The 57,671-nt window shown below is 73.8% G+C and carries 46 protein-coding genes and 1 riboswitch (1 of these 47 running past the window's edge); of the genes, 15 read left to right on the forward strand and 31 right to left on the reverse strand.

The annotated features are described in order from the left end of the window. Nucleotides 1-127: 127 nt before the first annotated feature. From ACF1BN_RS34695 to ribD, 10 genes are all read right to left on the reverse strand, one after another. The gene (locus ACF1BN_RS34695) at nt 128-1,186 is read right to left on the reverse strand and encodes a hemolysin family protein (RefSeq protein ID WP_392335569.1); all 1,059 of its coding nucleotides are present in this window, start codon (nt 1,184-1,186) and stop codon (nt 128-130) included. Further along, nucleotides 1,183-2,520, reverse strand: a complete 1,338-nt coding sequence (locus ACF1BN_RS34700; protein WP_392335570.1) for a hemolysin family protein — start codon at nt 2,518-2,520, stop codon at nt 1,183-1,185. Before ACF1BN_RS34700 ends, ACF1BN_RS34695 begins: the two co-directional genes overlap by 4 nt. Nucleotides 2,521-2,826: 306 nt before the next feature. Further along, complete coding sequence (locus ACF1BN_RS34705) at nt 2,827-3,279, reverse strand: PH domain-containing protein (protein WP_392335571.1); 453 nt, start codon at nt 3,277-3,279, stop codon at nt 2,827-2,829. Nucleotides 3,280-3,406: 127 nt separating this feature from the next. Continuing rightward, entirely contained in the window at nt 3,407-4,255 is an 849-nt protein-coding gene (gene hisG / locus ACF1BN_RS34710; protein ID WP_392335572.1) for an ATP phosphoribosyltransferase, read from the reverse strand. A 62-nt stretch (nt 4,256-4,317) separates the two neighbouring features. Further along, nucleotides 4,318-4,590, reverse strand: coding sequence for a phosphoribosyl-ATP diphosphatase (locus ACF1BN_RS34715; protein WP_031005643.1), 273 nt, complete (start codon nt 4,588-4,590; stop codon nt 4,318-4,320). A 46-nt stretch (nt 4,591-4,636) separates the two neighbouring features. Further along, on the reverse strand, nt 4,637-5,134 hold the full coding sequence (gene ribH / locus ACF1BN_RS34720) for a 6,7-dimethyl-8-ribityllumazine synthase (protein ID WP_376602553.1): 498 nt from the start codon (nt 5,132-5,134) through the stop codon (nt 4,637-4,639). Between the two features lie 34 nt (nt 5,135-5,168). Then, nucleotides 5,169-6,449, reverse strand: coding sequence for a bifunctional 3,4-dihydroxy-2-butanone-4-phosphate synthase/GTP cyclohydrolase II (locus ACF1BN_RS34725; RefSeq protein WP_392335573.1), 1,281 nt, complete (start codon nt 6,447-6,449; stop codon nt 5,169-5,171). Then, nucleotides 6,446-7,081, reverse strand: a complete 636-nt coding sequence (locus ACF1BN_RS34730) for a nicotinamide riboside transporter PnuC (RefSeq protein WP_392335574.1) — start codon at nt 7,079-7,081, stop codon at nt 6,446-6,448. Before ACF1BN_RS34730 ends, ACF1BN_RS34725 begins: the two co-directional genes overlap by 4 nt. Then, the gene (locus tag ACF1BN_RS34735; protein WP_392335575.1) at nt 7,078-7,686 is read right to left on the reverse strand and encodes a riboflavin synthase; all 609 of its coding nucleotides are present in this window, start codon (nt 7,684-7,686) and stop codon (nt 7,078-7,080) included. Before ACF1BN_RS34735 ends, ACF1BN_RS34730 begins: the two co-directional genes overlap by 4 nt. Nucleotides 7,687-7,688: 2 nt before the next feature. Then, a complete protein-coding gene (ribD, locus tag ACF1BN_RS34740) occupies nt 7,689-8,774 on the reverse strand; it encodes a bifunctional diaminohydroxyphosphoribosylaminopyrimidine deaminase/5-amino-6-(5-phosphoribosylamino)uracil reductase RibD (RefSeq protein ID WP_392335576.1) in 1,086 nt (361 codons plus the stop codon). Between the two features lie 170 nt (nt 8,775-8,944). Continuing rightward, a riboswitch (FMN riboswitch) is annotated at nt 8,945-9,074 on the reverse strand. 242 nt (nt 9,075-9,316) lie between these two features. Here ribD and ACF1BN_RS34745 point away from each other — a divergent pair. Then, nucleotides 9,317-11,683, forward strand: coding sequence for a chitinase C-terminal domain-containing protein (locus ACF1BN_RS34745; RefSeq protein ID WP_392335577.1), 2,367 nt, complete (start codon nt 9,317-9,319; stop codon nt 11,681-11,683). A 173-nt stretch (nt 11,684-11,856) separates the two neighbouring features. Here ACF1BN_RS34745 and ACF1BN_RS34750 read toward each other — a convergent pair whose 3' ends face one another. Then, nucleotides 11,857-12,981, reverse strand: coding sequence for an ROK family transcriptional regulator (locus tag ACF1BN_RS34750; RefSeq protein WP_392335578.1), 1,125 nt, complete (start codon nt 12,979-12,981; stop codon nt 11,857-11,859). Between the two features lie 117 nt (nt 12,982-13,098). Here ACF1BN_RS34750 and ACF1BN_RS34755 point away from each other — a divergent pair, with 117 nt between their 5' ends. Then, nucleotides 13,099-14,319: an MFS transporter gene (locus tag ACF1BN_RS34755; protein ID WP_392335579.1), complete on the forward strand. Its 1,221-nt coding sequence runs from the start codon at nt 13,099-13,101 to the stop codon at nt 14,317-14,319. Between the two features lie 208 nt (nt 14,320-14,527). On the opposite strand, the gene ACF1BN_RS34760 is transcribed toward ACF1BN_RS34755, so the two are convergent. The 11 genes from ACF1BN_RS34760 to ACF1BN_RS34810 all read right to left on the reverse strand — a co-directional run bounded on the left by ACF1BN_RS34760 (nt 14,528) and on the right by ACF1BN_RS34810 (nt 31,579). Then, entirely contained in the window at nt 14,528-15,946 is a 1,419-nt protein-coding gene (locus tag ACF1BN_RS34760) for an MFS transporter (RefSeq protein ID WP_392335580.1), read from the reverse strand. A 91-nt stretch (nt 15,947-16,037) separates the two neighbouring features. Beyond that, nucleotides 16,038-16,628 (reverse strand): flavin reductase family protein, encoded by a 591-nt coding sequence (locus tag ACF1BN_RS34765; protein WP_392335640.1) that lies wholly within the window; start codon nt 16,626-16,628, stop codon nt 16,038-16,040. After that, on the reverse strand, nt 16,625-17,590 hold the full coding sequence (locus ACF1BN_RS34770; protein WP_392335581.1) for an acyl carrier protein: 966 nt from the start codon (nt 17,588-17,590) through the stop codon (nt 16,625-16,627). Before ACF1BN_RS34770 ends, ACF1BN_RS34765 begins: the two co-directional genes overlap by 4 nt. Then, nucleotides 17,587-18,924, reverse strand: a complete 1,338-nt coding sequence (locus ACF1BN_RS34775) for a condensation domain-containing protein (protein WP_392335582.1) — start codon at nt 18,922-18,924, stop codon at nt 17,587-17,589. Before ACF1BN_RS34775 ends, ACF1BN_RS34770 begins: the two co-directional genes overlap by 4 nt. Further along, nucleotides 18,921-19,952 (reverse strand): MupA/Atu3671 family FMN-dependent luciferase-like monooxygenase, encoded by a 1,032-nt coding sequence (locus ACF1BN_RS34780; RefSeq protein WP_392335583.1) that lies wholly within the window; start codon nt 19,950-19,952, stop codon nt 18,921-18,923. Before ACF1BN_RS34780 ends, ACF1BN_RS34775 begins: the two co-directional genes overlap by 4 nt. Nucleotides 19,953-19,954: 2 nt before the next feature. Next, a complete protein-coding gene (locus ACF1BN_RS34785) occupies nt 19,955-24,685 on the reverse strand; it encodes a beta-ketoacyl synthase N-terminal-like domain-containing protein (protein ID WP_392335584.1) in 4,731 nt (1,576 codons plus the stop codon). Next, entirely contained in the window at nt 24,678-26,609 is a 1,932-nt protein-coding gene (locus tag ACF1BN_RS34790; RefSeq protein ID WP_392335585.1) for a non-ribosomal peptide synthetase, read from the reverse strand. Before ACF1BN_RS34790 ends, ACF1BN_RS34785 begins: the two co-directional genes overlap by 8 nt. Then, nucleotides 26,606-27,661, reverse strand: a complete 1,056-nt coding sequence (locus tag ACF1BN_RS34795; RefSeq protein WP_392335586.1) for a zinc-binding alcohol dehydrogenase — start codon at nt 27,659-27,661, stop codon at nt 26,606-26,608. Before ACF1BN_RS34795 ends, ACF1BN_RS34790 begins: the two co-directional genes overlap by 4 nt. Continuing rightward, nucleotides 27,658-28,875 (reverse strand): Coenzyme F420 hydrogenase/dehydrogenase, beta subunit C-terminal domain, encoded by a 1,218-nt coding sequence (locus ACF1BN_RS34800; protein ID WP_392335587.1) that lies wholly within the window; start codon nt 28,873-28,875, stop codon nt 27,658-27,660. The genes ACF1BN_RS34795 and ACF1BN_RS34800 overlap by 4 nt, the downstream gene beginning before the upstream one ends. A 5-nt stretch (nt 28,876-28,880) precedes the next feature. Then, complete coding sequence (locus ACF1BN_RS34805) at nt 28,881-30,149, reverse strand: aminotransferase class III-fold pyridoxal phosphate-dependent enzyme (RefSeq protein WP_392335588.1); 1,269 nt, start codon at nt 30,147-30,149, stop codon at nt 28,881-28,883. Next, nucleotides 30,146-31,579, reverse strand: coding sequence for a 3-phosphoshikimate 1-carboxyvinyltransferase (locus tag ACF1BN_RS34810; RefSeq protein WP_392335589.1), 1,434 nt, complete (start codon nt 31,577-31,579; stop codon nt 30,146-30,148). The genes ACF1BN_RS34805 and ACF1BN_RS34810 overlap by 4 nt, the downstream gene beginning before the upstream one ends. Nucleotides 31,580-32,196: 617 nt before the next feature. On the opposite strand from ACF1BN_RS34810, the gene ACF1BN_RS34815 reads away from it, so the two are divergent. Beyond that, nucleotides 32,197-32,769 carry a GNAT family N-acetyltransferase gene (locus ACF1BN_RS34815; protein WP_392335590.1) on the forward strand — a complete coding sequence of 191 codons (573 nt, stop codon included), beginning with the start codon at nt 32,197-32,199 and terminating at the stop codon, nt 32,767-32,769. Nucleotides 32,770-32,982: 213 nt separating this feature from the next. On the opposite strand, the gene ACF1BN_RS34820 is transcribed toward ACF1BN_RS34815, so the two are convergent. Next, on the reverse strand, nt 32,983-33,498 hold the full coding sequence (locus tag ACF1BN_RS34820; protein WP_392335591.1) for a GNAT family N-acetyltransferase: 516 nt from the start codon (nt 33,496-33,498) through the stop codon (nt 32,983-32,985). Nucleotides 33,499-33,831: 333 nt separating this feature from the next. Between ACF1BN_RS34820 and ACF1BN_RS34825 the strand changes: the two genes are divergently transcribed. The 6 genes from ACF1BN_RS34825 (at nt 33,832) to ACF1BN_RS34850 (ending at nt 43,959) form a co-directional block, all read left to right on the forward strand. Next, a complete protein-coding gene (locus tag ACF1BN_RS34825) occupies nt 33,832-38,205 on the forward strand; it encodes an amino acid adenylation domain-containing protein (protein ID WP_392335592.1) in 4,374 nt (1,457 codons plus the stop codon). Next, on the forward strand, nt 38,202-39,350 hold the full coding sequence (locus ACF1BN_RS34830; RefSeq protein ID WP_392335593.1) for a hypothetical protein: 1,149 nt from the start codon (nt 38,202-38,204) through the stop codon (nt 39,348-39,350). The genes ACF1BN_RS34825 and ACF1BN_RS34830 overlap by 4 nt, the downstream gene beginning before the upstream one ends. Before the next feature lie 85 nt (nt 39,351-39,435). Further along, on the forward strand, nt 39,436-41,388 hold the full coding sequence (locus ACF1BN_RS34835; RefSeq protein ID WP_392335594.1) for a carbamoyltransferase: 1,953 nt from the start codon (nt 39,436-39,438) through the stop codon (nt 41,386-41,388). A gap of 28 nt (nt 41,389-41,416) precedes the next feature. Beyond that, nucleotides 41,417-42,907, forward strand: coding sequence for a leucyl aminopeptidase family protein (locus tag ACF1BN_RS34840; protein ID WP_392335595.1), 1,491 nt, complete (start codon nt 41,417-41,419; stop codon nt 42,905-42,907). A gap of 31 nt (nt 42,908-42,938) precedes the next feature. Beyond that, nucleotides 42,939-43,655 carry an FMN-binding negative transcriptional regulator gene (locus ACF1BN_RS34845; RefSeq protein ID WP_392335596.1) on the forward strand — a complete coding sequence of 239 codons (717 nt, stop codon included), beginning with the start codon at nt 42,939-42,941 and terminating at the stop codon, nt 43,653-43,655. A gap of 4 nt (nt 43,656-43,659) precedes the next feature. Then, nucleotides 43,660-43,959, forward strand: coding sequence for an acyl carrier protein (locus ACF1BN_RS34850; protein WP_392335597.1), 300 nt, complete (start codon nt 43,660-43,662; stop codon nt 43,957-43,959). A gap of 79 nt (nt 43,960-44,038) precedes the next feature. Here the strand turns inward: ACF1BN_RS34850 and argJ are convergent, their stop codons facing one another. Together argJ and ACF1BN_RS34860 are read right to left on the reverse strand one after the other, a co-directional pair. Further along, nucleotides 44,039-45,193: a bifunctional glutamate N-acetyltransferase/amino-acid acetyltransferase ArgJ gene (gene argJ / locus ACF1BN_RS34855; RefSeq protein ID WP_392335598.1), complete on the reverse strand. Its 1,155-nt coding sequence runs from the start codon at nt 45,191-45,193 to the stop codon at nt 44,039-44,041. A gap of 234 nt (nt 45,194-45,427) precedes the next feature. Then, the gene (locus ACF1BN_RS34860) at nt 45,428-46,438 is read right to left on the reverse strand and encodes a LuxR C-terminal-related transcriptional regulator (RefSeq protein ID WP_392335599.1); all 1,011 of its coding nucleotides are present in this window, start codon (nt 46,436-46,438) and stop codon (nt 45,428-45,430) included. Between the two features lie 488 nt (nt 46,439-46,926). Here ACF1BN_RS34860 and ACF1BN_RS34865 point away from each other — a divergent pair, with 488 nt between their 5' ends. Together ACF1BN_RS34865 and ACF1BN_RS34870 are read left to right on the forward strand one after the other, a co-directional pair. Next, nucleotides 46,927-47,049, forward strand: coding sequence for a hypothetical protein (locus ACF1BN_RS34865; protein WP_392335600.1), 123 nt, complete (start codon nt 46,927-46,929; stop codon nt 47,047-47,049). A gap of 103 nt (nt 47,050-47,152) precedes the next feature. Beyond that, entirely contained in the window at nt 47,153-47,923 is a 771-nt protein-coding gene (locus ACF1BN_RS34870) for an enoyl-CoA hydratase/isomerase family protein (protein ID WP_392335601.1), read from the forward strand. Nucleotides 47,924-47,997: 74 nt separating this feature from the next. Here ACF1BN_RS34870 and ACF1BN_RS34875 read toward each other — a convergent pair whose 3' ends face one another. From ACF1BN_RS34875 to argH, 6 genes are all read right to left on the reverse strand, one after another. Further along, a complete protein-coding gene (locus tag ACF1BN_RS34875) occupies nt 47,998-48,216 on the reverse strand; it encodes a hypothetical protein (protein ID WP_392335602.1) in 219 nt (72 codons plus the stop codon). Beyond that, nucleotides 48,213-48,617 carry a hypothetical protein gene (locus tag ACF1BN_RS34880; protein ID WP_392335603.1) on the reverse strand — a complete coding sequence of 135 codons (405 nt, stop codon included), beginning with the start codon at nt 48,615-48,617 and terminating at the stop codon, nt 48,213-48,215. Before ACF1BN_RS34880 ends, ACF1BN_RS34875 begins: the two co-directional genes overlap by 4 nt. 76 nt (nt 48,618-48,693) lie before the next feature. Further along, on the reverse strand, nt 48,694-49,542 hold the full coding sequence (locus ACF1BN_RS34885; RefSeq protein ID WP_392335604.1) for an EamA family transporter: 849 nt from the start codon (nt 49,540-49,542) through the stop codon (nt 48,694-48,696). A gap of 71 nt (nt 49,543-49,613) precedes the next feature. Further along, complete coding sequence (locus ACF1BN_RS34890; RefSeq protein WP_392335605.1) at nt 49,614-50,561, reverse strand: methionyl-tRNA formyltransferase; 948 nt, start codon at nt 50,559-50,561, stop codon at nt 49,614-49,616. Between the two features lie 17 nt (nt 50,562-50,578). Then, nucleotides 50,579-51,751 (reverse strand): argininosuccinate synthase, encoded by a 1,173-nt coding sequence (locus tag ACF1BN_RS34895; protein ID WP_392335606.1) that lies wholly within the window; start codon nt 51,749-51,751, stop codon nt 50,579-50,581. A gap of 46 nt (nt 51,752-51,797) precedes the next feature. After that, the gene (gene argH / locus ACF1BN_RS34900) at nt 51,798-53,339 is read right to left on the reverse strand and encodes an argininosuccinate lyase (protein WP_392335607.1); all 1,542 of its coding nucleotides are present in this window, start codon (nt 53,337-53,339) and stop codon (nt 51,798-51,800) included. Between the two features lie 508 nt (nt 53,340-53,847). Here argH and ACF1BN_RS34905 point away from each other — a divergent pair. The 4 genes in view from ACF1BN_RS34905 to ACF1BN_RS34920 are tightly spaced (at most 2 nt apart) and all read left to right on the forward strand, a layout consistent with a single transcriptional unit that may run on beyond the window. After that, the gene (locus ACF1BN_RS34905) at nt 53,848-55,362 is read left to right on the forward strand and encodes a class I adenylate-forming enzyme family protein (protein ID WP_392335608.1); all 1,515 of its coding nucleotides are present in this window, start codon (nt 53,848-53,850) and stop codon (nt 55,360-55,362) included. Further along, nucleotides 55,359-56,504 (forward strand): hypothetical protein, encoded by a 1,146-nt coding sequence (locus tag ACF1BN_RS34910; protein WP_392335609.1) that lies wholly within the window; start codon nt 55,359-55,361, stop codon nt 56,502-56,504. Before ACF1BN_RS34905 ends, ACF1BN_RS34910 begins: the two co-directional genes overlap by 4 nt. Before the next feature lie 2 nt (nt 56,505-56,506). Next, the gene (locus ACF1BN_RS34915) at nt 56,507-57,148 is read left to right on the forward strand and encodes an FMN-binding negative transcriptional regulator (RefSeq protein WP_392335610.1); all 642 of its coding nucleotides are present in this window, start codon (nt 56,507-56,509) and stop codon (nt 57,146-57,148) included. Beyond that, a protein-coding gene (locus tag ACF1BN_RS34920; protein ID WP_392335611.1) for an AMP-binding protein crosses the window boundary here: on the forward strand, nt 57,145-57,671 show its start. The gene runs 2,581 nt beyond the window's last position; 527 of the gene's 3,108 nt are visible here — the first part of the coding sequence; its start codon is at nt 57,145-57,147; its stop codon lies beyond the right edge, outside the window. The genes ACF1BN_RS34915 and ACF1BN_RS34920 overlap by 4 nt, the downstream gene beginning before the upstream one ends.

Consider the following 57,671-nt stretch of genomic DNA (forward strand, 5'->3'; position numbering starts at 1 on the left):
CAGCCGGGCATTACGGTGGGACACGAAGACCTCCGTGCGGTGAGTTCCTAGACAGCTCCCACCACACCGGAGGTCTTCGCCATCTTCAAGACCGAACCGGTGTCAACAACGCTCGTGATCAATACACCTAGCCCGCGACCGGCTCCGGGGCCGGTCGCAGCCGGTGGGCGGGGTCGCGGACCTCTCCCACCAGTGTCTCCAGGACGTCCTCCAGGGCGACGAGGCCGAGGATCCGTCCGGAGGCGTCGGCGACCTGCGCGAGGTGGGTCGCCGCCCGGCGCATCACGGTGAGGGCGTCGTCGAGCGGGAGTTCGGCGCGGAGCGTCGCCAGCGGACGCCACAGCTGCTGCGGCACCGCCCGCTCGCGCTCCTCCGCGTCGAGGACGTCCTTCACGTGCACGAAGCCCAGGAAGACGGCCGGGTGGCGGCCCTCGGCCCGGACCGGGAAGCGCGAGTAGCCGGTCCGCACGGTCAGCTCCTCGATCTCGCGCGGGGTGACCGACGGCGGGACGGTCACGAGCCCGGCGGCCGGGAGGAGGACGTCGGTGACCGGGCGGCTGCCCAGCTCCAGGGCGTCCTCCAGGCGCTCCTGCGCGGCCGGGTCGAGGAGTCCGGCCTGCCCGGCGTCCTCGACGAGGCGGCCGAGCTGGGCGCTGGTGAAGACGGCCTCGACCTCGTCCTTCGGCTCGACCTTGAAGGCCCGCAGGACCAGCCGCGAGCAGGCGCCCAGGGCGGCCGTCACGGGCCGGCAGAGCCGGGCGAAGCCGACGAGGCCGGGGGCGAGCAGGAGCGCGGTCCGCTCCGGCGCGGCCATCGCCAGGTTCTTCGGGACCATCTCGCCGATGACGAGGTGGAGGAAGACGACCACGGCGAGGGCGATCACGAAGCCCAGCGGGTGGATGAGTCCGGCCGGGACGCCGACGGCGTGGAAGGCCGGCTCCAGGAGGTGGGCGACGGTCGGTTCGGCGACCGCGCCGAGGGTGAGCGAGCAGACGGTGATGCCGAACTGGGCGGCGGCCATCATCCGCGGCAGGTTCTCCAGGCCGTACAGCACCCGGGCGGCGCGGGCGCCGCCGATCGGCTCGATCTGGCTGCGGCGGACGGAGACGAGCGCGAACTCGGCCCCGACGAAGAAGCCGTTGGCCAGGACCAGGAAGAGGGCGAGGAGGAGGTGCAGGGTGCTCATCGGACGGCCTCCGCCATCGGTACGGGGGCGGTGCGCACGATCCGGACCCGCTCGGCCCGGAAGCGGTCGACGCGGCGGACCGAGAGCCGCCAGCCGGGCAGTTCGGCCCGGTCGCCGGGGGCCGGGATCCGGCCGAGGAGGTCGGCGACGAGCCCGGCGACGGTCTCGTACGGGCCTTCCGGCACGTCGAGGCCTATCCGGCGCAGGGTGTGGACCCGGCAGGAGCCGTCGGCCTCCCAGGCGGGGCGGCCGTCCTCGGCGGGCGCGGCGGCCAGCTCGGGGCGGGAGTCGGCGGGGGTGTCGTGCTCGTCGCGGACCTCGCCGACGAGTTCCTCCACGATGTCCTCCAGGGTGACCACGCCGGCCGTGCCGCCGTACTCGTCGACGACGACGGCGATCGGCTGCTCGCGGCGCAGCCGCTCCAGGAGGGTCTGGACGGGCAGCGACTCGGGGACGAGCAGCGGCGGGACGGCGATCCGCCCGACCGAGGTCCTCGGGCGGGCGCCGGGGGCGACGGCGAGGGCGTCCTTGAGGTGCACCATGCCGACGATCTCGTCGATGCGGTCCCGGTAGACGGGGAAGCGCGAGAGACCGGTGGCGCGGGTGAGGTTGAGGACGTCGGCCGCGGTGGCGTCCCACCGGAGCGCGCTGACCTTCACGCGCGGGGTCATGACCTGCTCGGCGGTGAGGCCGCCGAGGGACAGGGTTCGTACGAAGAGGTCGGCGGTGTCCTGCGCGAGGGCCCCGGCCCGGGCGGAGTGCCGGGCGAGGGATTCCAGCTCGCCGGGGGTGCGGACCGAGTCCAGCTCGTCGGTGGGCTCGACTCCGATGGCCCTGACGAGCCCGTTCGCCACCCGGTTGAGCAGGGCGATCACCGGCCGGAAGACGGCGGAGAAGCGGCGCTGCGGGGCGGCGACGAAGCGGGCGACCTGGAGCGGCCGGGAGACCGCCCAGTTCTTGGGGACCAGTTCGCCGACGACCATCTGCAGCGCCGAGGCGAGCAGCATGCCGATGACCACGGCCACCGCGGAGACGGCGCCCGGGGGGAGCCCGGTGGCGGTCAGCGGGGCGCGCAGGAGGGAGGCGAGCGCGGGCTCGGCGAGCATGCCGATGACGAGCGAGGTGAGGGTGATGCCGAGCTGGGTGCCGGAGAGCTGGAAGGACAGCTCGCGCAGCGCCGAGACGACGGTGCGGGCGCGCCGGTCGCCGGCGGCCGCGGCCCGCTCGGCCTCGGCACGCTCGACGGTCACGAGACCGAACTCGGCGGCGACGAAGAAGCCGTTGGCGAGGATGAGGAGAAAGGCTGCCAGGAGGAGCAGCAGGGAGACGATCATGCCGCCGCCTCGGACGAGGGGGCGGCGCGGGTACTACCGGACGATCCGTCCATTGCCGGAGGGAGTCACTCCTCGGGTCGAAGGGTGGCCTCGCCGGCCGCCGGCGGCGGCCCTGCACGCGCGAGGCGGTGGTGCGCCCGGCACCACCGCCTCAAGAGTAGTCACGCGGGAGCCCCGCACGGCAGGGGGACGCCCCGGATGGGGGACGGCCGGGGGTTCCCCCGGAGCCGGCCTCGGGGTCCGGGCGGGTGGCCCGGGGGTACGGGTCGGGGTCCGGGCGGGTGGTCCGGGGGTACGGGTCGGGGTTCAGGCGGTCTCGGCGCCGGTGCCGCGGCTCTCGGCGAGGGCCCGCAGGGCGCGGGCGTCGCGGATCGCGGACTCCTTCGCGATGCCCGGCTGGATGCCGAGCGCGGGGTGGCTGGTGCCGTCGCTGAGGTCGAGGAAGACCCACGGGTCGCCGGGACGCAGGTTGACGCGGAGGATCTCCGCCCAGGCGAGGCGCCGGGTGCGGGTGATGTTGACGACGGTGACGCCCTCGCTGTCGGCGACGACCTTGGGGCGGCTCAGCATCACGAGGACGAGGAGGAAGAGGGCGGCGGTGAAGACGAAGCTGGCCCGCTCCCCCGGTCCGAGCCGTTCCAGCATCAGCGCCACGGCGGTGATCGCCGTGAACATGACGACGCCGACGGTCAGCAGGACGGCGCGGGTGCGGCCCGGCCGGAAGGTGACCGGGAGGGCGGGCGTGGGCGACTCGGACATGGGGGTTCCTCGGTGCCTGGGCCCCGTCCTGCCAGGGGCTTCGGACGGGGCCGGGTCGTGCGTGCCGGGCGGGCCGGACCCGACGGGGACGGGCGGACGGGCCCGGGGCGGTACGGGTGCCGGGCCGTCAGAGACGGCAGGCGTGGATCGCGGTGGTGAGGATCGCGCGGGCACCGATCTCGTACAGGTCGTCCATGATCCGCTGCGCCTCCTTGGCGGGGACCATGGCGCGGACCGCGACCCAGCCCTCGTTGTGCAGCGGGGAGACGGTCGGCGACTCCAGGCCCGGGGTGAGGGCGACGGCCTGCTCCAGGTGCTCGGCGCGGCAGTCGTAGTCCATCATCACGTAGCTGCGGGCGACCAGGACGCCCTGGAGGCGGCGGAGGAACTGCTGGACCTGCGGGTGGTCGGTCTCGGCGCCGTGGCGGCGGACCACGACCGCCTCGGACTTCAGGATGGGCTCGCCGATGACCTCCAGGCCGGCGTTGCGCAGGCTGGTGCCGGTCTCGACGACGTCGGCGATGATCTGGGCGACGCCCAGCTGGATCGCGGTCTCGACGGCGCCGTCGAGGTGCACGACGGAGGCGTCGATGCCCTGGTCGGCGAGGTGCTTGGCGACGATGCCCTCGTAGGAGGTGGCGATCGTCATGCCGCCGAAGTCCTCCGGGCCCTGGGCGGTGCCCGGACGGGTGGCGTAGCGGAAGGTGGAGCGGCCGAAGTTCAGCGCCAGGATCTCCTCGGCGCTCGCGCCGGAGTCCAGGAGCAGGTCACGGCCGGTGATGCCGATGTCCAGCTTCCCGGAGGCCACGTAGATGGCGATGTCCTTCGGCCGCAGGTAGAAGAACTCGACCTCGTTCTCGGGGTCGATGACCACCAGTTCCTTGGACTCCTTGCGCTGGCGGTAGCCGGCCTCATGGAGCATGGCCGACGCAGGTCCGGAGAGGGAACCCTTGTTGGGGACGGCGATGCGCAGCATGGGTGGGGGCTTCCTTTGCCTGGGAGTGGTGGGGAACGGTGGGGTGCTCGGGGCCGGTCGGCTCAGAGGTGGGCGTAGACGTCGTCGAGGGAGATCCCGCGGGCGACCATCATCACCTGGACGTGGTACAGCAGCTGCGAGATCTCCTCGGCGGCCGCCTCCTTGCCCTCGTACTCCGCGGCCATCCAGACCTCGGCGGCCTCTTCGACGACCTTCTTGCCGATGGCATGGACGCCCTTGCCGACCAGTTCCGCGGTGCGGGAGGTGCTGGGGTCGCCGTTGGCGGCCTTGAGCTGGAGCTCGGTGAAGAGCTCTTCGAAGGTTTTGTTCGCCATGATGTCCTTAGAGTACGGGTTCACCCGGGGGCTCCGTCGCCAGGGTTCACTTGGTGGACTGCCGCCAGGGCTCGCTGACCGTGCGGAGGGTGGTGGCGGTGGCGACGGCGGCGGTGACCGCTTCGTGGCCCTTGTCCTCGTTCGACCCCTCCAGGCCGGCGCGGTCCAGGGCCTGCTCCTCGTTGTCGCAGGTCAGCACGCCGAAGCCGACGGGAACACCGGTGTCGATCGACACCTGCACCAGGCCCTGGGTGACGCCCTGGCACACGTAGTCGAAGTGGGGGGTGCCGCCGCGGATGACCACGCCGAGGGCGACGATCGCGTCGTAGCCGCGCTCCGCGAGGACCTTCGCCACGACCGGGAGCTCGAAGCTGCCGGGGACGCGGAGCAGGGTCGGCTCGTCGATGCCGAGCTCGGACAGGGCGCGCAGGGCGCCGTCCACCAGGCCGTCCATGATCTTCTCGTGCCACTGCGCCGCGATGACCGCGACCCTCAGGTCGCCGCAGTTCTTCACGCTGAGGACGGGTGCGCCCTTGCCGCTCATGGTTCTCCTTGCTGGGTGCGAAAGACGATCGGGGTTACTGGTTGCCGCAGGTGGGGGCCGGGGAGCCGTCGAGCCAGGGCAGGTCGTGGCCCATCCGGTCCCGCTTGGTGGTCAGGTAGCGGAGGTTGTGCTCGCCGGCCGTGACGGGCATCGGCTCGCGGCCCTCGACGGCGAGTCCGTGGCGGGTGAGGGCGTCGATCTTGTCGGGGTTGTTGGTCATGAGCCGGAGGCTCCGGACCCCGAGGTCGGCGAGGATCTGCGCGCCGGCGGCGTAGTCGCGGGCGTCGGCGGGCAGGCCGAGTTCGAGGTTGGCGTCGAGGGTGTCGCGGCCGCGCTCCTGGAGCTCGTACGCGCGCAGCTTGGAGAGCAGGCCGATGCCGCGTCCCTCGTGGCCGCGGAGGTAGACGACGACGCCGCGGCCGGCCTCCTGGATGCGGTCCATGGACGCCTGGAGCTGGGGGCCGCAGTCGCAGCGCAGCGAGTGGAAGACGTCGCCGGTGAGGCATTCGGAGTGCACGCGGACGAGGACGTCGGCGCCGTCGCCGATCTCGCCGTGGACGAGGGCGACGTGCTCGACGCCGTCGACCGTGGAGCGGTAGCCGTAGGCGGTGAACTCGCCGTGGGCGGTGGGGAGGTGGACCTCGGCCTCGCGGCGGACGGTGGGCTCGGCGGAGCGGCGGTAGGCGATCAGGTCCTCGATGGAGATGATCGTCAGGCCGTGCTTGCGGGCGAAGGGGACGAGCTCGGGGAGGCGGAGCATCACGCCGTCCTCGCCGGCGATCTCGACGATCGCGCCGGCCGGGCGCAGGCCCGCGAGGCGGGCCAGGTCGACGGCGGCCTCGGTGTGGCCGGGGCGGGCGAGGACGCCGCCCTCGCGGGCCCGCAGGGGGAAGATGTGGCCGGGCCGGACGAAGTCGGAGGGCTCGTGGTGCCCGCTCGCGAGCATCCGGAGGGTGGTGGCGCGGTCGGCGGCGGAGATGCCGGTGGTGACGCCGTGCTCCGGGCTCGCGTCGACGGAGACCGTGAACGCCGTCCGCATCGACTCGGTGTTGTGCTCGACCATCTGCGGGAGGTGGAGCCGCTCCAGCTCGTCGTGCTCCATGGGGGCGCAGATCAGGCCGCGGCACTCGCTCATCATGAAGGCGACGACCTCGGGGGTGGCCTTCTCGGCGGCGATGACGAGGTCGCCCTCGTTCTCGCGGTCCTCGTCGTCGACGACGACCACGGGGCGGCCGGCGGCGATGTCGCGGATCGCCTGCTCGACGGGGTCGAGGGCGAGGTCCTCGGTGTCCCATACGGACGGCACGGTGCTCATGCGGGGGCTCCTTCCAGAGCGGGGGTACGCGTCCGGAGCCACCAGTCGCGCATGCCCCACAGGACGAGGGCGAAGTAGACGACGTAGACCAGGCCGGAGAAGGCGAGGCCGCTGCTGAAGGCGAGCGGGACGCCGACGAGGTCGACGAGGAGCCAGGCGAACCAGAACTCGACCAGGCCGCGGGCCTGGGCGACCATCGCGACGAGGGTTCCGACGAAGATGTACGCGTCGGCCCACGGGCTCCAGGAGAGCGACGGGTAGAGGGTGAAGAGCCCGCCGACGGCGAGGGTGCCGAGGACGGCGCCGCCGGCGAGGAGGCCGCGCTCCTTCCAGGTGGCGAACCGGACGGCGATGGAGCCGTCCTGGGCCTGCTGCCTGCCCCGGTTCCACTGCCACCAGCCCCAGGCGGCGACACCGATGACGAGGAGCTGCTTGCCGACGCCGCCGGCGAGGTTCGCGGAGGCGTAGGCGCCGACCAGGATCAGGCCGGAGAGGAGCTGGGCGGGCCAGGTGAGGATGGAGCGGCGCCAGCCGAGGGCCAGGGCTATGAGGCCGATGGTGTTGCCGATCATGTCGGACCACATGATGTGCTGGCCGAAGATCGTGAACGCCTCGGAGTTGAGCCAGTTCATCGGGCGTTCTCCCGTCCGTCCGTGCCGAGCAGCCGCTCGACGTACTTGGCGATGACGTCGACCTCGAGGTTGACCGGGGCGCCGGGCTGCTTGTGCCCCAGCGTGGTCAGGGCGAGGGTGGTGGGGATGAGGCTGATGGTGAACCAGTCGTCGCCGACCTCGACCACGGTGAGGCTGACGCCGTCGACGGTGATGGAGCCCTTCTCGACGACGTAGCGGGCGAGGGGGGCGGGGAGGCCGACCCGGACGAGCTCCCAGTGCTCGGAGGGGGTCCGCTCCTGGATCGTGCCGGTGCCGTCCACGTGGCCCTGGACGATGTGTCCGCCGAGCCGGCCGCCGACGGCCATGGGGCGCTCCAGGTTGACCGGGGAGCCGGGCTCCAGGGCGCCGAGGGAGGAGCGCTTGAGGGTCTCGGCCATCACGTCGGCGGTGAACTCGCCGTCACCGGTCTCGACCACGGTCAGGCAGACGCCGTTGACGGCGATGGAGTCGCCGTGCCGGGCGCCCTCGGTGACCAGGGGTCCGCGGAGGCGGAAGCGGGAGGCGTCCGGCAGTTCCTCGACGGCGACGACCTCGCCCAGCTCTTCGACGATTCCGGTGAACACGGTCAGGCTCCCTTGAGGGTCGGGACGGCGGTGATGCGGATATCGGATCCGATGTGCGCGGTCTCGGTGATGTCGAGGCGCAGCGCGCGGGTGAGAGTGGTGATCCCGGCGTCGGCGAGGGCGGCGGGGCCCGCGCCGAGGAGGACCGGGGCGAGGTAGCCGACGACCTGGTCGACGGCGCCCCCGGCGACGAAGGCGCCCGCCAGGGTGGCGCCGCCTTCGAGGAGGACGGAGCGGACGCCGCGCGCGTACAGCCCGTCGAGCAGTTCGCCGACGCCGACGCGGCCGTCGTGCAGGGGCAGTCGCAGCAGGTCGACGCCGGGCAGGTGCCGGGTGTCGGCGTCCTCGCCGACGACCAGCAGGGTGGGCGCGGCGTCGTCCAGGATCCGGGCGGTGGGGAGCAGCCGGGCGTGGGTGTCGAGGGCGACCCGCAGGGGCTGGGTGGCGCCCTCGACGCCGCGGACGGCGAGGTGCGGGTCGTCCGCGCGCAGGGTCCCGCCGCCGACCAGGACCGCGTCGGCCTCGGCGCGCAGCCGGTGCACGTCGGCGCGGGACTCGGCGGAGCTGATCCAGCGGGAGGTGCCGTCGGCGGCGGCGGTCCGGCCGTCGAGGGTGGCGGCGTACTTCCAGCGGACGAAGGGGCGGCCGGAGCGGACGGAGGTGAGCCAGGCGATGTTGCCGGCCTCCGCCTCGTCCTCCAGGAGTCCCGCCCCGACCTCGACGCCGGCCGCGCGGAGGGTGTCCGCACCGCCGGTGGCCTGCGGGTTCGGGTCGCCGACGGCGTAGACGACGCGGGCGACGCCGGCCTCGATCAGGGCCTGCGCGCAGGGGCCGGTGCGGCCGGTGTGGTTGCAGGGTTCGAGGGTGACGTGGGCGGTGCCGCCGCGGGCCTGGTCGCCGGCCTCGCGCAGGGCGTGGATCTCGGCGTGGGGGCCTCCGGCGCGCTGGTGCCAGCCTTCGCCGACGACGCGGCCGGAGGCGTCGGTGACGACGCAGCCGACGACGGGATTGGGGCTGGTGGCGCCGAGTCCGCGGGCGGCGAGCTCCACGGCGCGTCGCATGGCGGTGATGTCGGCCTGCCGGTCCACCGGGTCCTCCTGCCTCTTCGGGCACGGACTCCGGGGCCTGTCGATGACGACAGGGAGCGGGTACGACGGCTGCGCGGGGGGTGCCGGAACGGCCGGAGGTCCACGGGTGCGCCGACGGAACGCGGCCACCAGCGGACGTACGGCCGGCACACCCAGGTCAGGGTCGCCCGCCGCGCACTGCCTCCCATCCGGACTTTCACCGTCGGTCCAGGAATCTCACCTGGTCAACCGGCCGCTGGCTGCGGACGGGTCGCGGACTATACCGCCGGTTCGGAATTACACCGACCCCGGAGTGCGCTGCTGCTGATACAGGGCCAGTGTGCCACGCGCTGTCAACGGGCATGCACACGATCCCTGTGCGATCACTCACACGATGCCACGGAATTTTCCGTTGGTCCAGACCTATTGACGCACTGGTCTAGTCCTCTTAATGTCCGTGTCACCTCCGAGGCACGGCTCGACGGTGTGCGCACACCACGGGCCCAACACGTACCACCCCCTTGTTCGTTGCGTGTTTTGACCTCCCTGAGGAGGACCTGATCGTGCTGTCCCCCACGACCAAGAGAGCGTCGCTGTTCGCGTCCGGTGCCGCCGTGGCCGGCCTGCTGCTCAGCTCGCTCGCCGGAGGCGTCTCCTACGCCGCCGACAACGAGAGCTGTCGCCCCGACGGCCTGTACAAGACGCCCGGCGTCGACGTGCCGTACTGCTCGGTCTACGACACCGAGGGCCGCGAGAAGATGGGCGCCGACCACCAGCGCCGCGTCATCGGCTACTTCACGAGCTGGCGGACCGGGAAGAACGGCCAGCCCGCCTTCCTCGCCAACAACATCCCGTGGGACAAGATCACCCACATCAACTACGCCTTCGCCCACGTCGACGGCGCCAACAAGCTCTCCGTCGGGACGGACGGCCCGAACAACGCCTCCACCGGCATGACCTGGCCCGGAGTGGCCGGCGCCGAGATGGACCCGGCCTACGCGTACAAGGGCCACTTCAACCTGCTGAACAAGTTCAAGAAGCAGCACCCCGACGTGAAGACGCTGATCTCCGTCGGCGGCTGGGCCGAGACGGGCGGCTACTTCGCGGACAACGGCAGCCGGGTGAACTCCGGCGGCTTCTACTCGATGACGACCAACCCCGACGGCTCGGTCAACCAGGCCGGCATCGACACCTTCGCCACCTCGGCCGTCGACTTCATCCGCAAGTACGGATTCAACGGCGTCGACATCGACTACGAGTACGCGACGACCATGAAGGACGCGGGCAACCCCCTCGACTGGTCGATCGCCAACGGCCGCCGCGCGGGTCTGGTCAAGAGCTACGACGCCCTCATGAAGTCCCTCCGCGAGAAGCTGGACACGGCCGGCGCCGCCGACGGCAAGCACTACATGCTGACCGTCGCCGCCCCCTCCTCCGGCTACCTTCTGCGCGGCATGGAGACGTACCAGATGCAGAAGTACCTGGACTACGTCAACATCATGTCGTACGACCTGCACGGCGCCTGGAACGAGTACGTCGGCCCGAACGCCTCGCTCTTCGACGACGGCAAGGACGGCGAGCTCGCCGCCGCCAACGTCTACGGCTCCGCGCAGTACGGCAACATCGGCTACCTCAACACCGACTGGGCCTACCACTACTTCCGCGGCTCCATGCCGGCCGGCCGCATCAACATCGGCCTGCCCTTCTACACCCGCGGTCACAAGAACGTGCAGGGCGGCACCGACGGCCTGTGGGGCAAGGCCACCGCGGCCACCTGCCCGGTGGGCTCCGGCCTGACCAAGTGCGGTGACGGCGCCTCCGGCATCGACAACCTGTGGCACGACAAGGACGACGCGGGCAAGGAGGCGCCGGCCGGCTCCAACCCGATGTGGCACGCCAAGAACCTCGAGAAGGGGATCGTCGGCGACTACGTCACCCAGTACGGCTTCCCGGCGAACACCACGCTGACCGGCACCTACGCCCGCAAGTACGACTCGACCCTGGTCGCGCCGTGGCTGTGGAACGCCCAGACGAAGACCTTCCTCTCCACCGAGGACGAGCAGTCCGTGGCCGCCAAGGCCGACTACGTGGTCGACCGCGGCATCGGCGGCACCATGGTCTGGGAGATGGCCGGCGACTACGACTGGAACGCCACCAAGGGCCAGTACGAGATGGGTGACACGCTCACCTCGCTGATGTACGACAAGTTCAAGGCCGCCACCCCGTACGGCGCCAAGAAGTCCAACAAGGCGCTGCCGGCCCAGGCCGTGAACATCGAGACCGCCTTCACCGAGTTCAAGCTGGGCGACTCGAACTACCCGCTCACCCCGAAGGTCAAGATCACCAACCGGACCAACACCGCGCTGCCCGGCGGCACGGAGTTCCAGTTCGACTACGGCACCTCGGCCCCGGCCAACGCCTCGGACCAGTCCGGCTTCGGCACCAAGGTCATCAGCAGCGACCACACCGGATCCAACGTGGGCGGCCTGAAGGGCGACTTCCACCGGGTCTCGCTGAAGCTCCCGGCCTGGCAGTCCCTCGCCCCGGGCGCGTCGATCGACCTCGCCTTCAACTACTACCTGCCGGTGTCCACCCCCTCCAACTGGACGGTGAACATCAACGGCACCACGTACGCCCTCGCCGGCGACCTGGCGCGCGGCACGACGACGGTGGAGCCCGGCTCGACCACCCCGCCCACCACGCCGCCGACGACCCCGCCGACCACTCCCCCGACCACGCCTCCGACGACCCCGCCGACGACGCCGCCCACCGGCTGCGCCACCCCGGCGTACGTGGCCGGCCAGGTCTACAACACGGGCAACGAGGTCTCCCACAACGGCCGCAAGTACAAGGCCAAGTGGTGGACGCAGAACGAGGCGCCCGGCACGACCGGCGAGTGGGGGGTCTGGCAGGACCTCGGCGCCTGCTGACGCACCACCCCTGAAATACCCCCGGCGGCGGTCTCACGGCCCTTGGCCGCCGCCGGGCCGCACCCTCCGCGCCGCGCCCCCCTGTCCGGGGCGCGGCGCGGTCGCGTTCCCGGGTCCGGTGCGTGGGGGGGCTGGTTCGGAGAGGTGCGCGGGGGTCCGGTCCGTGGGGGCTTCTACGGGAAGAGCGCGTCCTGCGCCGCGTCCCGGGCCCGCAGCAGCGCGCCGCGCAGCACCGCCGCGTCGCCGAGGGTGGTGGCGCGGACCTCGGTGCGCAGCGGGGAGAGCGCGGCCAGCGCGGCCTCCACGCGGGCCGCGAGGCCGGGCCCGCCCTCGTGGCCGGCCTCGCCGGCCAGGACCACGCAGCCCGGGTCGAGGACGGCGGCGACGGCCGCCGCGCCGACGGCGAGCCGGTGGGCGTAGGCGTCGAGGAAGGGTCCGTCGCCGGAGGCGAGGGCGCCCACCGGGTCGAGGCCGTGCGCGCGGGCCAGGGTCTCGACGGCGGAGGTGCTCACCAGCTCGTGGAATCCGCCGTCGCAGCCGGTCGCCGAGGGCAGTCCGGACGTGCCGGGCACCGGCAGGAAGCCGATCTCGCCCGCGCCGCCGGACGCCCCGCGGCGCAGCCGGCCGCCGAGGACCACGGCGGCGCCGACCCCCTGGCCGAGCCAGAGCAGGACGAAGTCCTCGCGCCCCCGGGCCGCGCCCTCGCGCAGTTCGGCGACGGCGGCGAGGTTGGTCTCGTTCTCGACGAGCACGTGCGCGGGCAGGCGTTCCTGGAGGACGGCGACGAGCCGGCGGTGCCAGGCGGGCAGTCCGGTGGAGTCGCGGAGCTCGCCGGTGGCCGGGTCGATGAGGCCGGGTGCGCCGACGGCCACGGAGTGGAGCCGGTCCGCGCCGGCCTCCTTCGCGGTGCGCTCCAGGAGGGCGACCGCCTTCTCGACGGCGGGTCCGGTGCCGGCGTCCTCGCCGACCGGCGCGGCGGCCTCGGCGAGCGGGGTGCCGAGCAGGTCGGTGACGGTGACCGAGACGGAGCGGGTGCGGACGTCGAGCGCGGCGAGGTGGGCGCGGTCGGCGACGAGCCCGTACAGCTTGGCGTTGGGGCCGCGGCGCTCGGCGCCGGACTCGCCGACGACGTGGACCAGTCCCGAGCCGCTGAGCCGCTCGACGAGGTCCGCGACGGTGGGCCGGGAGAGTCCGGTGAGGGTCTTGAGCTGGGCTGCCGTCAACGGGCCCTCGTCCTGGAGCAGGCGCAGGGCGAGCCGGTCGTTGATGGCCCGGGCGGTGCTCGGGGATGCGGCCATGCGGTGATCCTCTCAGACGTCGTCCCGCCCGCTTCGCTCCGGACCACTATTTATCAGGCAGGGTTCCTGATAGTTTACGGCGCATCATCGGATCGCTCGTGTCCCGGGGAGGACCACATGACGGCGGAGACCGTCCTCAGCTCCGAACGGCTCCGGCGGGCACGCTTCGCCGTCGCCGCCGTCTTCTGCGTGCACGGCGCCGTGACCGGCAGCTTCGCCACCCGGATCCCCTGGATCCAGGAGCACGCGGGGGTCAGCGCCGGCCAGCTCGGCCTCGCGCTCGCCTTCCCCGCCCTCGGCGCCTCGCTCGCGATGCCGCTGGCCGGCCGGATCAGTCACCGCTTCGGGGCCCGCACCGCCCTGCGCGGTCTGCTCGCGCTCTGGACGCTCTCGCTGATCCTTCCCTCGCTCGCCCCGAACATCTGGGGCCTGTGCGCCGTCCTCTTCGTGTACGGCGCCACGGCCGGCATGTCCGACGTGGCCATGAACGCGCTCGGCGTCGAGACCGAGAACCGGCTGGGCCGCTCCATCATGTCCAGCCTGCACGGCATGTGGAGCGTCGGAGCCCTGCTCGGCTCGGCGGCCGGCACCGTCGCCGCCCACCTCGGCACGGACGCCCGGCTCCACCACCTGATCGGCGCGCTCGTCCTGACCGCGCTGGGCCTCGCCCTCTGCCAGGGCGTGCTGGACCCGGCCCCCTCCCAGGAGGAGGAGGCCCCGCCGCGCTTCGCGCTGCCGCCGAAGTCCGCGCTGGTGATCGGCGCCATCGGCTTCTGCGCGGTCTTCGCCGAGGGTGCCAGCCTCGACTGGTCGGCGGTCTACCTCCGTGACGAGCTGGGCAGTTCGGCGGGGCTCGCCGCCGCCTCCACCACCGCCTTCGCGCTCACCATGGCCGTGGCCCGGCTGGCCGGCGACCGGGTGGTGGACCGCTTCGGCGCGGTCCGCACCGTCCGGGTCGGCGGCGCCGCCGCCACCGTCGGCGGAGTCATGGTGGTCACCGCCCCGCACGCCGCCGTGGCGCTGGCCGGATTCGGTCTGATCGGCCTCGGGGTCGCGGTCGTCGTGCCGCTCGCCTTCGCCGCCGCCGCGCGCTCCGGCCCGAACCCCAGCCAGGCCATCGCGGGCGTCGCCACCATCACGTACACCTCGGGCCTGATCGCCCCGTCCGCGATCGGCGGCATCGCCGACGCCACCTCGCTGGTCTTCTCGTTCGGCCTGGTCACCGCGCTCGCCTTCGGCCTGATCCTCGGCGCGGGCGTCCTGCGGACCGCTCCGCGCGTGCCGGCGGCGGCGCCCGCCGGCACGGACGCCGCGAAGAGCGCGGGCCCGGTCGGCTGAGCCGTACCGGGGGCCGACGGAACCCACGGCCGAGCTGTTGCGGGGCCCTGGCGGAATCCCGGCCGGGCCCGCACCGGGTCCCGGCGAACCCCGGTACGGGTCCGTACCGGGGTCGGCATGACCTGGTACGGACCCGTACCGGGTCCGGCATCGACCCGGCCCGCCGGGACCCGGTGCGGGCCCGGCGGGAACCCCTCCCCCCGAGGGGTCAGGCGGTCGCGCGGGGGCGGCGCAGGCCGAGGGCGATGAGGAGGGCCGCCCCCAGGACGATCGCCACGTCGATCATGATCACGGTGCGCACGCCGTCCAGGAGGTCCGCGGTGGTCGTCGCCAGGACGCCGAGCAGCGGGATGCCGACCGTGATGCCGATCTGCTGGGTGGAGGTCACCAGGCCGGTGGCCAGGCCCTGCTCCTCGTCCGGCACGCCCGAGGTGACGGTCAGGCCGTAGGAGATGATCGCGGCGAGGTGGCACACACAGGCGAGGGCCAGGCAGACGGCGGCCACCCACACGCTGTGCCCCGCGGTCCCCACGGCCAGCAGCCCGGCGCAGAACAGGCCCTGGCCGACGAGGGAGCCGACCAGGGTCGGGCCGCTGCCGAAGCGTCCGACGACCTTCGGGATGAAGCCGCCCGACACGGCCGCGGCCAGGCCCTGGAAGCCGAAGACGAGGCCCGTCTGGAAGGCCGACAGGTCCAGGACCTGCTGGAGGTACAGACCCATCACGAAGACGACCGTGCTCATCATCGAGAGGGTGACGAGCCCGCCCAGATTGCCCCAGGCGACCGTCCTGCGGCGCAGCGTCGTCAGCGAGATGAGCGGATCCGTCGTGCGGGACTCCACGACCACGAACACCACGAGCAGCAGGACCCCGGCGACCAGGGCGACGATCACGTCGGCGCCGCCGAAGCCGCGGTCGGCCGCGGTGGACAGCGCGTAGATCACGGCGAGCAGACCGCCCGTGACGGTGAGGGCGCCCGGCACGTCCAGGCGGGGGCGGCGGGGGTTCTTCGACTCGGGCAGCACACCCGGCGCGAGCGGCAGCACGATCAGCGAGAAGAGGGCCAGCAGGCCCATCGTCGAACGCCAGCCGAGGGTGTCGGTGAGGACCCCTCCCATCACCATGCCGACCGTGAAGCCGAGGGAGAGCAGGGTGCCCGAGATGGACAGGGCGCGGTCGCGCAGGGGTCCCTCGGGGAAGGTGGTGGTCAGCAGCGACATGCCGGTGGGCACGATGGCGGCGGCTCCCAGGCCCTGGAGGGCGCGGCCGGTGAGGAACGAGGCCGGGTCCCAGGCGAAGGTGGCCAGGAGCGAGGACGCGCCGAACAGCACCAGGCCGGCGAGGAAGATCCTGCGCCGGCCGAAGAGGTCGCCCGCGCGGCCGAGGATCAGCAGGAAGCCGCCGGAGGGCAGGGCGAAGGCGGTGACCGCCCACTGGAGGGCGGCGGGGCTCATGCCGAGTTCGTCGCCGAGCGTGGGGAGGGCGACGTTCAGCACGGAGAAGTCGAGCGCGACCATGAACTGCGCGGCGCACAGGACGACGAGGACGAGCGTGGACCTGGCCGGGGCCGCGGTGCGTTCGGGTGGCGTCCCGGCGGTCGCGGAGGCGGTCTCGGTGCTCTGGGTCATGGGTCCTGACTTTCGGGAGGGGACGGGGTGGGGTGAGCGGAGCGGCGGCACGCGGGCCCGGGGCGTACCGCCGGCGGGGACGAGGCCGGGGTCAGCCCGGCGGCCGCGGGGCCAGGGCGTGGAACCCGCCGTCGGCGAAGACGAGGGCGGGGACCGGGGCCGGGCGGAGCGTCCGGCACCGGTCGACGGCGCCGATGACGATGACGTGGTCGCCGGCCTCGACGATCCGGTCCAGCCGGCAGGCGAAGTAGCCGACGGCGCCGCTCAGCAGGAGGCCCCCGCCGGGGACCTCGGTCGTGCGGACCCTCTCCTGGAACCCGGCCGCGCCCGTGGGTCGGTCGGGGTCGGCGAACCAGCGGGCGAGCGGCTCCTGTTCGGCGGCCAGGAGATTGACGACGAAGGCGCCGGTGGCCTCGATCGGACCTCGGATGCGGGCACCGGTCTTGACCGAGAACGAGACGAGCGGCGGCGCGAGGGAGAGCGTCGTGAAGGAGCTGACCGTCATGCCGTGCACGGCCTCGCCCGTACCGCTCGTCACGACGGTGACACCGGTGGCCAGCCGGCGCGCGACGGAGCGGAGCTCCTCGCCGGCGTCGGCCCCTGCGGCGCCCTCGGGCCGGCCGCCCGGCGCCGCGCCCCGGGGCGCGGCGGGGGTCGTGGGGGTGGTCGTCGTGGTGCTCAGGGCCCCGGCTCCGTCCGTGCGGGCAGCGGTGCCGCGCCGAGCAGCACCGCGGCGAGGTGGGAGACGCCCGCGCCGAAGAGCACCAGCGTGCCGTCCTCCGGCCCGGTGTGCTTGCGCTCCGCCAGGCGGTCGGCGAGGTTGATCAGCGGATCGCTGCCCAGGCAGTGCGCGACGCGGCCCACGTTGGCCCGCGACAGGCGGCCGCCGCCGAGGCGGACGTCGCTGAGGTAGAGCTCCAGGACGTCGCCGGCGAAGTTGCTGGGGAGGACCGCCCGCACGTCGCCGAGCCCGCCCTCGTCGCGCCGGGCCGCGAGCCGGCCGAACAGCTCCCGGTGCGCGGCGACCCTGGCGAGGAGCTGCTGCTGGGGGGCGCCGGCCTGGTGGAGGCCGGCGTCCGAGTGGTGGGCCATGCCCAGGACGGGCAGGCCGCTCGCGGTGGCGGAGACCAGGACGGAGGCGGCGCCGTCGCTGGCGATCGCCGCTCCCCCGGCGACGATCCGCTGCCCGCCCGTCGCCCGGGCGGCGAGGTCGCCGGTGACGACGAGGACCTGCCGGGCGGTGCCGTCGCGGACGTAGGAGGCGGCGGTGCCCACGGCGACCATGGCGGTGGCGCAGTCCATCAGGCCCGTGGTGACCGCCGTCGCCCGGGAGATGCCCGTCTCCTCCAGGAGCTCGGCGACGTCACGGTGGGCGGACCGGTCCCCGGGCAGCGAGTCGGTGGCGAGCAGGACCATGTCGATCTCGGAGGCCGGGACGCCGGACTCGGCGAGGGTGCCGCGGACCGCGTGGGCCATCAGCTCGGTGACGGGGGCGTCCGACCAGTGGTACGTGTGGAACCCGGCGCCCGGGGCGGTGAGCTCGGCCGCGGCCCGGGGGTCGGCGAGCAGCTCCGGAAGCTCCGTCACGGATTCGGCGAACTCCCCCAGTTCGTACGCGGGGGCACACAGCCGCGCGGTGATCACCGGTCCACCTCCTGGGCGGCGGCGCCGGCCAGCGCGGTGAAGCGCTCGGCCAGGCCGCGTACGGTCGAGGCGTCGTAGAGCGCGGTGTCGAACTCCAGCCAGCCGGTGACGCCCTCGGGGCCCGGATACACGGCCAGGGTGAGGTCGTAGCGGGCCGTCGCCTTGTCGAGGTCGGCCGAGGTCGCCAGGGCGCCCTGGACGCGGCGCTCCTCCTCGCCGAGGTTGTCGAAGACGAAGACGGCGTCGAGGAGCGGGTGCGTGCCGTCCAGGCGCCGGGGCGCCTCGATCAGTTCGCCCGGGTAGGCGGCGTGCCGCAGGCCGGCCCGCGTGATGTCGCGCGCCGACCGCAGCCGGTCGCGGTGGCCGCCGTCGCCGGCGCCGCGCAGCCGCACCGGCAGGACGTTGAGCAGGTAGCCCACCACGTCCTGGCTGTCCGGGGAGGTCCTGCCGGTGGTGAAGGTGCCGAGCAGGACGTCGTCGGAGCCGCCGAACCCGGCGAGTGCCGCCCAGGCGACCGCGAGCCACCCGGCGTAGGCCGTGGCGCCCTCGCGCTTCGCCCCCGCGGTGATCGCGTCCGCGACCTCGGCGGGCAGCGTGAAGCCGACGCGGGCGCCGGTCCTCGTGGTGGCGTCCGACCGCGGGCGGTCGGTGGGCAGGGGCGGCGGGGCGTCCGCGGTCTCGGCCTTCCAGTAGGCCGCCGCCGCCCGCCCCGCGGGGCTCGCCACCCAGGCCCGCTGGTCCGCGGCGAAGCGGCCGAAGGTGCCGGCGGCACGGGGGGCGCCGGGGGGCGCGTCCGCCGCGGTCCCGGTGCCGAGGGCGTCGAGCAGGAGCTCGAACGACCAGGCGTCGAAGACCAGGTTGTGCACGGCGAACAGGAGCCACGACTCGTCGGGGGCGGGCCCCTCGGCGAGCGTCACGCGCAGCAGCGGTCCGGCCGCGAGGTCGAAGGGTTCCTCCGCCTGGCTCCTGGCCAGGGCGTGCGCCTCGGTCTCGTCGGCGCAGCGGGTGCGGACGAGGCGGGGCGGCAGCGCGGCGTGGGTGACGGGCCGTACGGTGTCGCCCTCGGTCGTGAAGGTGGTCCGCAGCGCCTCGTGGGACGCGGCGAAGGCGAGCAGCCGGTCGGCGATCCGGTCGAGGTCGACGGCGGAGCCGGTGAGGTGGACGGCCTGGCAGACGACGTCGACGGGCCGGCCGCCCACCTGGTGGTGGGCGCGCCACAAACGCTGCTGGCCCGGGGTGAGTTCCGGCCTCCGGGCCGCGGGGAGGGCCGCGCGGAGCCGGGCCCGCTGCTCGGGGGTGAGGGCCGCGAGGCGCGCGGCGAGGTCGCCGGTCACGCGTACCGCCTCCGGAGCTCGTTCAGGTGCTCCAGGCTCTGGACGACGAGCTCCTCGTCGACGCCGAAGTCGATGAGGCAGGCGATCTCGTCGACGCCCATGCCGCGGAAGCGCTCGACGACCGCGCCGCACGAGTCGGGGGTGCCCAGGAGGGCTCCCTTCTCGAAGTACTTGTCGAAGGCGAACCTGATGAGTTCGTCCTGGTCGCTCTGGGAGATGTCGCGGACCCCGGCGCCGGGGGCGAGGTTCTTCTTCTGCGAGTCGATGACGGTGAAGAAGGACCGCAGGTAGTCGCTGAAGGGCGGCCACACCGTCTCCCTGACCTCGTCGAGGTCGGTGCCGATGAAGGTGTGCAGCATCAGCGTGACGGTGGTGGAGTCGCGGTCGTGCCCGTACTCCTCCAGCGTCTTGTAGTAGAGCGCGAGCTTCTCCTCCAGCTCCTCGTTGGTCATGTCGATGAGCGCGGTGAGGACGTTGCAGCCCAGCCGGCCCGCGGTCTCGAAGGTGTCCGCGCTCTTCGTGCAGGTGAGCCAGATCGGCAGTTCGGGCTGGACCGGCTGCGGGTGCAGCTCGACCTCGACGTGGTTGCCGAGACCGTCCTGCACGTAGACGGGGGCGCCCTCCCACAGCTCGCGGAGGGTGGTCACGGCGTCGAAGGTGCGGGTGCGCCGGTCCTCCCAGCCGGAGGGGTTGATCGCGAAGTCGAGGGGGCTGAAGCCGGTGGCCAGGGCGATGCCCGCCCGGCCGCGGGAGAGGTTGTCGACGACCGACCACTCCTCCGCGACGCGGATCGGGCTGTGGAGGGGCAGGATGACGCTGCCCGCCCGGATCTGGAGGCGCTGGGTGGCCATGGCGAGGCCCGCCCCGAGCACGGAGGGGTTGGGGTAGAGCCCGCCGAAGCGGTGGAAGTGGCGCTCGGGGGTCCAGATCGCGGTGAACCCGTTCTCGTCCGCGTACTTGGCCGCGTCCAGGACGAACCGGTACTTGTTCTTCTCGTCTCCCGAGAAGAAGATCAGGCTGAAGTCCACCGTCAGTTCCCCTGTTCCGGACCCGCGGCGACCGCCGCGTCCGTGTCGGTGCCGGCCTCGGCGGCCAGCAGTCGTTCCAGTTCCTCCGGAGCCAGTCCGGCCAGTTCGGCCGTCAGCTCGGCGATCTCGTTGTTCTCGTCCCCGCGGACGTCGTCCTCGCGTGCGGCGTCGAGGCGCTCCCGCACGAGAGCGGCCAGCGCCCTCGGGGTCGCCTCGCCCAGGACGTCGGCCAGCGGGACCTCGACCGAGAACTGCGTGCGCACGTTGGACAGCAGCCGCACGATGAGCAGCGAGTCGCCGCCGTGCTCGAAGATGTCCGCGTCGAGCGGCATCCCGGGGTCGCCCAGCAGCTCGCGGACGAGGCCGGCGACCTGCTCGACGAGGTCGCCCTCGGCCGCGTCGCCCCCGGTCTCCGCGCCGGCGGCGGAGAAGCCCCGCGTCGGCCGGGTGACCTGGTCGTTGCGCACCCACTGGTCGAGCCGGTAGTCGATGTCCCAGGTGGAGACGGCGACATGGGAGACGTCGCGCAGGGTGAGCAGGCGGCGGATCGTCTCCAGGCCCTCGTCGGGCTGGATGGCCTTGTCGTCCATGCTGCGGCCGATCGCGGAGATCGCCCGCTTCTCGTCCTGGTGGTGCTGCCACACGTCCCAGGCGGCACTGATCCACACGGTGCGGTCCAGCCCGCGGTTGGCGCGCTCCGCCGCCGCGTCCATGAAGTGGTTGGCGGCGCCGTATCCGAGCAGGCGCAGGCCGCCGAGGACGCCGGCCAGCGAGGAGAGCATGAGGCAGAAGTCGACCGGGTGGTCGGCGAGGACCTTCTCCAGGACGATCTGCCCGTACGCCTTGGAGACGAAGTGCCAGCGGCACTGCTCGACGCTCGCCGCCGTGATGGCGCGGTCCCACTGCTCGCTGGGCAGGCCGGCGGCGTGGACGACGCCGTGGACGGTGCCGAACTGGGCCACGACCTTCTCGAAGGCGGCGCGCAGCCCGTCCTCGTCCGCGACGTCGGCGTTGACGAGGAAGGGGGTCGCCCCCTCGGCCTCCAGGCCGCGCAGCCGGGTGATCCTCAGCGAGGTCTCGTCGGTGGCGGGGTGGTTCGCGAGCCAGTCGTCCCAGGTCTCGCGGGCGGGCAGCGGCTCGCGGGTGAGGAGCGCCAGGCGGGCCCCGCACTCGCGGTGGAGCCAGCGGCCGATGGTGGTGCCGATCTCGCCGAGGCCGCCGGTGATGAGGTAGACCCCGCCGTCGCGGAGCCGGGACTCGGCGTCGGCGGTCCAGTCGGCCCGCACCCGGGCCATCTCGGCGACCCAGCGGGTCGCGCCGCGCAGGGTGACGGCGACCTCGGGGTGGCGGTGGCCGGCGAGTTCGCCGGCGAGGGTGCGCAGCGAGCGCTCGTCGGGTTCGGCGGGCAGGTCGAAGTGGCGGGAGCCGATGTTGCCGTGCTCCTGGCCGATGACCCGGGCGGCGACGGCGAGGGAGACGCGTTCGGCGGCGGGGACCGGCTCGGCGCCGCTGATCGCGTAGGCGCCGGTGCTCACGAGGTCCAGCTGGAGCGGCTGGGTGACGTCGTGGGCGGTGAGGCCCTTCACGAGGGCGATCAGGCTGTAGAGACCGGCCCGCTGGGCCTCCTCGAAGCGCTCGATGCCGTGCTCGGCCGGCAGCGGGGCGGTCGACCAGGCGTGCACGATCCGGGCGGGGAAGCCGGGCTCGCCGAGCAGGTCGGCGACGAGGCGGGCGTGGTCCTCCTCGGATTCGGGGTCCAGCGTCCACACGTCGCCGTCGCGGCCGTAGCCCTCGCCGGCGTGCACGGTGTACACCCGGCCGGCGAAGGCGTGCCGGGCCAGGCGGTCGGCGGTTCCCTCCCGGTCGGCGAAGAGGAGGACGGGCTCGGTGATCGGGTCGGCGGGGGTGTCGAGGGTGCCGACGGCCTGCCGCCAGACGGGGGCCGAGAGCCATTCGTCGAGGGGGAGCTTCGGGACGCCGGTGCCCGGGGTGCCGGTCGCGCCGGAGACGGTGCCGGCGCCGCGCTCGATCCAGTACCGGATTCCCTCGAACGGATAGGTGGGCAGCGGCACCCGGCCGCGTCCGTGGCCGGCGTGGTGGCCCGCCCAGTCGACGGGGAGTCCGGCGGCCCACAGGCGCCCCAGGGCGGCGTGCAGCGCGGTCAGGTCGGCGCCGGCGTCACGGCCGCGGGCGGCGGAGGTGACGACGGGGACTCCCGTCTCGCGGTCGGGGTGGCGGCGGGTGAAGGTGGCCAGGGTCTGGCCGGGGCCCACTTCGAGGAAGGCGTGGTCGCCGTCGGCGAGGACGGTGGCGACGTTCTGCGCGAAGCGGACGGTGTCGCGGAGGTGGCCGGCCCAGTAGGAGGGGTCGGTGGCCTCGTCGTCGCGGATCCAGGTGCCGGTCCGGTTGGAGAGGAACGGGATCTGCGGGCGGCGGAGTTCGACGGTGCGCAGGACCTCGGTGAGCGGTGCGACGGCGGGGTCCATCATCGCCGAGTGGAAGGCGTGCGAGGTGACCACCTTGCGGTGGGCGACGCCGTCGGCGGTGAGGCGGGAGGCCAGCTCGCGGATCGCGTCCTTCGGGCCCGCGACGGTGCAGACGGAGGGCTCGTTGACGGCGGCGAGCGCGACGGTGTCGTCGAGGTGGCGGACCACCTCGTCGGGGGTGAGCATCACCGCGAGCATGGAGCCGCCCGGCAGCTCGTCCATCAGCCGGCCGCGCTCGGCGACGACCCGGAGGGCGTCCTCCAGCCGGAAGACGCCGGAGAGCGTCGCGGCGACGTACTCGCCGACGCTGTGTCCGACGAGCGCCGTGGGCCTGACACCCCAGGCCATCCACTGCTGGGCCAGGGCGTACTCGACGGCGAAGAGGGCCGGCTGGGTGAGCCGGGTGCGGTTGATGTCGTGCCGCTCGCCCTGGTGCCCGCGGGCCTCGGGGTGGAGCACGTCGCGCACGTCGAGGCCCAGGTGCGGGCGGAGCAGTTCGGCGCACTCGTCGAGGACGCCGCGGAAGACGGGCAGGTGCGCGTACCAGTCCTGGCCCATGCCGACGTACTGGGCGCCCTGGCCGGGGAAGAGCATGACGACCGGCCGGTCGGCGGGCTCGCCGGAGTCCTGGTGGAGGTGGCGCGGGTCGCCGGTCCTGAGGGCTCGGACGGCCGTGGCCCGGTCCGGCGCCGTGACGACGGCCCGGTAGTTGAAGGTGCGGCGCGCGGTGGCGAGGGTGTAGGCGGTGTCGCCGAGGGCGAGGTCGCCCGACGGGCCGGTCTCCTGCGGGGCGGTGGCCTCCAGGTGGTCGGCGAGGGCCGTGCGGGCCTTCTCCAGTGCCGCGGGCGACTTGGCGGAGACCGGGAGGACCACGACGGGCGTCGCCCGGGTGCGGTCGTCGGCGGTCCGGGCCGGTGCCTCCTCCAGGACCACGTGGGCGGTGGTGCCGCCCATGCCGGTGGAGGTCACGGCGCAGCGCAGGGGGCCGTGGTCGTCGCGCCAGGGTTCGGTGGCGGTGCTCATCCGGAACCGGGTTCCCTCGACGCCGAGTTCGGGGTTCCACTCGGTGAGGTGGGGGGTGGCGACCAGGGTGCGGTGGTGGAGCATGAGGACGCACTTGATGAGCCCGACGACGCCGGCGGCGACGCTCAGGTGCCCGAGGTTCGCCTTGATCGAGCCGATCGTGAGCGGCTGCGCGCCGTCCGCCTCGTAGGCCTGCGCGGCGGCGGCCAGTTCGATGGGGTCGCCCATCCGGGTGCCGGTGCCGTGGGCCTCCAGGTAGCTGACGTCGGCCGGTTCGACCCCGGCGACGGCGAGGGCCTCGGAGAGCACGGCGGCCTGCCCGTTGACGCCGGGGGCGGTGTAGCCGACGCGGTCGGCGCCGTCGTTGCCGACGGCGGAGCCGCGGATCACGGCCCAGATGGTGTCGCCCTCGGCGACGGCGTCGGCGAGGCGCTTGAGCACGACGACGCCGGTGCCGCTGCCGAAGACGGTGCCGTCGGCGGCGGCGTCGAAGGGACGGACCGTGCCGGTGGCGGAGGCGATGCCGTCGGCCTCGTGGAGGTAGCCGGCCTCCTGCGGGAAGCGGACGGCCACGCCGCCGGCGAGCGCGAGGTCGCACTCCTCCGACAGGAGGCTCTGGGCGGCGGTGTGGACGGCGACGAGCGAGGTCGAGCAGGCCGTCTGGACGGAGATGCTGGGACCGGTGAGGTTGAGGTGGTACGAGACCCTGGTCGCGAGGTAGTTGGGGTCGTTGCCCATCAGGGTCGCGAGGTCCTCGCGCATGCGGGTGACGGACCCCTTGAAGCCCTTCTCCCCCGTGAGCACGTTGTCGAGGAGGTAGGTGCTCGCGAGCGCGCCGGCGAAGACGCCGACCCGTCCGGCGTACTGCTCCGAGTCGTGGCCGCTGTGTTCGAGGGCGGACCAGGAGGACTGGAGGAAGAGGCGCAGCTGCGGGTCCATCCGCTCGGCCTCGCGTGCGCTGAGGTAGAAGAAGGAGGCGTCGAAGAGGTCGGCGTCCTCCAGGGCGGCGGCCCGGCGCACGTAGCGGGGGTCGGCGAGGGTGGCGGCGGGGACGCCGGCGGTGCGCAGGGTGTCCTCGTCGACCTCGGCGATGTGGTCGGTGCCGTCGAGCAGGGTGCGCCAGAGCTCCGTGTGGTTGCGGGCACCGGGCACGCGGCAGTCGAGTCCGACGACGGCGATGAGGCCGTCCAGGGCCGGGTCGTCGTGGTGCTTCACTTCAGTCACGGGGCTCTCCAGGGGCGGCCGTCCGGTCCACGCCTGCGGCGGGACGGTTCGTGTGGTGGGGTGTGCGGAGTGGTGCGCGGCGTCGGCCCCGCGCGGTGAGGCGCCGGGATCCCCGGGCCTCGCCCGCGGTGGTGACCGGTGCGGCCGGGGCGTCGGTCCCGGGCGCGGCGCCGATCAGGCGGGCGAGGGAGCGGACGGTGGGTGCCCGGTAGAGGTCGGTCATCCGTACGCCGGGGGCGACGCCGCCGGTGAGGCGTTCGTGGACGGCGGCCATGCGCAGGGAGGTGCCGCCGAGGTCGAAGAAGTTGTCGTCCAGACCGGTCACGGGGATGCCGAGGACCTCCTGCCAGGCGTCCGCGACGGCGCGCTCGATCGGGTTGCCGCGCCGGAGGCCGTGGTCGGCGGGCGGGGGCGTGGCGGTGAGCGGATCCGGCAGGGCCGCGCGGTCGATCTTGTGGTTGGCGGTCAGCGGCAGCTCGTCCAGAAGCACGTACGCGGTCGGTACGGCGTGGTCGGGCAGGGTGCGGCGGAGCGCCGCCCGCAGTTCGGCCGGGACGGGCCGGCTGCCCGTCGAGGGGACCACGTGGGCGGCGAGCTGGCGTTCGCCGAGGCGGTCGGTGAAGGGCATGACGACGGCTTCGCGGATCTGGGGGAGGTCCTTCAGGGCGCTCTCCACCTCGCCCGTCTCGACCCTGATCCCGGAGATCTTCACCTGGAAGTCGCGGCGTCCGACGAGCAGCAGGGTGCCGTCGTCGAGGCGCCGGGCGAGGTCCCCCGTCCGGTAGGTGGTGCCGTCGGTGACGGCGGCGGGCGCCAGGTAGGGACTGGTGACGACGAGTTCGCCCTCGCCGGTGCCCCGGACGTCCTCGCCGTCGGGTCCGACGAGCCGGACGGTGGTGCCGGTGACGGGACGGCCGAGCGGGAACACTCCGGTGGGCGGACGGTAGTCCGGGCCTTCGACGCGCAGCAGGGCGCAGGAGCACTCGGTGGAGCCGTAGGCTCCGGCGACCTGGCAGTGCGGGGCGAACAGGCGGCGGTAGGAGTCGAGGTCGGCCAGGTGGAGGGTGTCCCCGCCGAGGGCCAGCATGCGCATGGCGGGCAGTCCGGTCCCGCGCGAGGCCATGGTGCGGGCGAGTGCCCGGAAGACGGGGAGGGTGGAGTGGTAGACGGTGATCCGCTCGTCGGCCATCCACTCCAGCAGGCCGGTGACGCCCAGGGCCTTGAGGTCGACCGGGTAGAGGGCGGCGCCGTTGAGGAGGGCGGCGAAGGTGTCCTGGACGGCCGAGTCCCAGCTGTACGCGGACTGGAGGGACAGCCGGTCCTCGGGGCCGATGCGCAGGCCGTCGGTCCAGGCGCGGGTGTGGTGCAGGACGTTGCGGTGCAGTTGGGCGACGGGCTTGGGCGTGCCGGTGGAGCCGGAGGTGTAGAGGACGTACGCCTCCGCGCGGGGCTCCGCGTGGACGGCGGTCAGCGGCTCCGGGTGCTCCACGAGCGCCGCGTACGGGAGGACGGGGCGCTCCCCGGCGAGCCGGGCGGCGGTGGCGAGTCCGTCGGCGCCCGCCACGACCGCGCGGACGCCGGCGTCCTCGGCCATGAAGGCGAGCCGCTGCTCGGGGTAGGCGGCGTCGAGGGGGACGTACGACAGTCCGGCCTGGAGGACGCCGAGCAGCGCGGCGATCATCTCCGCGCCGTGGGAGAAGAGCAGGCCCACGCGGTCGCCCGGGCGCAGCCCGGCGTCGGCGAGCGCGGCGGCGACGCGGCCGGCGCGGTCCCGGGTGTCGCGGTAGGTCCAGCGGTCCCGGGGTGTGACCACGGCGGGGCGCTCGGGGTGGGCGGCGGCGATCTCCAGGAACCGGTGGACGAGGGTGCCCGCCCGTTCGGCCTCGGGGAAGGGGCGGTGGCCGGTGTCCTGGGGGCCGGTCATGAGGTCTCCTTCCGTGCGGCGGGGTGGACGGGGGGATGGTGGAAGAGGGCGGCCGGGTGGGGCGGCCGCCGCCTGAGCTCCGTGTACGCCTCGGCGGCCTCGTCGAGGGTGAAGCGGGGCAGGTTCATCGCGGCGGGCGTGATGGCCCCGGAGGCGACGAGGTCGAGGGCGCGCTGGAGGTTCTCGGTGACCGTGTGCTCGCCGGCGGCGGGGGTGGCCTCGGTGAGGCCGCGGGCGTAGGACGGATCGCGGTATCCGGCGCCGCAGCGGGCGGCGTAGCGGATGTCGAGGTTGCCGAGTTCCACGCTGAAGTCGATCCGGGCGGAGAACCGGCCGACGCCGACCAGCCGGGGCCGGCCGGGGGCGGCCGCGGCCCAGCGGGCGGCCTCGGTCACCGCGGAGGTCATGTCGCCGGTGCCGCAGAGCATGACGCAGCGTCCGCCGGCCGGGGGCGCGGAGGCCGGCAGGGCGGGTCCGCCGGCGACGGCGAGGCCGAGGGCCTCGGCGGTGGCGAGCCGGTCCTGCCGGAGGTCGCGCACGAGGACCCGGCAGCCGCGGGCGGCGGCGGTCTGGGCGACGAGGAGGCCGACCATGCCGGCGCCCACGACGGCGACCTCGTCCTCCGGCGCGAGGTCCGCGCGGTCCACCGCGTGCACGGCGGTGGCGGCGAGGTTGGCGACGACGGCGTCGGCGAGGTCCACCCCGGCGGGCACCGGTCGGCACAGCAGGTGGGGGACGGTGACGACGTCGGCGTGCACGGCCTCGCCCCAGCCCATGGCGATGACGTGGTCGCCCGGGGCGAAGCCGGGGGTGCCGGGGCCGGTGGACTCGACGGTGCCGGCGGCGCAGTAGCCGAGGGGGAAGTGCTCGCCGGTGCGGGCGGAGCGGTCCAGGTAGTGGAGTTCGGTACCGGGGCTGATCATGGTCCACCGGGTGCGGAGCCTGAGCTCTCCGGGGCCGGGCGCGGGCCTCACCGCCTCGCGCACGACGGGGAGCGCCGCGCCGGCGGCGACGAGCTCCCGCGTGGCGAGGGCGGCCGGCGGCGGGGTCACGCCTTCTCCCCTTCGGCCGGCGCGGCGATCAGTTGTTCGTCGGGGATGATGTCCAGCTCCTCGCGGTAGTGCGGCATGGGTCCGAGCGGGACGGGCTTGCCCGACTCCTCGTAGGAGGCCCTGCGGTTGCGTTTGCGTTCGAGGCCGAGGTTGAGGCCGGCCAGGTCGACCGGACGGTGGGTCAGCAGGCCGCGGGCGAACCCCTCGGCCATCGCCTTCCGCCCGGTCTCGGTGCGGATGAAGACCCGCCCGTGTTTGTCCTGGTCGCCGCCCTGCACGCTGGCGGCGAAGATGTTCGGGTCGCCGTCGCTGACGCTCACGTCGGCGAGGCCCGACATCCAGTCGCCGCAGGACAGGCAGCGGTGGGTCTTGTTGCCCGCGAAGTCCCTGACGGCCTGCCAGAAGGCGACGCGGTGGTCCTTGCCGTCGTCCGTGCGGATGCCGATGTCGCCCGGGTAGTCGCCTTCGCGGTAGCGCAGCCGCACCACCGATTCCAGGGGGACCTCGGCGCGCTGGGTGATGACGGCGGCGGTGCCCTCGGGGCGGGTGCTGGAGGAGCAGGCGGGTTCGACGAGCAGGACCACGTGGTCGCGGGCCCAGCGGCCGGCCTCCGTGTCCATGGCCTGGAGCTTGCGCATGGCCTGGATGTGGCAGGCCACCCCGGACATCGCCACCTTGGCGTCGGGTTCGTGGAGCATGACCTGGCGCAGCGCGCCGAGGTAGGGGGCGAGCTGGTACGTGGACTGGGACGTCGCGGCGAGCGCGGCCGGGTCGCGGACGAGGGCGGGGGCCGCCCGCCAGGGTTCGTCCGCGTCCCTGCCCATCGAGAGGACGACGGTCACGCCGAAGGCGGCCATGGCCGTCTGGAGGAGGGCGGTGAGGCTTCCGCCGCTGGCGGACGCCTCGAAGACGACCGGGTCGAGGGAGTGGCCCGCGACGACCTCGTCGAAGACGCCGGTCCACCGCTCGGCGGGGGTGCGGGTGCGGCCGAAGAGCCGCTCCTCGGTCGCGGGGGTGCCGGGGTCGGCGCCGGGACAGACGGTGAGGCAGTCGTTGCACTCGCCGCAGTCCGACGCGGTCCAGGAGTCGGCGGTGAGGACGGGGGTGAGCCCGTCGAAGCCGATCACCCCGGCTGGGCAGGCCAGTTGGCACGCGCCGCACACGGTGCACAGGTCGGGTCGGAGCACGTCCTGCTCAAGCTGCTGGAAGGTCATGCCGGTCAGGCCTCCGTGGCGGTATCGGCGGCGGACACCGCGGTGGTGAGTCCCTCGATCAGCAGGCGGGTGTCCGGTTCGTCGAGGAGCGCCGGCGGGACGATCTTCACGGTGGCTCCCTCGGGGCCGCCGCCGAACAGGAGCAGCCGTCCGAGCAGGGCCTGTCCCGTCACGGCGCGGGCGCGGGCCGGGTCGGGGGCACCGTCGCGTACGCAGTCGAAGGCGGCCAGGGCGCCCGCGGTGCGTACCGATGCCATCCAGGGGTGGCGCGCGGCCAGTGCGGTCAGGTCGTGTTCCAGGCGGGCGCCGAGCTCCCGGGCGCGGGCGGCGAGGTCCACGCCGGTGACGACGTCGAGCACCGCGGCGGCCGCGGCGCACGAGACGGGGTGGCCGGAGAAGGTCGAGGTCTGGACGCCGGCGGGCAGCGCGTCGACGATGTGCCGCTCGCCCACGACGGCTCCCACCGGGAAGCCGTTGCCGAGGGTCTTGCCGAGCAGGGTGAGGTCGGGGCGCTCGGTCATGAGCTCGGCGGTGAACAGGCGGCCCGCCCGGCCGAGTCCGGTGTAGATCTCGTCGAGGATCAGCAGCGCGCCGCGGGCGTGGGCCTGGCGGGCGATCTCGTCGAGGAGGGCCGGGGCGACGGGGAGGACGCCCTCGGTGACCTGGACGGGTTCGAGGACGACGGCGGCCGTGCCGCCGAGCCGGTCCGCCCGGTCGAGCGCCCGCGAGAGCCCGGCGGCGAACCGCTCGGCGTCGTCCTCGCGCGGTGCGCGCGGGTCGGGCAGCTCGGCCGTGACGACGGAGGTGTCGGAGAGGTCGCTGTACGACTTGAACTCCGGCCTCCAGGTCAGCGCGAGCGCGCCGGCGGTCTTGCCGTGGTAGCCGTGGCGGAAGGTGACGACGGCCCGGTGTCCGGTGGCGGCGCGGGCGATCTTGAGCGCCGACTCGACGGCCTCGCCGCCCGTGGCGGTGGGGAGCACCGCCGCGTCCCGGTAGGGGCTCAGCTCCGCGATCCGGGACACCATGCGGGTGCGGGCGTCGGAGGAGAGCTTGCATCCGGTGTGGGTCAGCCGTGCCAGCTGGTCGGCGGCGGCGGCCGTGACCGCGGGGTGCTGGTGTCCGAGCGTCGCCGCGCCGCTGCCGGAGGTGGCGTCGAACCACGCCGTCCCTCCGGCGGTGTACAGCCAGGGGCCCGATCCGGTGGCGAACTCCGGTCCGAGCACGGTGCCGGTGGAGCGTGCCTCGGCCGCCGGGGCGGTCTTCACTTGGGTCATCGCTCTGTGTCCTCGTGGATCCTGGCGCCGACGGCACGCTGCACGTCGGCGAAGTCGGGGAAGGAGGTGCGGTGGCAGGCGCCGCCCAGGACCGTGGTCCGGCCCGGCAGGCTCGTCGCGAGCGTGGCGGCGGCCATGGCCAGCCGGTGGTCCTCGTAGGCGGGGACCCGGCCGGCGGAGAGGGGCGCTCCGCCCCTGATGAGCAGGCCGTCGTCGACGACGTCGATCCGGGCGCCGAAGGCGGCGCCCAGCCGGGCGGTGGTGGCCAGCCGGTCGGTCTCCTTGAAGCGGAGCTCCGCGGCGCAGCCGATCCGGGAGGTGCCCGGGAGGGCGGCCGCGACCAGTGCGAGCAGCGGGACCTCGTCGATCAGGGCGTGCAGGAGGGCGGGTTCGTCGACGTGGAGGGCGTCGACGCCGTCGAGGCCGCCGCGGGCGACGAGCGTGCCGACGGGTTCGCCGCCCGAGGTGAGGCGGCGGTCCGTGGAGGAGATGTCGGCGCCGGCGGTGCGCAGGACGTCGAAGAAGCCCAGCCGGGTGGGGTTGAGGCCGACGTCCGGCAGCCGCAGTTCGCTGCCGTCGCCCCGGAGCAGGTGGGTGGCGAGGGGGTAGGCGGCGAGCGAGGGGTCGCCGGGGACGTCGATGACCGGGGGCACGGTGTAGCCGCTTCCGTCGCAGACGACGGCCCGCTCCTGCTCGGTGAGGCCCGCGCCGAAGGCGGCGAGCATGCGCTCGGTGTGGTCGCGGGAGCGGACCGGGTGCCGGACCGTCACCGGAAGGCGGGCCGCCACGGCGGCGAGCACCACCGCGGAGCGGGCCTGCGCGCTGCCGACCGTGAGGTCGACCGTGCCGGGCCGGTGGACGGGGTGTTCGACCAGGACGGGCAGCCGGCCGGGGTCGCCCAGGTAGCGGATGTCCGCCCCGAGCTCGACGAGGGGTTCGACGAGCCACTCCATCGGCCGGTGCCTCAGCACCTCGTCGCCGTCGACGACGGCCCGGGTGCCGGTGCCCGCGAGGAGGCCGACGAGCAGCCGGGCGGCCGCGCTCGACCCTTCCGTCTGGAGGTAGGGCACGTCCTCGGGCCATGCGGTGACGCCGCGGTGCGGGCGCCTGGGCTGGGGGACGGGAGCCGCCCCCCGCCGGACCGTCAGGACGCCGCCGCCGGTGGCCGTGCCGTCGGCCTCGACGGCCAGGCCGAGGGCGCGCATGGCGGGGAGGAGCGCGCGTACGGCACCGCCGAGGTTCGCGTTGCGGATCGTGACGGTGGCGGGGGCTCCGGGCAGCATCGCCGCGAGCAGCGCGCGGTGGGTCACCGACTTGTCGCCGGGGACCCGCGCCGTGAGCGGTGCGCCGCCCTGTACGACCCGGCCGCCGTCCACTTCGAGATTCGCCGATGTCGTGGCCGGCATGGCGAACTCCTGGACCTCTGGCACGAGCGACTCCTTGGCAGCCGGATGGGTTGACGGTGGTGGCGGCGATCAAGCTGCCATGCCGGAAGCGGTCTTCCACAGGGCAATCGGATGGCCGTCTGGTGCCGTGTCCCGTTACGGACAGTCCGATCGGCGTCTCACGATGTGACATGAGGCTGTCTTCCTGGTGGACACCTCGGGGCCGCGTCCCACGATGTGACCCGTGACCCGTCCGGGTTCCGGACCCACCGCCGCCGGGGTGGCCGGGCGGGCCGGGGCGGGGTCGAGGAGGCCGACGGGGGCGCGCCGTGACGGTCGGCGGCCGTCGCCCGATGGGCTGCGGAGGGGGTGGGCGCACGGCGGCCTGTCCGGGTGTGGCTGCGGGCCGGGCCGGCTGACAGGGGGCGGGCGCACGGGCGGCCTGTCCGGGTACGGCTGCGGCCCGGGTCGGCTGACAGGGGGCGACCGGGCGGGAAGCGGTCGGACAGGGCGACCAGGCGGGAGGCGGCCGGACCGGGGCGGCCGGGCCACAGTCTGTCCGGGTGCGGCTATGGCCCGGGCCGGACAGCCTTCCGCCCTGGACACCCTCCGGGGGGCGCACTGGAATGGCCTCTCCCGCCGCACGACACCTTGGGGGCCTCATGACCACCGACTCCGCACCGCCACCGGTCCGCCTGCCGGCCGTCGCTCCGGCGCTCACCGACGGGGTCGTCCACCTGCGGCCCGTACGGGCCTCCGACGCGCCCGCCGTGGCGCGCGCGGGCGACGACCCGGAGGTGGCCCGCTGGACGCCGTTCCCCTCTCCCTTCACGGAGCGGGACGCCGAGGCGTGGATCGGCTCCCGGTCGGCCCGGGAGACGGTGGACTGGGTGGTGACGGACCGCGAGGACGGCGCCGAGGTGCTGGGCTGGATCGGTCTGCACGACCTGGACACCGGGCAGCGGCGGGCCGAGCTGGGCATCTGGCTCGCCGCCGGGGCGCGCGGCGCGGGGACCGGCCGCCGGGCCATCGCCCTGATGACCTCGTGGGGGTTCCACGAGCTCGGCCTGCTGCGCATCGCGGCACTCTGCCTGAGCGGGAACGCGACCGGCCGCCACGCGATGGCGGCGGCCGGCTTCGAGCCCGAGGGGGTGCTCCGCGCCTACGAGGACGTCAAGGGCGTCCGGTACGACACCGCCGTCCTCGGGATGGTCCACCCGGACCTGCGGGGCTGAACTCCCGACCCGAGGGCCGGTGGTCCCACCGGAGCGGTTGCGGACGGGCCCGGGTACGGACGGCCCGGTCCGGACGGCCCGGGTACGGACGGCCCGGGCACGGACGGCCGAGTGCGACCGGCCCGGTGCCGGCGGTCCCGGTCCGGACGGTCAGGTGGCGACGGCCGGGTGCGGACGGTCAGGTGGCGACGGCCGGGTGCGGACCGCGCCGGTTCAGAGGGTGCGGACGAACGCGACGCGGTCGAGGCCGGGGCCGTCGTAGTCGGGCTGGAGGGGCCGCCCGTCGAGTTCCTTCGGGCCCGGTTCCGCGATGAATCCCATGCGCGTGTGGAACCGGTAGGACCCGGAATTCGCCGCCGACGTCACCGCCCGCACCACGCTGCTGCCCCGGTCGCGGCTCAGCTCGAAGAATTTCCCGTAGAGGTGGCGGCCCAGTCCGCGGCCCTGCCACTCGGGGGCGACCCCCACGAAATGGATGTAGCTCTCGTCGGCGTTCGACTGGGAGTGGAATCCGATGAGGAATCCCACCATCTCCCCGTTCTCCTCGGCCACGAAACTGCTCGACGTGAAGTGCTGAAAGTAGAGCCGGGGCAGCAGGAGAGCGCGCTGCACACTCCCCGTACTCCCCTCGAACTCGCCCCACCAGCGGTCGAGAACGCGGAGGACCCGCGGGTGGTCGTCGGCGACCGGAGGCCTCAACTTGATTCCGCTCAGCGTCATTTGGGACATGCCCGGGAAGCTACCACAGGGCCGGCCGGGCCCCTCCGACCCCCATTCCGGTTGCGGACATGTCCACTGGCGGACAAGGAACGGCGCTGTACAGCTCCGGCCCTTCACGGAAATATCGGGGCGGCCGGGAAAGCGGGAAACCCGCCGCCCCCCGACCGGTTCACGGGGTTCCCCGCCCGAGTTCCGGGGATCCGCGAACGAGTTCCGGGGATCCGCACCCGAGTTCCGCGAACCTCTCCCTTCTCCCCTTCTCCCCTTCTCCCCTTCTCCGCTTCTCTCCTCCTCCGCTCTTTCTCGTATTCCCTCGCCCTCGACGGTCTCTGGAGATTCACTATGCTGGGCTCACCGCTGTCCGCGGCAGCCGAGGTCCACGACAGACTGTGCGCCGCAGGAGTCGTCCTCAGCCTGGAGGACGGGGCGCTGCGCTACTCGGCTCCGCCCGGCGCGCTCACGGCGGACCTCCGCGCCGCCGTGCGGGACTGCCGCGAGGACCTCGTGGAGCTGCTGCGTACCCGGGAGGACGGGCCGGAGGACGGCTGGCGGTTCGCCGCCGATCCGGAGGCGGCCGGCGCCCCCTTCCCGCTGACCGGACTCCAGCAGGCCTACCTCGTCGGGGAGCAGGACTTCTACGACCACCCGGCCCCCGCCGTCTTCGTCCACGAGTACGACTTCCCCGCCGGGTCGGCGCCCGACGCCGACTCCCTCGACGCGGCGCTGAACCTGCTGTCGCGGGCCCACGGCTCCCTGCGGCTCGCGGTGTACCCGGACGGGACCCAGCGCGTCCTGCCCGCCCCGGACGGACCCGTCGTCGCCGTGGTCAACCGCAGGGACCTGTCCGACCTGGCCGATGGGGCCGCGGAGAAGGAGCTGCTCGCCCTCCGCTCCCGGCTCGCCGCGGACCTGCCCGACCACCGGGCGGGCCGTCCGTTCCTGATCCGCCACGTGACGCTGCCCGACGGCACGGCCAGGCTCCAGATCGCGCTGCGGCTGATCGCCTTCGACGGCGTCACGACGCAGCTCTTCTTCACCGAGCTCGCCCGGTGCTGCGCCGACCCGGGCTACGCTCCGCGGGCCGTGCCCCTCTCGTTCCGGGACTACGTCACGGGCCTGGAGGAGCGACGCGGCACGCAGGCCCATCGCGCGGCCCGCCGCTACTGGGAGCGCCGCTCCCGTGAGCTGCCGCCGGCCCCGGCGCTGCCCACCCGCCCGCACAGCACCGGACGGGCCGCGGGCACCGAGCCCGGGGGCGCCCCGCTCGCGCGGCTCCGCACCCGGCTCGACGCGGCGGCCTGGTCCCGCTTCCGCGACCACGCGAGCGCAGCCGGACTGCCCGCAGGCACCGCCCTCTTCTCGCTCTTCACCGAAGCGCTCCACCGCTGGTCGGACGGGGCCGCCGGCACGCTCACCGTGCTCGCCTCGCACCGGCCCGGCACCGATCCCGGTCTCCAGCGGGTCTGGGGCAACGCCAGCACCACCGTGCTGGTCGGCTACGGCGCGGCGGAGCCCGGAACCTCCTTCGTGGAGCGATGTCGCGGTTCCCGGGGCGGTCTCTACGCCGATCTGGCCGCGCTCGAGATCTCCGGCGTCGAGGTGGGGCGCGCCCTCGCCGGCGGCGCCGGGGGCGGAAGCCCGTTCCCGGTGGTGTTCACCAGCGGTCTGGATCTCGTCGACGGCGCCCCCGGCGGCTTCCTGCTCCCGCTGCCCGGGGCCCGCCTCGCGCACAGTTCCATCAGCACGCCGCAGGTGCTGCTCGACCACCAGGTGTACGAGGAGGCCGGTGAGCTGGTCTGCAACTTCGACTACGCCGAACACGCCTACCCGCCCGGCGTGATCGAGGAACTGACGGCCTATCACCGCGCCCGTCTCCAGGCGCTCGCCGACGGGTCGGCGGCCTGGCACGCCACGGGGCGGGCACCACTCCCCACCGGGCACCTGGAGGCGCGGCGGCGGGCCAACGCGACCTCCCAGGACCTGCCAGGGGGAACGCTGCACTCCTTCGTCCTGGAGCACTGCCGCACGGCCCCGGACAGCCCCGCCGTGCAGGACGCGGAGGGGACGGTCGACCGTGCCGGGCTCGACCTGGCGTCGGAGCGGCTCGCCCGCCGGCTGACCGCCGTCCGCGCCGCCGCCCGGACCGGTGAGCCCCCGCTCGTGGGCGTCCGCGTCCCGCGCGGGCGGGCCCAGTCCATCGCCGTGCTCGCCGTGCTGCGGGCGGGGGGCGCGTACGTCCCCCTCGATCCTTCCTGGCCCGCGGCGCGCGTCCGCACCGTGCTGCGGCACAGCGGAGCGCGGGCCCTGGTCACCGACCCCTGGCCGGACGCGGCGGAGGCCGTGCCCCCGGGTGTCGAGGTGGTCTCCTGGGCCGAGCCGGACACCCCCGCCGCCGGCCCGCAGGCCGGGACCGACCACACCGGCGGCCCCCTCGACCGCACCGCCTACGTCATCTACACCTCGGGCTCGACCGGCACGCCGAAGGGCGTGGTCATCCCGCACGCCGCCGCCGTCAACACGATCCGCGACCTCACCGAGCGCTTCGCCCTGACCGCGCGCGACAAGGTGCTGGCCGTCTCCTCGCTCGCGTTCGACCTCTCCGTCTTCGACCAGTTCGCGCTGCTCGGCTGCGGCGGCACCGTCGTGTGTCCGCCGGACAGCGCCGTCCCCGACCCGGAGGCATGGGCCGCGAGCGTCCACCGGCACGGGGTGACCGTCTGGAACTCCGTACCCGCCCTGCTCTCGCTCACCCTGGAGTACCTCGGGGAGCGGGCGCCCGAACTGCTCGCGTCCCTGCGCCTGGTGATGCTCAGCGGCGACTGGGTGCCCCTCCCCCTCGTCGAGCGGCTGGCCGAGGTCTGCCCGGACGCCGAGGTGATCGCGATGGGCGGCGCCACCGAGGCGTCCATCTGGTCGAACTGGTTCCGGACCTCACGGCAGCCCGAGGACTGGCAGAGCGTCCCCTACGGGACCCCGCTCGCCAACCAGACCATGCACGTCCTCGACCGCGCGCTCGACGACGCGCCTGCTTGGGTCCCCGGAGACCTCCACATCGGCGGAGCGGGCGTGGCGGCGGGCTATCTCGGCGACCCCGAGCGCACCGCCGCGTCGTTCTTCCCCCACCCCGTCACGGGTGAGCCCCTCTATCGGACGGGCGATCGGGCCCGCTACCGTGCCGGGGGCGTCCTGGAGTTCCTCGGGCGCGCCGACCATCAGGTCAAGATCAACGGATACCGGGTCGAACTCGGCGAGATCGAGACCCAGTTGGCGCGGATCGCGGCGGTGGAGTCCACGGTCGCCCTGGTCGACACCTCGCGCGGCGAGCCGTCCCTCGCCGCCTTCGTGGTCCGGCCGGCCGAGGGCGGGGCCCCGGCCGTCCCCGCCGACCGGGCGGAGCTCCTGGAACGGCTCGGCGAGGTCCTCCCCCCGTACATGGTGCCCGCCGTCGTGCTGGAGATCCCCGAACTGCCGCTCAGCGGCAACGGCAAGGTGGACCGCAAGGCCCTCCTCGCCCTCCTCTCCCACCTCGGGGAGAAGGGCCTCACCGACGCGCCGCTCTCCGGCCCGGGCTCGTCCGCGCCCCCCGAGGCGCCGGCCACGCCGCTGGAGGAACGGCTCCTCGCCCTCTGGCAGGAGCTGCTCGGCCCGGCCGCCCGAGGCGTGGAGGACGACTTCTTCACCCGCGGCGGCAACTCCCTGACGGCCGTGCGGCTGTTCCGCGCCGTCGAGACCGCCTTCGGCCACCGGCTGCCGCTCAGCTCCCTCTTCCGCCACCGGACGGTACGGGCCCAGGCGGCGCTGCTGGCCGACACGGCCCCCCGGGCCGGGGGGAACGGTCTGCTCACGGTGCTCGGCGGCAGCGGCGACGCCCGGGTGGTGTTCGTCCACCCGGTCGGCGGCGACGTGCTGTGCTACCAGGAGATCGTGGACGCCGTGACGGGCGGCGAGGGAGGAGCCGGCCGCGCCACCCTGTACGGCGTGCGGGCCTCCGGGCTGCACCCGGACGAGCCGCTCGCGACCGGCCTCGACGCCATGGCGGAGCAGTACGCGCGCACGCTCCTGGAGGAGCTTCCGGACGGTCCCCTGCACCTCGTGGGCTGGTCGATGGGCGGGACGATCGCCCTCCACCTGGCCGGCGTTCTCGACCGGGAGGGCCGTGCCGTCTCGTCGCTGACCACGGTCGACTCGTTCACCGGACGCGGCGACGGCCCCCTCCCCGATCTCACGGCACGCCTCGGCGGTTTCTTCGGCGACCTGACGGGGCGGCCCGACCCGCTGCGGCTCGTCCCCTCGACCGAGGGCGGGTCCGAGGCGCGGCGGCTGTCGGCCGCGCATGACGCTCTGGTGGCCGCAGGGGTCCTGGAACGCCCTCTGGAGGCGGCGGAGTTGATCCGCCTCTTCACGGTGTACCGCAACAACTCCGAGCTGCTGGAGCGGCACACACCGGCCGTCTGGCCGGCCCCCGGCGCGCCCGGCACCGGCCGGACGTCCCCGCCGTGGCTGCTGATCCGCGCCGAGCGCACGCCGCGGGACGCCTTCCCCTCGCTCCGGCCCCTCGACCGGGCCCTGCCGGGCGCCGGGCGGCTCGACGTCCTGGCGGAGGACCACTTCTCCGTCGTACGAGGGGCGGGGGCGGCGCACATCGCCCGCCGCGTCGCCTCGGTGACCGGGGCCCACGGCCCGTCCGACCCGATTCTCGACCAGGACCACGCATGAGACTGCTCTCGACCGAGCGAGCACTGCTCGACCAGGTACTGCCGGGCTTCGACGCGAAGCTGGCCGACTGGGGCACCGAGGCCGCCGAGGACCCGCGCACCGGGGCGGTCGACGCCTTCCGGGCCGCCGGGGGCGGCAATCTGCTGATCCCCGCCGCGCTGGGCGGTGCCGGGCTGGGCTGCCGCGACGGCGTCCGCCTCCAGCGGGCCGTCGGCAGCAGGGCCCCGTCCCTGGCCGTCGCCTCGACGATGCACCACTACAAGGTGGCGTGGCTCGCCCGCTGCGGCGACCGGTCGGCCACCGGGTCCGTCCTGCGGCGGATCGCGGCGGAGCGGCTTCTGGTCGCCTCGTGCGGCGCCGAGGGGACCCTCGGCAAGAGCGTGTTCACGCCCGGGATCGAGGTCGTGGCGGCGCCGGGCGGGCTGCTGGTCTCGGGGACCAAGCAGCCCTGCTCCCTGACCCGTTCCCTGGGGCTGATGTCGCTGTCGGCCGCCGGCCCGGCCGAAGGCCCGTACCAGGGACAGCTGCTCATGCTGATGCTCCCCGTCACGGCGGGGGTCGAGCGGCGACCCTTCTGGGGCAACCGCGTGCTGCGGGCGACGGAGACCGACGCCCTCGCCCTCGACCGGGCGTTCGTCCCCGAGGAGATGATCATCCCCCTGGGCGACCCCTCGGCCTCGCCCTGGCGGTTCACCTCGAACCTGCTCTGGTTCCAGCTGCTGATCACCGCCGCCTACCTCGGCATCGCCACCGGCCACGTGGAGCGCCTCTTCACCGGGGAGCGCGGCGCACCGGGCGACCGCGTCGCGGCCCTGGCCCCGCTGGAGACGGCCTCGGCGGCCCTGGACTCGCTGGCCTCGGACCTCGACGCCTGCGGCGACCGGGGAGCGGCCCCGGTCGGCGACCCCGGCGGCGACGACGCGCTGGGCCGCGCGCTGCTGGTCCGGTACACGGCGCAGCGCGCGATCGCGGAGGCCACCGACCGGGCGCTGGAACTCGAGGGCGGCATGCCGTTCGTGTCGGGCGGTCCGGGGTCCGAACTGCTGCTGGCCAGCCGCGCGCTGACCTTCCATCCGCCGGCCGAGACGGCCGTGCGCGACCGCCTCGACCTGTGGCTCCGCGGCGGCGGCCTCACCCTCGTGTGACCGCCCGCCCGGACCCCCGCCCCTCCCCCTTCGTTCCTTCCCGCCCCCGCGAGGCGCCTCGGCAGGCGCCGCATGAGGAGACCCGATGATCGTCCTCGGCCTTCACTTCGGCCACGACGCCGCCGTCAGCGTTCTGCGCGACGGGGCGATCGCCTCGTACGTGCTGCGCGAGCGGCACACCCGTGTCAAGCACGCGGCGACGCTCGACGCGGCCACGGTCCGCCGGGCCCTCGCCGAAGCCGGTGTCGGCGCCGCCGATCTCGACGCGGTGGCCGTCTGCTCCACCCAGGGCGTCGAGCTGATCGCCGACGACCCGGCCGCGCTGTCGGTCGAGTACGCCGCGACGGACCCCTTCGGCCGGCCCTGCACCCTCCTGGAGGAGGAGCCGGACGCCGCCTCCCGGCGCGGCGGCGGGGAGTTCCTCGACTTCCTCTACGACGCGGACCTGGCCGCGACCTGGCTGGGGCAGTCCTACGCCAGGCTGTTCCCCGAGCACACCGGTCTGGAGCGGTCCGCGATCCGTGCGACGCCGTGGATCGACGACTACGTCACCGATCCGTCCTGGGCCGAGGACCGGGGCCTCTCCGAGATCGCGGCGGCGCCCTCGTCCCCCCAGGACCGCCTGCGGTACGGCTTCCACCTGCCCGTGCGGGTGACCTTCGACGGCGTCACCGTCCCCGGGTACGCCGTCCACCACCATCTCGCGCACGCGGGGTCCGTGTACTACGCCTCCGGTTTCCGGGAGGCCGCCGTCCTCACCCACGACGGCTACGCGGAGGGCGAGAGCTACCACAGCGGCATGTACTACCTGGGCCGGGACGAGGCCCTGTACCCGCTCGCCCCGCACCACCTGGGTCTGGGCGGTCTGTACGACCGGGTCGGCGCCGCCCTGGGCCTCGGGGTCGTCGGTCCGGCCGGCAAGCTCATGGGGCTCGCCGCCTACGGGCGTCCCCGCTTCTACTCGTCGCGCTTCCTCGGCAACCACCACGACCTGCGGGGACGGCTCCGCACGGACGTCGCCACGGCGTGGCTGCGCCATTGCCGTCGCGAGGCGGAGCGGCTCGGCTACGACCTGGCCCCGTACGGCGACCCCCGGCAGGCCACGGCGCCGGTCAACGCGGACATCGCCGCGAGCACCCAGAAGCTGTTCGAGGAGGTGCGCATGGAGGCCGTCCGCACCCTGCACGCGTCCCTGGGCGCGGCGGGGGTGACCGTCCCCGATCTGTGCCTGTCCGGTGGCACGGCGCTCAACTGCCCGTCCAACAGCCAGGTGGCGCAGGAGGGCCCCTTCCGCCGCGTCTTCGTCGAGCCCGCCTGCGACGACGGCGGCATCGCCATCGGCGCCGCCCTCGCCGTCCACCACTCGATCCTCGGCCGCCCGCGGGCGGAGGAGGCCGGTCCCGGACCCGCGTTCCCCTCGCCCTACCTGGGCGGACCGGCGTCGGCCGACGCCGTGGAGGAGGCCCTGCGGGCCGTCGGGGACGCGGTCGTGGTCGAGCGGCTGGAGGGGGCCGGTCAGGTCGCGGAGCGGGCGGCGGAGGATCTCGTCGCCAACCGCGTGGTGGCCTGGTTCGAGGGCGGCAGCGAGGCGGGGCCGCGCGCGCTGGGCCACCGCTCGCTCATGGCCGACCCCCGGGACGCCGCGAACTGGGAGCGGGTGAACAGGATCAAGGACCGCGAGGCGTGGCGCCCGTTCGCGCCGGCGGTGCTCGCCGAGCACGCCGCCGACTGGTTCCGGGACGTGCCGCTGCCCTCCCCGTACATGCTCTTCAACGCGACCGTGCGGCGCGCGGAGATCCCGGCCGTCACGCACGTGGACGGCACCGCGCGCATCCAGACGGTCGACGCCTCCGCCGGGCTCTACCACGCGGTGATCACGGCCTTCCACGACCGCACCGGGGTGCCGGTCGTGATGAACACCTCCTTCAACGGGCCGGGGGAGCCGATCGTCGAGCTCCCGGAGGAGGCGCTCGCCCTCTTCCTCAAGACCGAGCTGGACGTCCTGTACCTGGACGGCCTGCGCATCACCCGAGCCTGACCGGACCGGACCGGCCGAGAGGAAAACCATGGACATCACCGACTCCCCGACAGCCGCCGCCGACTGGTGCGGCGACGTGCTGGCGGTGGGCGTCTTCGCCGAGGACGCCCCCCTGCGCGACCGGCCGTGGGCGCGCGCGCTCGACCAGGCCCTCGGCGGGGCGCTGCGACGGCTGTTGTCGTACGACTCCTTCGAAGGCGGCAGGGACGAGCTGGTCGTCGGACCGGGTGCGCCCGGACGGTGCGAGCGGATCGTGCTGTTCGGTCTGGGCCGCCCCCGGGAGGTCACTCCCCACACCGCGCGGCGGGCGGGCGCGGCCGTGGCCCGGACCCTGACGACCGGCCCCAACGAGCGGGTCGCCGTCACGCTGCCGTCGTGGCGCGCCGGTGAGCTGGACGTGGCCGAGCATCTGGCGGAGGGGCTGAGTCTCGCCGTGCACTGCGGCAGGTGGAACGTCCTCGGGGACCGGTTCCGCGCGGACTACGGCTCCGACCTGCCGAGGGAGCCGAAGACGGTCGAGCTGCTCGGCAGTGGGATCAGCGACGCGGTGCTCCGCGCCTCGGACGCCTTCACCGACGCCGTCGTCCGGGCCCGCGAGTACGTCGCCGCGCCCGCCAACGTCATCACTCCGGACCGGCTCGCGCGGGAGGCGGCGGCGCTGGCCGCGCACGAGGGCTTCGAGGTGGAGGTGTGGGACGCGGCCGAGGCGCACGCCCAGGGTCTGACCGGTTTCTCGGCCGCCGTCGCCGGCAGCGCCGACCCGGCCCGTCTCGTCCGGATCGGCTACCGGCCCGAGGCCGCCGACCTGCCCCCGGTCGCCGTGATCGGTCTCGGGCTGACGTACGACGACCGGGGGGTGGCCCGCTCCGGCGGCGCCGTCGAGGGCGCGAAGAAGTACATGGCCGGGGCCGGGGCCGTGCTCGGTGCGGCGGCGGCTCTCGCCGCGCTCGGCGGTCGCCGCGAGACGCACCTGATCCTGCCGGCCGCGGCCAAGGCGGAGGGGCCCGGCGCCCTGCGTACGGGAGACCTCGTCACGACCGCGTCGGGGGCGACGGTGGAGGTCAACCACGAGGACGGGCACGGGCGGCTGATGCTGGCGGACGCGCTGCACCTGGCGGGCCGGCTGGGCGCCCGGTCCACCGTGAGCGTCTCCGCGCTGGGGCTGCCGGTCGCCGCCGCGCTCGGCCCCAAGGCGGCGGGGGTGTGGAGCACCGACGAGGCGCTCACCGCGGAGCTCACCGAGGCGGGCCGGGCGGCGGGCGAGCTGCTGTGGCCGCTGCCGCTGGTGGAGGAGTACGGGGACGAGCTGTGGGCCCCGTTCGCGAACAGCAGGGTCGCCGGTCCGCGCAGCGGGGACGGCGCCACGGCCGCGGCCTTCCTCCACCGGTTCGCGCCCGGCTCCTGGGCGCATGTGGAGATCACCGAGCCCGCCTGGTCCCCGCGGATCGACGGCTACTACAACGCCGGCGCCACGGGCTTCGGCACCGGCACCCTCGCCCGCTGGCTGTGCGGCCGCTGACCGGCGTCCGTTCCCGTTCCAAGGAGCCCCCGTGTACGTACCCGATCTGTACCGCGCCCAGGAGACGGCGCTCCACCACGAGGTGATCGAGGGTCATCCGTTCGGGATGCTGACGGCCGTGGTGGACGGCCGCATCCACGGCACGCACATCCCGTTCGTCCTCGACAAGGAGCCCGAGCACGGCCCGAACGGACGGCTGCGCGGCCACCTCTCCAAGGCGAATCCGGTGGTCGCGGCGCTCCACGCCGGCGAGGAGATGATGGTCGCCTTCGTCGGTCCGCACTCCTACATCCGCCCGGACGACTACGCCTCCGAACCGCACTTCCCCACGTGGAACTACGCGGCCGTCCACGCGTACGGCCGGCCGCGGGTGATGGAGGGGGAGGAGGAGCTGCGGCAGCTGGCGGACCTGATCGCGCACGAGGAGGCGCGGTTCCTGCCGAAGGAGCCCTGGACCCTGGACCGGGCTCCCGGCGAGCTCGTCGAGGGCTTCCGGAGCGGGATCGTCGCCTTCGAGCTGCCCCTGGACCGGCTGGACGGCATCGTGAAGTTCGGTCAGAACAAGCAGCCCGAGGACGTCAGGGCCCAGATCTCCTCGTTCCGCGCCCGCGCCGCCGAGGCGGCGGCCTCGGCTTCCGCCGTCGCGGACCGCATGGAATCCCACAATGCCGAAAGGCTGGAATTCCAGCCACATTCGCAGTCCTCGATCCAGCCACCTGTTCAGCCCTCCACCCGAAAGGCGTACTGAAGCCATGCCCGGAGCAATTGATTCCGCCCTCTCCCGCTCTTCCGAGGACGTCCAGGAAAGGCTGTCGGCGATCTGGCGGGATCTTTTCGGAGAAGCCGACATGCGGATCCGCGAGGACGACGACTTCTTCGCGCTGGGCGCCTCTTCGCTGCTGGCCATGCGGATGGCCGTGGCCGCGTCCGAGGAGTTCCAGGTGCCGGTCAGCATCGTCGCCGTGGCCGAGAACCCCACCCTGTCCGGGCTGGCCGGACACATCGCGGGCCTGGCCGGAGCGAGTGGTGAGCGTGAGGAAGGCGAGCTGTGAGCGGATGAGCCCGGTCCGCGTACGGCCCCTCCCGGAAGTCCCGGGAGGGGCCGTAAGCGGTGGACCGGGGCGGGACCCGTCAGGTGGTGTAGCCGGAGTTGAGCTCGACGTAGCCCTCGGTCAGGTCGCAGCCGTAGACGGTGAACTCGCCGTCGGCGATGCCCAGGTCGATCCGGATCACGACCTCGTCACCCGAGAGGTACGCGCCGGCGCGCTCCAGCATGGCGTCGTCCGGCTCCTCGGGGAACATCTCCAGGTCGCCGTAGTGGATCCGCACCCGGGCCGGCTCGATGTCGTGGTCGTCGTCGAGCTTGCCGACGGCCATCGCCACGCGTCCCCAGTTCGGGTCCGCGCCGTGCACGGAGGTCTTGACCAGCGGGGAGTTGACCACCGCCTTGCCCGCCCGCTTGGCCTGGGCGGTGTCCCGGGCGCCGGTGACCCGCACCTCCAGCAGCTTGCCCGCGCCCTCGCCGTCCGAGGCGATGTCCCGGACCAGCGCCAGCGCGGCCTGGTACAGCACCTCCTCGAACTCGGCCTCGTCCACGGGTCCGGCCAGGCCGTTGGCGAACACGGCGGCGGTGTCGCTGGTCGAGGTGTCGGTGTCGATGCTGAGCGCGTTGAACGTCCGGTCGGTCACCCGCCGGAAGACGGCGTCGAGCCGGTCCGCGTCGAGCTGGGCGTCGGTGAAGAAGAAGGTCAGCAGGGTCGCCATGTTGGGCTCGATCATGCCGACGCCCTTCGCGATGCCCACGACGACCGCGTCGCCGCAGCGCAGGTGGACGGACTTGGCGCGGGTGTCGGTGGTCATGATGGCGGCGGCGGCCGCCTCGAAGTCGGCGGGAGGCAGGGGCGTCGGCATCTTGGCGATGCCCTCGCGGATGCCCTCGATGGGGTAGGGACGCCCGATCACACCGGTGGAGCCGATCACCAGCTCCTCGGGCAGGACGCCGGCCTTCTCGGCGGCGAGCCTGCGCACCTCCTCCGCGTGCGCGGCGCCGACCTTGCCGGTCGCCACGTTGGCGTTGCGGGAGACGACGACCATGCCGCGGCTCCGGTGCCGGGCGGTGTCCTCGCGGCTCAGGACGACGCTGGGGCCGGCGAAGCGCGACTTGGTGAAGACGGCCGCCGAGACGGCCGGCACCTCCGACACCACCACCGCGAAGTCGTGCGCGATGTCCTTCAGGCCCATGTTGGCGGTGTACGAGCGGAATCCCTGCGGAACTGCCAGCTCCATGATCGATTGCCTTCTCTCAACTGTTCGGCACAGACCGAGTGCCGCATCAAAATTCGACGGGCAGCATACTTACTTGCTACAGGGTGCCATGGAACCACACACGGAGCGTGCAGATCCTCGGCCAACGTTCCTCACCGGCAAGGGGAACGAGGAGCGCCGGCAGCACCCCGACCGGCGCCACGGAGGATGATGGACCATCCCCCGTGCATAAAAGCTATGCCGACCCGTCCGGGCTCACGGGTTGTCGAGCCAGCCCCGGGCCATCGCCCTGGCGCCCGCCTGGAAACGGCTCTCCGCCTCCAGCCGCTCCATCACGTCGGTCATCAGCCGGCGCAGGGTGCGGGAGGACACGCCGAGGCAGCGCGCGATCGCCTCGTCCTTGTGCCCCTCGGCCAGCATCCGCACCAGGGCCCGCTCCCGCTCGTCGAGTTCGGAGCCGGCCGCGTCGGCCCCCTCCCGGGACACGCGGTGCACCGGCTCCCCCAGCGGCGGCACGACGGCCCCGTGCACCCAGCAGTGCTCGAAGATCCGGACGAGGACGTGGACGAGCTCCGGGCCCTTGAACTCCAGCGCGGCGAAACGCCCTTCGCGCGGGAGCGTCGAGGCGTACCCGAGCACGCCGTCCACCACGATCAGCCGGAGCGGCAGGACCGAGGCCACCCGCACCTCACCCCCCGCTTCCTGCAGGTTCATCAGATGAGCGCGTCCGTACGGGATGCGCAGCATGCAGTCGAGGTGGATCGAGCGCATCGTCACACCGCGCTCCAGGACCTGCTGGTTCCGCTCCATGCTGTCCGCGAGCATGGTGGCCGAGAGCGGAGCGCCCGGGTGCATGCTGAGGACCTCCTTGCGCGCACGGGCGGCCGCCCCCTCCAGGGCGGAGACCACCTCGGCCTCGTTCTCCAGGAGGGTCACGCCGAAGGCGCCCCGATCGGTCGCCTGGATGGCCATGAGGTTCTCGCTCAGCGCCGCGAGGACGACCCGCCCCCGGTGCAGCTCCTCCAGGCGCCGCCGGAGCGACACCTCCTCGCGTTCGAGCACCCGGGCGAGGGCGACCTCGGGCGACGCGGGCATCGGCTGCGCCGCGTTCGAGCGGACCAGTCCGCTGTCCGCCAGGAAGTCCATCGCGGAACTCAGCGCCTGCGGCTCCGCCCTGAGGTGCTCCTGGGCGTCCCGCAGGGTCGAACCCGGTGCGGTAACCAGAAACCGGAACAATTCATGAACAGCATCGGTCCCCACGTTCATCAGTCAACAACTCCCCCACTTGCGCCGCGCCTGACAAGGGGGATCCTGCGCGAGGCATATATATGCACGCAAGCTCATGTTTCATGATGTCGCGTTCACTCGAATCGAGGAATTTTCCGCTTTCACCCTCGTTCGACACTGATCAGGCGATATGTGAATCCAGGATCTTGCGGCGGACACCGCGCCCCTCCTCGGATTCTTCGAGGGCGCGGGGCGGTTCCCACCCGATCCTCCGCCGTCTCGCCATCCGAGAAGAATGCGTCCATGTCCGCTTTCTGTCATGTCCTCTCGTGGACACCGGGCGCCCCTGTACCGCCGTCCGCGGCCTGAGCATGCTGGGGACGACCGCCGGACCACACGAACGATCCGGCCGGATGTCGTCCTTCCTGGGAGATGCGATTCACGTGAGTGCACGTCATATGTCGGTGGGTGTCTGTACGGGCTTGGCCCGCGTGTGTCGCGGATCGGCCACGATCGCGGCCGCGATCGTGGCCGCGGCCGGACTGGCGGCCGCGGTGCCGACCGCCCTCGTCTCCGGCGAGGCCCGCCCCGCGCTGGGCCTCCAGAGCGCCGAACTCGGCGCGACGGAAGAGGACTTCGCCTGGGGCTGACGGGCACCCGCCCGCTCGTCCCCGTGACGGTCCGCGTCACCACGCCTCGTCGGCCGAGGCCACGACATTCCGATCCACCCGGGAGGGCTGCCGCGTGTCATCCATGAGTACGGCGACGGCGAGCATGAAGTGCGAGGTGCTGGCCGGCAAGGTCGCCCTCGTCGAGTTCTCGCACGCGCACGAACAGAATCCGTTCAGCAGGGCCCGGATGCGTGAACTCACGCGGCTCATGCTGGACCTGGACGCCGACGACGCCGTGGCCTGCGTGGTCCTGTACGGCGGGCCCGACCGCTCCTTCGGCGCCGGAGGCGACTTCCACGAGGTGTCGGAGTTCCACGGCGGCGACGAGGTCGACGCCTGGATCGACGACATCACCACCCTGTACAGCACGATCGCCGGCATCTCCAAGCCCGTCGTGGCCGCCATCGACGGCTACGCGATCGGCGTCGGACTGCAGATCGCCCTCTGCTGCGACCTGCGGATCGGCAGCCGCTCGGCGAAGCTCGTGATGCCCGAGTTCCGGGTCGGCATCGCCTGCAACTTCGGCGGCTACATGCTGGAGACCGTGGTCGGCCGCGGCGTCATGCAGGACATGCTCTACACCTGCGACGAGTGGCCGGCCGAGCGGGCCCTCGCCGACCGGCTGCTGCACGAGGTGACCGCCCCCGAGGAGCTGCTGGACCGGGCGCTCGACCGGGCGAACCGCATCGCCGGCTACACCGAGGCCGCCGTCCAGTCGACCCGCGCCCGCGTGAACGGCCCCTTCGTACGCGGCCTTCAGCGGGTGTGCGAGGAGGGCAAGCGGTCCCACCGCACGGCCTTCTCCGCGGGTGAGGCGCAGCAGCGGATGCGGCGGATCATCGGAAAGGCCTGACACCGCCACGGACGGGCCGCCGCCGCCCGCCGCTCCCCGGGGAGCGGCGGGCACAGCCGTGCACCGGCCCGCCGTCACCCGGCGGACCCGGAGGAGCGGGGGCGCTCCTCCCCGGCGCGGTCCCGGGTCATCGCCGCGCCGTCCGGCCCCGGCAGGTACGCCGACCAGTCGCGGGTCCCGGTGTCCGGGCGCCCCTCGCCGCCGGGCGTCCGCCGCTCCCGCGCGCTCCGTCCCCGGTCCGGGCGGCCGAGGCGGCCCAGGACGAACGCCTTCCACCCGCGGAACCGCGTCACCGGGAACCGCCGGGGCGGACGGCGGCCGGCAGGAGCGGGGCGGTCCCGTCCGCCAGGCCGTTGCGGCGCCGCCAGTCCTCGCAGACGAGCTCGAAGTCGCCGAGGGTGAAGCCCGCGGCGGCCATCCGCCCGATCATCTCCTCGCCCAGGACCAGCCGCAGCAGCTCCGCCGTGTCCCCGCCGGCGCTCTCGGGCAGGTCGACGGGGAGAGCGCGCACGGGAGGCAGCGTGAAGGCCACCCCCTTCAGTTCGTAGCGCACGCCGGGAGGGAGGGAGCGGGCACGGCGGGCGGCGAGCACGTCGAGGGAGACGGCCCCGGCCTCCGCGACCGTGTCGGCGGCGCACCCGCTCCTTCTGATCACTCCGTTCGTCGCGGGCAGGATCGGGTCGGTGGCGGGCACGTGGACCTCCGGTCGGAGTGGGCGGACGGACGGGTGCGGGGCGGTTCCGGACGGCAGGTTCACCGCCGGCGGCGGGTCAGTTCCAGGCGAGGAGCACGACGCTGCCGACGGCCAGCGCCACGCCGACGTGCTGGATCCCCCGGATGCGCTCCTTGAGGACCATCCGCGCCAGCAGCACGGTGCTGATCGGGTACAGCGACGACAGCAGCCCGATGACGGCGAGGCTGCCGTCCCGGACCGCGACGAGGAAGAGGGCGCTCGACCCCATGTCGAGCACGCCGGAGAGCAGGGCGAGCCGGGCGGGCCGGGCGGACAGCGCCGGCGAGGTCCGCCGCACCAGGATGAAGAGCAGGATCGCGCTGAGGGAGGCGCAGCGGGCCCACACCAGGGGCCACAGGCTGGTGTCGCTCGACGTGTGGGCCAGGAAGACGAAGAAGGCGCCGAATCCGGCGCCGGCGAGCAGGGCCAGGGCCAGGCTGCGCAGCATCGCCCGGCGGTCGGCGCCCTCCCCCGTACCGTCGCCGCTGAGCGAGACGAGGAGCACGGCGGCGAGGGCGCACACGACGCCGATGACGGCCAGGGCGGAGAGCCGGTCGCCGGTCAGGACGCCTGCGACGACGGGCAGCGCGGCGGCCGCGGCGGCGGTGGTCGGGGCGACCAGGCTCATCACGCCGCTGGCCAGGGCCCGGTAGAGCAGGACGGCGCCCGCGCTGCCGCACAGCCCGGCGAGCGCGCCCCAGAAGACCTCGTTCCAGCTGCTTCCCGTGCGGGAGAGCAGGCCGACGAGGGTGAGTGCCGTGGCGAGCCCGGCGGCGTTCGACCAGACGACCACGACGACGGCGCGGGCCGTCTTGGCCGCGAGCCCGCCGACGAAGTCGCCGGCGCCGAGCACCATCGCCGAGGCGAGCGCCAGGAACAGGTTCACCAGTTACTCCTTGTGCGAGGAAGCCGGGGGCGGCCACGGACGGGCCGCCCCCGGTGTGGATCCGGGAGGCGCTACGGACGGCTGGTCAGATAGCCGCCCATGGTGCGGAAGAAGTCGACGCCGCGGTGCTCGACGCCGTCGTCCGTGCGCACCCGCTCGACCACCAGGCCGTACTCCGAGCCGCGGCGCGCGCCGGGGCCGCAGACGATGGCGACGCCCTCGCCCACCGGGCGGAACACCCGGCCGACGGTGCCGCCGAGCCGCATGGGCGAGACCGAGGCGGACAGGACGCGGACGCGCTCGCCCTTGTAGTAGGCGAAGGCGTTCGGGTACGGGTCGACCTGGGCCCGCACCAGGTTGGCGAGGTCCTGGGCCGGCCAGGTCCAGTCGATCCTGCTGTCCTCGACGGACCGCTTGTGGAAGAAGGTGGCCTGCGCCGGGTCCTGCGGGGTCCAGTCGGTGCGGCCCGACCCGATCAGCTCCAGCGACTCCAGCACGGCGGGCGCGAAGAGGTCGATGGTCTTGTGGAAGAGGTCCGTGACGGTGTCCTTGTCCTCCACCGCCACGCGCTTCTGCACCACGATGTCGCCGAGGTCGAAGTTCTCGTCCATGAAGTGCACGGTGACGCCGACCTCGGGCTCGCCGTTGACGAGCGCCCAGTTGAGCGGGGCGAAGCCGCCGTACCGGGGCAGCAGGGCGTCGTGGATGTTGATGGCGCCGTAGGTCGCGAGGGCGTAGATCTCCGGGGCGACCCAGCTGCGCCAGTCCGAGGAGACCAGGAGGTCGGGCGCCAGTTCCCGGAGCCGCTCGGCGACCTCCTCGTCGTTGGCGTACTTGCGGGTCAGCACGGGGATGCCGTGACGCTCCGCGAGGGCGACGACGGAGTCGTTCCAGATGGTTTCGTAGGCGTGGTTGCTCGCCGGGTGGGTGATGACGAGCGGAACCTCGTGCTCGGACTCCAGGAGTGCTTCCAGGACCCGGTGGCCCCAGGTCTGGTAGCCCATGAAGACGACGCGCATGCGTGTGGCCCTTCCGGTCACGGCCGCGTCAGCGGCAGCGACCATACGTAGGCGAAGCCGGCGCCCGCCTTGTGGTCGAAGGTGTCGCCGGCCTCGTACGTGGCGAGCGCACCGCTGTAACGGGAGTTCGGGGACTTCCGGCTGACCACCGTGCAGGAGCCCTTGTAGAGCTCCATGGTGATCTCGCCGTTGACCTGCGGCTGGAGGGTGGCGACGAACCCGTCGAGGGCGCGGCGCAGGTCGGAGAACCAGTAGCCGTAGTAGGCGAGTTCGGAGTAGCGCAGGGCGAGTCCCTGCTTGTGGTGGAGGGTCTCGCGGTCCAGGACGATCGCCTCGAGCTCCTCGTGCGCGGCCATCAGCACGGTCGCGGCGGGCGCCTCGTAGATGCCCCGGGTCTTGAAGCCGACGACGCGGCTCTCGACGATGTCGACGCGGCCGACGCCGTGGCGGGCCGCGGTCGTGTTCAGCCGGTCGACCAGCGCGGTGAGCTCCAGCTTCTCCCCGTCGAGGGTGACGGGCACGCCGGCGGCGAAGCCGATGGTGACCCGCTCGGCCTGGTCCGGGGCCGACTTGGGGTCGGCGGTGAGCTGCCAGGCGCGGGCCGGCGGGGGCTGCTCGACGTCGTCCAGTTCACCGCACTCGATGCTGGTGCCCCAGATGTTGGTGTCGATGCTGTACGGGTTCTCCTTGGTCACCGACACCTCGATGCCGTGCTCCCGGGCGTAGGCGAGCTCCGACTCACGGGTGGTCAGCTCCCAGTCGATCACGGGGGCCAGCACCTTCAGCTTCGGGTCGAGGGCGGTGACGCTGGTGTGGAAGCGCACCTGGTCGTTGCCCTTGCCGGTGGCGCCGTGGGCGACCGCGTCGGCGCCCTCGGCGTGCGCGATCTCGACCATCCGCTGGGCGATCAGCGGCCGGGAGAGCGGCGCCGCCACCAGGTACTTGTTCTCGTAGCGGGCATGCGCCTGCAGGGCCGGGAGCGCGAAGTCCTTCAGGAAGCGCTCGGAGAGCGGCTCCATGTAGACCTTCGACGCGCCGGTGCGCAGGGCCCGCTCCTTGACGACCTCCAGCGACTCCATCTGGCCGATGTCCGCGCAGAAGGCGATGACCTCGGCGTCGTAGCGCTGCTTAAGCCAGTGCAGGGCGACGGAGGTGTCGAGTCCTCCGGAGTACGCGAGCACGATCTTCATGGATTCTCCAGGGTGCCGGTGCGGACGGGGAACGGTGCCTGCGGGGTCACCGCGGCGCCGGGGCGGGCAGCTCGGCCAGCACGGTGTCGAGGACCTTGGCGATCTCCGCGCCGCCGGCGACCTCGCGGGCGGCGCGCAGGGTGGCCTCGTGCGCGGTCCCGAGCGTGCGGCGGACGGCCTCCAGCCAGGCGGCGTGGCCCTCCACGGCGGCGCGCAGCTCGGCGCGGACGGCCTCCACGCTCTGCGGGGAGGTGCCGCCGGGGCTGGTGTAGCTGGTCACGGCGGTGCGGGGGGCGAAGATGTGCGCCAGCACCGACTCCTCGACGGGGTGGCCGAGCTCGGCGAGGATCCGGGCGCCGGAGGCGGTGTCGCGCAGCGTCGCGCCGCCCTTGATCAGGGTCGAGACGAGCGTGCCGGTGATGTGGTGGGCCTCGCGGAAGGGGATCCCGCGGTCGGAGACCAGGTAGTTGGCGAGCTCGGTGGCGGTGGAGAAGTTGTCCCAGCACAGGCTCTCGCCGCGCTCGCTGTCGAACCGCAGGCCCCGGGTCTGGCCCACGACGATGCGCAGGGTCGACAGGTAGGTGTCGATGGCGTTCCACAGGAACGGCTTGTCGTCCTGGAGGTCGCAGCTGTAGCCGAGCGTCACGCCCTTGGCCATGGTGAGCAGCTGGACGAGGGTGCCGACGGTCCGGCCGGACCGGCCGCGGGTCAGCTCGGCGACGACCGGGTTCTTCTTCTGCGGCATGATCGAGCTGCCGGTGGCGTACGCGTCGGAGACCTCGACCAGGCTGTACTCGTGGCCGCTCCACATCACGATCTCCTCGGCCATGCGGGAGAGGTTGTTCCCTCCGAGCGCGAAGGCCGAGGCGGTCTCGATGAGGTAGTCGCGGGCGCTGGTGGCGTCGAGGGCGTGGCTCAGGACGCTGCCGAACCCCAGGAGGCGCGCGGTGAGTTCGCGGTCCAGCGGGAAGGACGTGCCGGCCAGGGCGCAGGCGCCGAGCGGTGCCTCGTCGGTCCGCTCGAAGGCGCCGCGCAGGCGGCGGACGTCGCGCAGCAGCATGCTGGCGTGGGCGGTCTTCCAGAATCCGACGGAGACCGGCTGGGCGGCCTGGCTGTGCGTGTAGCCCGGGAGGATCGAGAGCAGCTCCTCCTCCGGGAAGGAGAGCAGTTCCTCGATCAGCGCGAGGTTCGCGGCGACGGCGTCGAGCTGGGCGCGGCGCAGGTACATGCGGGCGTCGGTGGAGACCTGGTCGTTGCGGGACCGCGCGGTGTGCATGTGGCCGCCGACCTCGCGGCCGAGGTCCTCGATCACCATCTGCTCGATGTTGAAGTGGACGTCCTCCAGCTCCGGGCGGAGCGTCAGTTCGCCGCGCTCGTGGCGCTCCCACAGCTTGAGCAGGGAGCCGAGGATCGCGCTCGCGGTCTCCTCGGGGACGACGCCCTGGCGGCCGAGCATCAGCACGTGCGCCATGTCCTGCCAGAGGTCGGCGAAGACGAGTCGGACGTCGACATCCGTCGTGAGCGTGTAGTCGAGGACATCGGGCGTGATGTCCTCGTCGAAACGGCCGCCCCACAACTTATCGGTCATGAAAGTTCTCTTCCTTTGCTCCGGGCCTGCTCCAGCCGCATTTCTCGTCCGTAGGCGGCGAATTCGATCATCAGACGCCGCCCGAAGAGCTGTCCATGGGCATCCCCTGGCCGTGTCGGGTCGTGACCGGAAACGGACAGCCCACCGCACGGGATCCGGCGGGACACAGGCCTTCGTATTCGGCCCGATTTCCGCTGTCGGATGGCGTGTTGAAGCCTCTGACCTGCATGTCTCGCCATGTGAAACAGCCTTGTCCGGCCGACTTCTCTGTGATTTCGTCACATCGCCCGCTGGTCCCGGAAGTCGCGACGGCCGGCCCGGGCGGTGTCCGCGAACGACACCGCGCGTCCACTCCCTCGAATTCCCTCCGCGCGAAATCCCATTTCCGCGGGAGATCGCTCCGTCGTACCGACGGATGAACCGCCGACCGTGCCCGACGCCGGCGCACCGCTGTCCTTTCGCACCGTCGTCCCCGCCCCCGCGCGTCCTGACCTGGAGGAATTCCACCGTGCCCCAGCGAGCCCCGGCCACCGGCGTCGAGAGCGTCCCGGAAGACCACGGCGCGCTGTACACCACCTTCCGGGACGCGGCGCTCGCCGCCCCGCACGCGCCCGCCGTCGTCGGCCTCGACGGAGCGGTGTCGTCGTACGCGACCCTGCTCGACGCGGTGGAGAGCGCGGCCGGGAGGCTGGGGGCCGAACTGGACGAGGGGGACGTCCTGGGCCTCGCCGTCGGCGACCCGGTCGTCTTCGTCGCGCTCTACCTGGCCGCGGCGAAGCTCCACGTGGTGACGGTGCTCCTCGACAGCCGGCTGTCCGAGCCGGAACGGGAGCGCAACCGCGTCCGGTTCGACCTGACCCGGCTGGCCGTGGACGCCCCCGGCCCGGGCGCCTTCCACCTCGTCCCCGGCGCCGACGCCACCGCCGGCCCCGACGCCACCGGGCGTGACGACCGGCCCGGGGAGGGCTACGCGCCCGGGGACTTCGTCGTGCACTGCACCTCCGGCTCGACGGGCGAGCCGAAGGGCATCGTCATGAGCCAGGCGGCCGTCGCGGCCCGCGTCCGCCTGTGGAGCGGCGAACTGGCGCTCACCGCGTCGGACGTGGTGCTGTGCGCGCTCCCGCTGTCGCACTGCCACGGCATCGACATCCTGACGCTGCCCGGCCTCCTGACCGGGGCGACGGTGGTCTTCGCCCGCGGCGACCGGCTGACGGGACGGGGCCTCGCCCGGCTCGTCGAGACGCGGGGCGTCACCGTGGTGAGCGGGCTGCCGGTGATGTACCGGATGCTCACCTCGGCGCGCGGGGTGCCCGCGACGGCGCTCCGGACCCTCCGGCTCGCCGTCTCCGGCAGCGCGCCGCTCGGGACGAGCACCCAGGAGGCGTTCCTGGAGCGGTACGGCCTGCCGCTGCGGCAGGTGTACGGGCTCTCCGAGATCGGCGCCATCTGCTTCGACAGGGGCTACGTCGGCAGGAACTCCATCGGCACGCCGATCGCGGGGGTGGAGCACCGGCTCGAACCGGTGGAGGACGGGGGCCCCGGCACCGAGGACCTCCGCGAACTCTGGGTGCGCGGCCCCGCGCTCGCCCGCGGCTACTACCGGGATCCCGCCCAGACCGCCGAGATGTTCGAGGACGGCTGGCTGAGGACCCACGACCTCGTCCGGGCCGACGAGGACGGCTGGTACGTCCTCGGCCGCCGGTCGGGCTTCATCAACGTCGCCGGGCACAAGGTCGGCCCGCTGGAGGTCGAGGCCGCGCTGCGCGAGTGCCCCGGGGTGCTGGAGAGCGCGGTGGTCGGCGTCCCCGACCCCCGGACCACGGAGCGGGTCGCGGCCCTGCTCGTCGTGGAGCCCGACGCCGACCTTGACGCGGTACGGGGGCAGCTCGGCCGGCGGCTGCTCCCCCACCAGCTGCCGCAGCGGTACGAGCGCGCCGCCGCGCTGCCGCGCACACCGCTCGGGAAGACCGACTACGCCGCCGTGAGGGAGCTCATGCGCGCCGAGGAGAGGAACGCCGAATGACCACCGGCCTGATCGAGGAGAGCGTCCTCCCGGACGCGCGGGAACGGCTCGACGGTGTGGCGGACGGACTCCACGCCGCGCTGACGGCCGGCACGGCGGAGGAGCACGAGCGGGACGCGGGACCGGTGTTCGCGCTGCTGAAGGCGACCCGGGCCACGACCATGCTCGTCCCCGAGGACTGCGGCGGCAAGGGGATCACGGCCGAGGCGGCGGTCCGCTTCCAGGTCGCGCTCGGCCGGTCGGCCCCCTCCGCCGCCCTCGCGACGACCATGCACCACTACAAGATCGCCGCGCTCGGGCAGGTCGCCTCCACCGGCGACGAGGGCGCCCGGACCATCCTCCGGGGCATCGCCCGCGACGCCCTGCTGGTCGCCTCCGGCGGCGCCGAGTCGACGCCCGGCCGTGATCTGGGGAACCTCGGCAGCCGGGCGGTGCGCGACACCGCCGGCTACCGCGTCAGCGGACTCAAGCGGCCGTGCTCCCTGTCCGGCAGCATGGACGTGCTGTCGCTGATGGTCGAGCTGCGCGCGGAGGACGGAACGCCCGACGGCTTCGCCCAGGCGTTCGTGGACGCCGACGCCGAGGGGCTGGAGCGCGAGCCCTTCTGGCGGAGCCCCCTGTTCCTCGCGGCCGAGAGCCACGCGGTGCGCCTGTCGGACGTGCGGGTGCCCGCGGAGCGGGTCTTCCCCCTGCGGGGCGAGACCGGCCGGCGGTTCGCCACCGACTGCTACAGCTGGTTCCAGCTGCTGATCAGCGCCTCGTACCTCGGGATCGCCCACTGTCTGGCGGAGGCCACGCCCGAGGGCCGGCGGCTCGGCTCGCGCCGCTGGACCGGCGCGACGGCGGAGCTCCGCGCCCTGGAGTCCGTCCTGCTCGAAGCGGCGCGCGCGACCGACGCCGGCGCCCCGGCCGAGGACCGGCTCGACCGGGCGGTGGCGGCGCGCGACCGGGTCGAGGACGCGATCGGCGGCATCGGCGGCCGCCTCCTGCGGGCGGCGGGCGGCGCGGCCTTCGCCCGCACCTCCTTCCACGCCCTCCTCGCGGGCGGTCTGAACGCGCTCGCGTTCCACCCGCCGCAGCGGGGCGCCCGCGACGGCATCGGCCTGGAGTCCCTGCACCCCGACGTGAAGGACCGCGACTGATCGTGTACACCAAAGAGCAGTTCAGCCTCCCCCTGGCCGCCATGCGCGACTTCGTCCGCGACCGGTCGTTCGGAGTGCTGGCCACCCACCACGCCGGCGAGATCTTCACCTCCCCGCTCCCGATCGACCTGCGCGAGACCGAGGACGGCGAACTCTTCGTCGCCGGACACGTGGCACGGGCCAACGGCATGTCGGAGGTCTTCGGCACCGGGGCACCCGCGACCGTCACCGTGCTCGGCCCGGACACCTATGTGCCGGCCGAGTGGTTCGGCACCCGCAGCCGCATCCCGACCTGGCTCTACTGCGCGGTGGAGATCTCCGGACGGCTCGAACTCAGCGACGACGGCCGCAAACGCGCGGACGTCGAGGTGCTGATCGACCGGCTCCAGAAGCGCGCGGTCGACGGCTCGACCTGGACCCTGGACGAGATCCCCGCGCACCTCTCCGAGGAGTACCTGAAGCACATCGTCGGCTACCGCCTGCTCGACCTCCGCCTCACCTCGTGCTTCCGGCTGAACCAGGGCAAGGGCGGCGGGGAGACCCTGGCCGACGCGCTGCGGTCCGCCGACGACAGCGCCCGCCACGAGCTCGCCGAGCTCACCCTGACCCCGCCCACCTACGGTCCGGGGCGTCCGGTCTCATGAGCGGGGAGGACCGGCTGGGCCGGCTGCTCGCCCTCCCGCCGAGCGACCGGATCGCCGTCGACTGGTGCGGGGAGCGGCTGACGTACGCCGAACTCGGCGCCGCCGTCGACGTCCTGGCGCGCGCGCTCGGGGAGCGCGGCGCGGCGGGCACCCATGTGCTGGTGCTCGGCCCGCTGAGCCCGGCCTACGTCGTCGGGCTCCTCGCGGCGCTGCGCTGCGGCGCCGTCCCGGTCCCGGTCGACGCCGGCATGGAGCCCGGCCAGTACGCGTGGGTCGAGCGGATCGCCGAGCCCTCGGCCGTCGTGAGCAGCGACGTCTCCCCGGCGTCCCACTACCGGGGCGCCGGCGCCCCGGACGAGTGGGTGCTGGAGGCCTCCACCGGCCGTGTCCTCCTCGACCTCCCCGCCCGGGGCCGCACCGGTCCCGTCCGCCGCCACACGGACCCCGACGCCGGCTACCTCATCCCCACCTCCGGTTCGACGGGCGCCCCGAAGGCCGTCGTGGGCAGCCGCGCCGGGCTCGG

Source organism: Streptomyces sp. NPDC014861 (genome assembly GCF_043081625.1).
Taxonomy (GTDB): Bacteria; Actinomycetota; Actinomycetes; order Streptomycetales; family Streptomycetaceae; genus Streptomyces.

Bases quoted from the DNA above. Each gene is read 5' to 3' on its own strand.
- ACF1BN_RS34895 (WP_392335606.1), bottom strand. From the start codon at position 51,751: ATGAAGATCGTGCTCGCGTACTCCGGAGGACTCGACACCTCCGTCGCC.
- ACF1BN_RS34700 (WP_392335570.1), bottom strand. From the start codon at position 2,520: ATGATCGTCTCCCTGCTGCTCCTCCTGGCAGCCTTTCTCCTCATCCTC.
- ACF1BN_RS34755 (WP_392335579.1), top strand. From the start codon at position 13,099: ATGACGGCGGAGACCGTCCTCAGCTCCGAACGGCTCCGGCGGGCACGC.
- ACF1BN_RS34890 (WP_392335605.1), bottom strand. From the start codon at position 50,561: ATGCGCGTCGTCTTCATGGGCTACCAGACCTGGGGCCACCGGGTCCTG.
- ACF1BN_RS34730 (WP_392335574.1), bottom strand. From the start codon at position 7,081: ATGAACTGGCTCAACTCCGAGGCGTTCACGATCTTCGGCCAGCACATC.
- ACF1BN_RS34835 (WP_392335594.1), top strand. From the start codon at position 39,436: ATGATCGTCCTCGGCCTTCACTTCGGCCACGACGCCGCCGTCAGCGTT.
- ACF1BN_RS34840 (WP_392335595.1), top strand. From the start codon at position 41,417: ATGGACATCACCGACTCCCCGACAGCCGCCGCCGACTGGTGCGGCGAC.
- ACF1BN_RS34910 (WP_392335609.1), top strand. From the start codon at position 55,359: ATGACCACCGGCCTGATCGAGGAGAGCGTCCTCCCGGACGCGCGGGAA.
- ribH (WP_376602553.1), bottom strand. From the start codon at position 5,134: ATGAGCGGCAAGGGCGCACCCGTCCTCAGCGTGAAGAACTGCGGCGAC.
- ACF1BN_RS34805 (WP_392335588.1), bottom strand. From the start codon at position 30,149: ATGACCCAAGTGAAGACCGCCCCGGCGGCCGAGGCACGCTCCACCGGC.
- ACF1BN_RS34850 (WP_392335597.1), top strand. From the start codon at position 43,660: ATGCCCGGAGCAATTGATTCCGCCCTCTCCCGCTCTTCCGAGGACGTC.
- ACF1BN_RS34825 (WP_392335592.1), top strand. From the start codon at position 33,832: ATGCTGGGCTCACCGCTGTCCGCGGCAGCCGAGGTCCACGACAGACTG.
- ACF1BN_RS34800 (WP_392335587.1), bottom strand. From the start codon at position 28,875: ATGACCTTCCAGCAGCTTGAGCAGGACGTGCTCCGACCCGACCTGTGC.
- argH (WP_392335607.1), bottom strand. From the start codon at position 53,339: ATGACCGATAAGTTGTGGGGCGGCCGTTTCGACGAGGACATCACGCCC.
- hisG (WP_392335572.1), bottom strand. From the start codon at position 4,255: ATGCTGCGCATCGCCGTCCCCAACAAGGGTTCCCTCTCCGGACCTGCG.
- ACF1BN_RS34760 (WP_392335580.1), bottom strand. From the start codon at position 15,946: ATGACCCAGAGCACCGAGACCGCCTCCGCGACCGCCGGGACGCCACCC.
- ACF1BN_RS34860 (WP_392335599.1), bottom strand. From the start codon at position 46,438: ATGAACGTGGGGACCGATGCTGTTCATGAATTGTTCCGGTTTCTGGTT.
- ACF1BN_RS34715 (WP_031005643.1), bottom strand. From the start codon at position 4,590: ATGGCGAACAAAACCTTCGAAGAGCTCTTCACCGAGCTCCAGCTCAAG.
- argJ (WP_392335598.1), bottom strand. From the start codon at position 45,193: ATGGAGCTGGCAGTTCCGCAGGGATTCCGCTCGTACACCGCCAACATG.
- ACF1BN_RS34750 (WP_392335578.1), bottom strand. From the start codon at position 12,981: ATGGCCGCATCCCCGAGCACCGCCCGGGCCATCAACGACCGGCTCGCC.
- ACF1BN_RS34790 (WP_392335585.1), bottom strand. From the start codon at position 26,609: ATGACCGGCCCCCAGGACACCGGCCACCGCCCCTTCCCCGAGGCCGAA.
- ACF1BN_RS34820 (WP_392335591.1), bottom strand. From the start codon at position 33,498: ATGTCCCAAATGACGCTGAGCGGAATCAAGTTGAGGCCTCCGGTCGCC.
- ACF1BN_RS34725 (WP_392335573.1), bottom strand. From the start codon at position 6,449: ATGAGCACCGTGCCGTCCGTATGGGACACCGAGGACCTCGCCCTCGAC.
- ACF1BN_RS34830 (WP_392335593.1), top strand. From the start codon at position 38,202: ATGAGACTGCTCTCGACCGAGCGAGCACTGCTCGACCAGGTACTGCCG.
- ACF1BN_RS34705 (WP_392335571.1), bottom strand. From the start codon at position 3,279: ATGTCCGAGTCGCCCACGCCCGCCCTCCCGGTCACCTTCCGGCCGGGC.
- ACF1BN_RS34695 (WP_392335569.1), bottom strand. From the start codon at position 1,186: ATGAGCACCCTGCACCTCCTCCTCGCCCTCTTCCTGGTCCTGGCCAAC.
- ACF1BN_RS34815 (WP_392335590.1), top strand. From the start codon at position 32,197: ATGACCACCGACTCCGCACCGCCACCGGTCCGCCTGCCGGCCGTCGCT.
- ACF1BN_RS34870 (WP_392335601.1), top strand. From the start codon at position 47,153: ATGAGTACGGCGACGGCGAGCATGAAGTGCGAGGTGCTGGCCGGCAAG.